Raw genomic sequence first — 57,671 nt, 5'->3', positions numbered from 1 at the left:
ATGCAAAGAGCGAGCAATTCCCCATGCAATACTTCTTTGGTTCGCAACGCCCATAACAACAAATGTTTTCCCTTGTAATAGTTCCATGATATATCCTCCCAGAAATACTTATACTTGTTATTAGTACCTGATACTATAATTATAGTACCATAAAACCTCTTAAAGGCAAACAAAAAAGTCACTAACATAAATTTGTTAATGACTTTTTGTTTCTATAAAAAACCTTTCTAATCCTTCTTCCCAAGTAGGCATTTGTAAAAAACCATTTAATTGTAGCATTTTATGCTGAAAGATCGAATATTTCGGTCTCACTGCCGCCGATCCAAATTCCTCAGTCGACACAGGTAACACATTCACTCTTATTTTTGTATGCGAAAATATTTTTTGAGCAAATTCAAACCAAGAACATGAACCGCGATTTGATACGTGATACGTACCGTATAAGGATGTATGAATGAGCTTATTAATCACAGTAATTAAATCCGCCACGTACGTAGGAGAACCAACTTGATCAGCTACAACAGATATGTTTTCTCTCTCTTTTCCTAATCGTAGCATCGTTTTCACAAAATTATTTCCATACTTACCATACAACCACGATGTACGAACTATAAAATATTTATTATGTAACTCTTTTACGAACTGCTCTCCTGCAAATTTAGAAGCTCCATATATATTTATCGGTGCTGGATTATGAAATTCATGATAGCCATCCGGTTTGTCACCTGGAAATACATAATCAGTACTGACATACACTAACTTAGCCCCTACTAATTGTGAAGCAACCGCTACATTTCGAGCTCCAATCGCATTTATTAAGTAAGCAAGATCCTGTTCTTTCTCAGCACCATCTACCTTCGTATACGCTGCACAATGAACAATTGTATGTGGCTTTATTTCTTGTACCACTTGCTTAATTCGGGATATATTTGTTACATCTAATAACTTTTTATCAAATGGATATATGTCATATTCCTCAGAATTCAACTCTTCTTGTAGTTGCTTCCCTAGCTGACCGTTCGCTCCCGTTATGATAATCCGTTCTTTCATCTACATGCCCCTTACTTTTCTTTTAGTGGTTTCCACCAGTCCACATTGTTTTTATACCATTCCACCGTTTCTTTTAATCCTTGTTCGAACGTATACTTCGGTTCCCATTCAAACTCATTCTTCATTTTTTGTGCATCAATCGCATAACGACGGTCGTGACCTAAACGGTCTGTTACAAATTCAATATCTTTTTTCGTTTTCCCTAAAATTTTTATAATTTGTTCCACAACATCTATATTTGTTTTTTCGTTATTTCCGCCGATATTATACACCTCTCCTACACATCCCTTATGCAAAACGGTGTCAATTGCACTACAATGATCCGTTACATGCAGCCAATCCCTTACATTCAATCCATCACCATATAATGGTAGTTTCTTTCCTTCAAGAGCATTCGTAACCATTAACGGAATTAATTTCTCAGGATATTGGTACGGTCCATAGTTATTAGAACAACGCGTTATAATAACCGGTAATTGATACGTTTCATAATAAGATAAGGCTATCATGTCGCTACTCGCTTTACTTGAAGAATATGGACTATTAGGAGCTAGCGGGGTTTCCTCGGTAAACTTTCCTGTTTTCCCTAAAGAACCGTATACTTCATCTGTTGATACTTGCACGAGTTTAATATGTGAATATTTTTTCACTAACTCCAACAGCGTGACTGTACCTATTACATTCGTATCATAAAAAGGAATTGGGTTTTCAATACTACGATCCACATGTGATTCAGCTGCGAAATTTACAATTACTTGCACGTCACGTTCCTTAACAACATGTTCCAGCAGCTCTCCATTTTGGATTTTCCCTTTTACAAATGAGTAGTTAGGATTTTCTTGAATAGACTTTACATTATTTAAATTTCCGCTATATGTTAATGCATCGTAATTAATGATTTTATATGTTTCATAGTTTTTTAACATATAGTGAATGAAATTACTTCCAATAAATCCAGCTCCACCTGTAACTAATATATTCATAAACAACTCTCCTACTTAAAAACTATCTTCATATTCCTGAAGTAATGGTAATATTCGATCCTTATCGGACAAGATAGGATTTGTTACCGGCCATGGAATTGATAATTCTTTATCTTCCCAAAGCAAACCGGAATCGTGATCAGCACTATAATACTCATCTACTTTATACATAACAATTGTATGAGGTACAAGTGTACAAAAACCATGAGCAAATCCTTTCGGCACTAATAATTGCCTATGATTATCCGCACTTAAAATATAACCTCTCCACTTTTTAAATGTAGGTGAATCTTTTCGCAAATCAACGATAACATCATATATTGCACCTTGCATAACTTGAATGAGTTTCGTTTGTGCTTTCGGATTTTTTTGAAAGTGTAGCCCTCGAATCGTCCCCGAATGCGCTGAATAAGATACGTTATCTTGCACAAATGAATGCGTAATCCCTAACGATTCTAGCATCTTCTTATTATAACTTTCAGTAAAAAAACCTCGCTCGTCTTCAAACAATCTCGGTTCTAACAATTTCGCATCGGTAAAATTTGTTTCTACAACTTTCATATTTTCACCTATTCTCCATTAAACTGTTTCCCAAAGTTTATATCCCGCGCTAACGTATTCGCTCTTTGAAGAGAAGCATGCGTTCCCGCATCAGTCCACCAGCCACTCATTTCATTATAAGTAAGTACTCCTCGTTTTAAATACCAATTATTTATATCTGTAATTTCAAGTTCCCCTCTTGCGGAAGGTTTTAATTCTTTTATATAAGAAAAGACTTTCGAATCATACAAATAAATTCCCGTAACAGCATAAGAACTTTTCGGCTCATTCGGCTTTTCTTCAATTTCAATTATTTTTCGGCCTTTAATATACGCTACACCAAATCGCTCGGGATCTTCTACAGATTGAAGCAGCACTTTAGCCCCTTCTTTTTGACTTGTAAACTCTTCAACATACGGGCAAATATCATCTGAAAAGATATTATCTCCTAATATAACTACCATCCGATCATTTCCTACGAAATCTTCACAAAGTCCTAGCGCCTGCGCAATCCCACCCGCCTTATCTTGCACACGATACGTAAAGGATACACCAAACTCTTGACCACTTCCTAGAAAGCTCACAACATCTCCCATATGCTCTTTACCGGTAATAATCATAATATCTGTAATTTCACATCGCTTCAGCTTATATACCGCATGATAAATCATCGGATACCGCCCAACGGGAAGTAAATGTTTATTCGTTACTTTCGTTATTGGATATAATCTCGATCCTGTCCCGCCTGCTAAAATAATCCCTTTCATCCTTCATCTCTCCCTTATGATGGAGATAGCACCTCTTTATAATGTTCCACAAAAATTCCCCGGTATTTCTCATATGTATCCGCATCAAACTCATCTCCGTTGTAATGAATACACCATAGATTTGCTTGATTAGGGATACCAATTAAATATCCAGCCTTTTGAAATTCTAAAGACTGTGACACATCATAGAAATGGAATCCTTGAAACAAATCCTCTCGCCACGGAATATCATACTGCGTTGCCATGAGTAAACCATCGATTGCTTGCACTGACATAAAAGATTGATTTCCATAAAACCCCTGATCTAAATTTAATAATTGATAATTCTGTCTTCTGTACTCAATCACTTTCCCTACTAAATTTTTTCCTTCCCACCATATCCCGTTACTCGGTAAAAACTGAGCACCAGCTACTCCAATTAAACCAAGCTTTTCATTTTCTTTAAAAAGCGAAATGAGGGTACAAAACATATCACGATTAATAAGGTAAGTATCTTGATGTATATATACTTTATATTTCGCCGGATATGAAAGTGCTCGATTGTACGCACTTGCCATACTTTTCGCATCTCGTATCGGAAAAATTTGCACTACATAGCCAGGGGGAACAACAATGTTTCTTATTTGCCTTTCGCATTGCTCGAAAAGCTCTTCATTATTTACACAAACAACGACTAATATTGTATGATCTTTCATTTTGTAGCCCTCTATTCTTCCTTATTCACATCTGACATATAGTTCTCTACAAATACTTTTCTATACTTTTCATAGTTCGTCATATTTACATCAAAATGATAATGAATACACCAAGCATCACGCTGCACAGGGACACCGACTGTATACCCAGCTTTTTTAAATTCAAAAGATTGGGATACATCATAAAAATCAAACCCATCAAATAAGTCCTCTCGCCACGGAATATCATATTGTGTCGCCATCAATAAACCGTCAATACATTCCACAGGAATAAACGTTTTCGATTCATGAAATGGTTGCTCTAAACTTGCCATATAAAACAAATCGTTCATATAACCAATGACTTTCCCGACAATCCCACGCCCTTCGTTCCATACACCATTTGGAGGAACATATTGGGATCCAACCATCCCAATCATTCCAAGATGTTCATGCTCCTCAAATAATTGAATTAATCCGTATAGAAAGGCTCCATTTATAATAAAGACATCTTGGTGTAAATACACTTTATACTTCGCTGGATGTGAAATGGCTTGATTGTATCCGCTCGTCATACTTTTTGCATTTCGAATCGGCATAAATTGTATAGTATACCCAGGAGGTACTGCCAATTTCAATATATGTCGCGCACATTGTGCATACAATTTCCGATCATTTATACATGTAACAAATAGTATTGTTTTTTCTGCAGCACTCATAATTGTGATTTTTCTGCTTCAATAATATATTGAAATACAACTGTCTCAGCCATGAAGCCACTTCCAAGACGATACTTTTTACAAATTCCATATAACTCTTCAATAAGTGGCTCATATATTTTATGATCAACATATACACGATCTACTTTACTAATAGAATATCCTGCTTTTAAAAACATTCTTAGCATTTCATTAAAAGTAAAGAAACGAATATGCGTTTTATCTAATAAGCCATATTCTGTATACGTCCAATTTCCAGCGAGTAAGGGAGCTAATACTGAAATGTGCGCAACGTTTGGTATGCTAGCTAAAATCACACCATTTTCTTTTATATATGGCTTTACTTTCTTTATGACAGCCCACGGATCAAATAAATGCTCTAATACATCCCCGAATATGACACAATCAAATTGTTCCTTCTCATAAGGAAGATCCATTGTTTCTATATCACCTAAAATAACATGATCTAGTTTTTCTTTCGCTTTTTCGGCAGCCTCTGGGAACGCCTCAATTCCTGATACACGTGCTCCATTTTCTTTTATAGCCGCTCCTAATGCACCGCTCGAGCAACCAATATCAAGAACTTCTTGCCATTCCTTTTTTATATGCTTGAATAAATTAGGATTTATCGCATTATAATAATGTTCAGATTTTTCTTCGTATAAAGAACTTTTCTCCCGATTCATTTCACACACTCCTTATGCAAATTGAATTTGAAATATAAACAAAAGATATTCTACAAAGGATGCCATCTCTATTGGTTGCATTACCGATAATCTAATATATAGCCATTCTACTATCATTAGAATAGCGACAAGTCATTTCCTAAAAATAGACCAAATTACATTTTATATTGTTTATCATAGATGCCTCTAAAATATTTACGGTTATATTCAATCGCAGCATTATTCGGAACATAAGAAGCTGCCAATTCATTATAATAATAAGCTTTATCTTGATCTCCTAATCTGCTATAACAAATACACATTTGTAAATATGGAATCCACGTATAACTAGCCGGACTGTGAAAAGGACTATCCTCTGCTAGCGGCACTTCAGTTGCTAGCTTAAACCAAAATATCGCTTCATTATACTTTTGTTGTTCCATATATATATATCCTATTCTTGTACAATTCTCTCCTCTAGGAATACCATAACGAAACGACTTCGTACAAGTTTCAACTGCCTTCTCCCAGTCTCCTAACTTCGCATAACAATCTCCTAACTTACCACATGCATAAATTTTCTCTTCATGCCATCCTTCCTCTTGATTAAGAAATGTTTCATACAGAAGAACCGCATCGTCGTATTTTTGATTATCCATAGATTCATTACCGTAATAAAATAAATCTCTCGGGCTTAATTCTTCTCCAGCTGCTACAGCATTTTGAAAAATTTTCAAATTACGATTCGTTATTTCTTTTTCTTTCTTATGTGTAATGGCGACATTACTATTGTAAATCTCACCAGAAACAGCTAAATACTCATGCACCTTTCCAAACCATTGAAATTGTTTTTCACGCTTTACAAGTCGATATCTTCTTGTGCAATATAAAGGTTTCCCATTAGAATCCATTACAAGATAATAAGGCATAGAAACAGCGTCAACTTTACCATCTAACTCTCGTTTTAATGTTTTCAGTGATTCTTGAGCTTCCTCTAATAACACATCATCAGCATCTAACCATAATATATATTCTTGCGTTGCTTTTGAAAACGCAAAATTTCTAGCTGCCGCAAAGTCATCAATCCACGGAAAATCGTGTATGTTAGAAGTGTATTTTGCTACAATTTCCTTCGTTCGATCAGTGGATCCTGTATCAACTACAATAATTTCATCAACAATTTTTTCTACCGCGTCCAAACATCGATCTATTGTATTTTCCTCATCGCGAACAATCATACATAGACTAATTGTAATTCCTTGCTTGTTCAACATAATCACCCTCTTCCAACTCAATCATATGTTATACATACAATAAACTTTCCATTTTTTTAACTTGTTCAAGCTATTTAAGATTTCTTTTTAATAATTCAAATGTCCGTGTCATTTTCTTGTGATTTTGCATCTACTATATAATGAAAGCTTTATGGAGGTGAATTTATGTCAAATAATAATTATTCAGATGGCTTAAATCCTGATGAATTCTTATCAGCTAGTGCATTTGATCCTAATCTTGTAGGTCCAACTTTACCACCAATACCACCGTTTACACTTCCAACCGGGCCTACTGGACCTACTGGGCCTACTGGACCTACTGGACCTACCGTACCTACTGGGCCTACTGGACCGACTGGACCGACTGGGCCTACTGGACCGACTGGGCCGACTGGGCCGACTGGAGACACTGGTGCAACTGGACCTACTGGGCCGACTGGGCCGACTGGGCCGACTGGGCCGACTGGGCCGACTGGAGACACTGGCGCAACTGGACCTACCGGGCCGACTGGAGACACTGGCGCAACTGGACCTACTGGGCCTACTGGAGACACTGGTGCAACTGGTGCGACTGGGCCGACTGGACCGACTGGACCGACTGGGCCGACTGGGCCGACTGGGCCGACTGGGCCATCTGGATTAGGACTTCCAGCAGGATTGTATGCATTTAACTCTGCTACAATTTCTTTAGCTCTTGGAATTAATGATCCTGTACCGTTTAACACGGTTGGATCTCAGTTTGGTACAGCAATTTCTCAATTAGACGCTGATACTTTCATCATAAGTGAAACTGGATTCTATAAAATTACTGTTATCGCATATACTGCAGCAGTAAGTTTATTAGGTAGCCTTGCAATTCAAGTTAATGGAGTTAATGTACCAGGTGCAGGCACAAGCTTAATCTCACTTGGAGCACCTATCGTTATCCAAGCAATTACACAAATTACAATAACTCCATCAATGGTTGAAGCAATTGTTACTGGAATTGGATTATCATTAGCTCTTGGTACAAGTGCATCCATTATTATTGAAAAAATCGCTTAATTTTTTTACTTAGCAGTAAAACTGATATCAGTTTTACTGCTTTTTCAATTATGAATTCAAGCATGAAACTTTCACTATCTACATAATCATATTGTTGTATGACATTTTGCAGGAGGCACAAATATGGAAAATAAATTTGCTGTTCAGCTTTATCTCGAGTTGTTAAAGAAAACAATTTTATTTGAAATATGGCTAGAGTATGAGCCATATTTACCTGCTTCATTACATATTTCTAAGGAACTTCCATATGAACCAGTTACCGTACCACTTCCTTTATTCATTAAGCAATATGCTGAAAACCATAACTTGAAAATTGTAAAACCAGATGTTTTAAAAAGTGAACGTCAAGATGGGATGGATTGGCCAAGAGCAGCACACAGTATGATCGGCCGGGAACGAATGAATCAATTACATGAAGCACTAGAAACAGTTGTCCGTGAAAATATAGAAGGTGATTTTATTGAAACAGGTGTGTGGCGCGGGGGATCGTGCATTTTTATGAATGGTTTTTTACAGGCAAATAACATTACTAATCGTAATGTGTGGGTTGCAGATTCATTTGAAGGTTTGCCAACACCGAATTTAGAACACTATCCGAAAGATTACGGAGATTATTTACACTCTTTCGATTACTTACGCGTTTCTTTAGAACAAGTACAAGAGAATTTTAGAAAATATGATTTATTAAATGATCAAGTAAAATTTTTAAAAGGCTGGTTTAAAGATACTTTACCAACAGCACCAATAGAAAAAATTGCAATTGCACGCCTTGACGGTGATATGTACGAATCCACAATGGATGGTCTCGTGAACTTATACGATAAAGTTTCTAAGGGCGGCTATATTATTATTGATGACTATGGACTACCAGCTTGTGCAGAGGCCGTGACAGACTTTAGAAATCAAAGAAACTTAAAAGCTCCTATTACTAAAATTGATGTATTCGGGGTTTATTGGCGAAAAGAATAGGGCGAAACTTTATTCAGTTAGGGTTTCTCCATCTCACACTAGTTATTAGCCTTCGCCAATAGCATGATAAATAAAAACAAAAGCTCCCATTACTATTTCCAGTTGTTCTAGGGAGCTTTTTACATATCGCAACAGTTCTAATATCGTTTCCCCTCCCACTATAAAATGTTAGCTGCATATTAAAAATGTTGGTTCCCTATTTACTACAAGGAAGGAGTGAAATTATGAGCGAGCTTGAAAAAAAAATCGCATTAATCCCACCTCCCGAACTCGTCCAATATGTAGGTGGCGACTTTCAAAAGGTTGGAAAAGAATTCATAAAGCATTTTATTCAAATTGGCAGTTTAAAATCCAATGAAACAGTGTTAGATGTAGGTTGTGGTGTCGGTCGAATGGCGGTTCCATTAATGAATTACTTAGGTGATGATGGAGCTTATTATGGATTTGATTTATTTAAAGATGGCATTACATGGTGCAAAAATAATATTTCAACTGCCCGTAGTAATTTCCATTTTGAACACGTTGATATATATAATCAATTCTACAACCCAGAAGGAAAAGAAGATGCTTCTCAATACAAATTTCCATATGAAGACGATTCATTCGATTTTATTTTTTTAACTTCTGTATTTACCCATCTCCTTCCGAAAGAATTAGAACATTACGTATCTGAGATTGTACGTGTTCTAAAAAAAGATGGGAGATGTTTTATTACCTTCTTTCTCATTAACCCTGAATCATCCTATTACTTAAATTCTGGGCTAAGTACATTAGGTTTTTATCATCAAATTGAAAATTGTTATGTTGTGAATAAAGATATTCCTAATTTCGCAGTTGCCTATCCTGAAGAAGATATCCGCACCTTATTAAATAAACATGGCTTAGAGGTAATTAATAAACCGCATTATGGTTTATGGTGCGGCAGAAATGAGTATACAAGTTATCAAGATATCGTTCTTACAAAAAAAGCTTCTGAAAGGTAGTTTCGTATGAATAATAAAAAAAAGTCACCTCTCGTTTCCATCCTTATTCCCACTTATAATCGACCACATTATTTCAAAATTGCTCTAGAAAGTGCATTAGCACAAACTTATCCAAACATTGAAATTATTATAGGAGACGATAGTACAAATGATGAAACAGAAATCTTAATAAATGAACAGTATTTACCTAATTATAAAAACATAACATACATTCGAAATACCACTACTTTAGGACAATTTCATAACGATCTTATGCTCTTAGAGAAATCTAATGGGGAGTATATAAATTTTTTAATGGACGATGATGTGTTTTATAATCATAAAATACAAAAAATGATGGCTTATTTTGAGCAAGACACAAATAAAAATCTCGCTCTTATAACTTCTTATCGAGTACGTATTGATGATCACGGGAATTTAATTGGAGATGCTCATCCAACACAAAGATTATATAGCGAAGACATTCAATTAAACGGAATATTTTTAGGCGACTGGATGTTAAAAGGTGGACATAACATTATCGGTGAACCTACAACTATTCTGTTTAGAAAACAGTTACTCACTGAACCTTTCGGCACGCTAAAAGGAAGGCACTATTCTTGTAGTGTCGATATGGCATCATGGATTTCCTTACTTTCTAAAGGAGACGCAGTATACATATCCGAACCTTTAAGCCAATTTCGCTACCATACTGGGCAACAAATACACAGCAAGCTCCTTGAAGGATCTGAGGATTTTACGCACCTCGTTATAACTTCAAAAGAATACGGATTTTTACAAGATAATACAGATTATAGACTAGGTCTAATTAGCGCTTATAAATGGTGTAAAGGTTCCTTAGAATATTATAGCCAGCTACCAAACCTCATTCCAGATGCACATGTACGTCTTTCCCATTGTTTGGACATAATTATAAAAGAGCTACATCATTAGTCTATTCTGCGAAAATAAAATGTGTGAGCTTTACGTGAATAATGCGTATAGTTCATACATTCTTTTTAAACTATGTGATGCACCAACTAAAACCCACTAATATAGGGAGCAGTAGAAAGGAATTCATACAGTGAAAGATCCGAACACTCAATATCAAATAGACTACATATTGATATTCATTTTATTTGCCATTGGGATTGTTAGCTGCTTTGCTATCGCAAGTGCACAAGCTTCTTTACCACCATTTTTACAAAACGTAAATTTTGTATTAAAACAAATCCAATGGTATGCCATTGGATTTATCGCCATTGGTGTTATTATGGTTATTGATTTCGATCGCTATAAACAAATTGCTTGGTATTTATATAGCTTTGCACTCATACTTCTAATTGGCCTAGAACTTCGAGTTCCTGGCGCCGTTACAATTAAAGGGGCTACCGCGTGGTACAGACTTCCAGGCATCGGAAACTTTCAGCCTTCTGAAATTATGAAATTATTTTTGATTATCGTCGTTGGACGAATTATAGCGAATCATAATGAAAAATACCTTTTTCGGACAACTCGTGAAGATTTCATTTTACTTTTAAAAATATTTGCAGCTAGTTTACCTCCACTACTTCTAATCGCAAAAGAACCTGATTTAGGAAACACAATGGTCATTTCAGCGATGCTTGCAACAATGGTTTTAGTTTCTGGTATACGTTGGCGCTTTATCCTCGGATTAACCTCCGGTATTTTCGCCATAGGCTCTACCTTAACATATATTTATTTCACGCATACAGAGTTCTTTAAAGAGCACATTCTAAAAGAATATCAATTAAATCGCTTCTATGGTTGGCTTGCACCTTATGAATATGACGCACAAGGATATCAATTAAGACAAGCATTTTTAGCTACTGGATCAGGAGAGATGCAAGGAAAAGGATGGGAAAATAGACAAGTATATTTTCCAGAGCCACATACAGATTTTATTTTTACAAATATCGCTGAACAATTCGGTTTTTTAGGAGCAAGTGTTATTATTTCATTTTTTTTCTTACTCATTTACCGAATGATCCATATCGCTTTAGAAAGCAATGAACCTTTCGGTAGTTATATTTGCGCTGGTACAATTGGAATGTTTACGTTCCAAGTATTCCAAAATATTGGGATGACAATTGGTTTACTCCCTATTACAGGAATAACGTTACCGCTTATGAGCTACGGCGGGAGTTCACTGCTCACATATATGGTTGCTATCGGATTTATTTTAAACGTACGCTCAAGAACTAAAATCTTTATGTTTAAATGAACCATATCGAAAAACGGTATGGTTTTTTTCTATGTCCATTTTAGATATACTAATGAAAAAATGAGCTGGAGGTTTAAATATGAAATATGACATTATAGGTGATATTCACGGATGCTTCCAAGAGTTTCAAGATTTAACAACGAAACTAGGGTATAGCTGGGATAGTGGTATCCCAATTCATAACGCAAAACGAAGGCTTGCATTCGTTGGTGATATTACAGACCGAGGTCCTCATTCATTACGGATGATTGAAATTGTATGGGAGCTCGTAATAAATAGAAAAGATGCTTATTATGCTCCAGGGAATCACTGTAATAAACTGTATCGTTTCTTCCTTGGACGTAATGTTACAATCGCTCATGGGCTCGAAACAACTGTTGCAGAATATGAAGCATTGCCTTCTAATAAGCAACAAATAATAAAAGAAAAATTCATTACTCTTTACGAACAATCACCGCTATATCACATACTGGATGAAAAAAATTTAACCGTCTGTCACGCTGGTATTCGGCAAGATTACATAGGAAGACAAGATAAAAAGGTACAAACCTTTGTATTATATGGTGATATTACAGGCGAAAAACACCCTGACGGCTCACCTGTCCGCCAAGATTGGGCGAAAGAGTATAAGGGTGAAACATGGATTGTTTATGGACATACACCTGTCAATGAACCTCGCTTTGTGAATCATACAGTCAATATTGATACTGGTGCTGTATTTGGTGGTAAACTAACTGGACTACGTTACCCTGAGTTGGAGACCGTTTCTGTCCCTTCTTCCCTACCTTTTGTCCCTGAAAAGTTCCGCCCAATTTCATAAAGTGAAACTTTAATCAGTGGGGGTTTTGTTCATCCGCCACTAATTATTAGCCCGCACCAATCGGGATAAATACCTCTACTTAATACAATTCACGATTTGCAGAGGATCATGGTGTTTTCTAGACATATTCCACACTAAAACTAGATAAAGCAATTAAAAAAAGATGCAATAAAGTGCATCTTTTTTTAATTGCACGGCATATACTGTCGCAGGAGGTGACGGAATGAAGAAAAAATCTTCTAAACAAAAAAGAAAATTCCACCCTTTATACCATCCCATGTATGGAATTAACAACTGGTGCAGTATTCGAGCTGCAGCTATAGAAGAAATAGAAGAACAAGAGTCATCAAAAAAAAGCAAACCGAGAGAAACATATGTCTCTTTAGAAAATGCTGTTATGAGGCGAATTATAGATAGCAGGAAAATAAAAGCAAAACAAAAAAAGAAGCTCGCTTCTAATAATGATGAACCTGTGCTTAATTCGGAAAAGATACAAGAAAATATAGAAGAAAACATTCCTGCAGCAATAAAGGAAAAAGTACAACCAGAAATTCCAGCTACTATTATAAATCAAGTAAAAAAAATAAAAGAAGCATTAATCTCGGGCAACGATGTACAAATAGAAAGATCCGCCCCTATTCAGGCTCCTGTACCTACACCTATAAAAAAAGAAAATAACAAAGGAGCTCGTCACGCATATAAAGAAGGACTTCACTCTAAAGCTGATGGAATCGCTTCACATGCAGAAGGGCTTCTTACACATGCAACGGGTCCCTTTTCTCATGCAGAAGGGACAAAAACAAAGGCAACTGGACATAGTTCGCATAGCGAAGGAAGTGAAACGACAGCAGGCGGCTCTTATTCTCATGCAGAAGGAAAACATGCAATTGCTTTGGGCGAAGCAGCACATGCAGAAGGAACCGCAACTATCGCTAACGGATTCTCATCTCATGCGGAAGGAAATCATACATCAACAGCTAATTTTGCAGGCAGCCATATTATGGGTAAATTTGGTACAGCAGAAGAAGCTTATTCCTGGTTTATCGCAAATGGGACAAATGACACTGATTATAATATAGGTGCCAAATGGCTTGCCCATAACGGAGAAATGTATATCGATGGTGCTTCTTACAATGCAGGTGGTACTGATTTTGCACAAATGTTTGAGGCAGCAAATCATAGCCCTATTGATATCGGCTATTTCATTACATTTAGTAGCGAAGAAAAAATTCGAAAAGCTACTTCAAATGATTCATTCATATTAGGAATATCTAGCGCTACCCCCGCTCTCATAGGAAATAGCGGTGCTTTAAGTTGGCAAAAACGCTATAAAACAGACAGCTTCGGAAAACGTCAATATACGCGTACGGATACGCAAGAAATACGACCTCTTTTAAATACAGAATGGGATCCAGCTTGTAAGTATATATCAAGAAGAGACCGTACTGAGTGGCTTCCTGTCGGATTAATTGGACAAATGTTAGTACGTGATGACGGCACTTGCGAAACACACGGATATTGTCGTCCGAATGATGACGGCATTGCCACGAAAGCTGAAAGTGGCTTTTTCGTTATAAAACGTACTGGTGAAAATCAAATTTTAATATTATTCCGCTAAAAAAAGGGAACAAAATTCTTTTTATGATAAGAATTTTGTTCCCTTTTAATTGTTATGTAAAGCGTATTGCATATCCTCTGGGATACTTACGGTAAAAGTCATTCCCTTTTCTAAAATAGGATGATAAAACGTCAAAGATGTACTATGCAGCGCTTGACGTTTTATCACATCTCTTCGGCCACCGTATAGATCATCCCCAAGTAGCGGATGTCCTATATATGCCATATGTACACGAATTTGATGTGTTCTTCCCGTCTCGAGCTCAAGCGCTACATGCGTCTTATCGGAAGAACTCTCCATCACTCTAAAATGAGTAACAGCTCTTTGACCATCTTCACAGACAGTTCGCTCGATAATACTATCCGATTTTCGTCCGATTGGCGCGTCAATCGTTCCTACTTCTTCTAAAATAGTCCCATGAACGATTGCCTCATACGTTCGTTTCACCCCTTTTTGTTGATGCTGCTTCGATAAAAGGTGGTGAACGAATCTATTTTTCGCAATTAGCATAAGCCCTGAAGTATCACGATCTAACCTCGTCACAATGTGCACCGTACTTGCAAGATTTTGTTTATCATAATGATATAAAAGAGCGTTTGCAATACTTCCTGACGGGTGCTCCCTAGACGGAATCGTCGACATATTTGCTTCTTTATTTATAACGAGAACCGCATCATCTTCATATACGATACATAAAGGGATCTCTTCCACTTCCATCCCTTCACTTCTTTCCTCCACTGGAAAAAAGATTTGTAACTCTTCACCAGCTTGTAACTTGTGACGAACACTTGTCTGTTGACCGTTTACTTCAATTGCTCCCCCGCGGAACTTTATATCCGTTAAAGCAGCTTTCGAAATCCCTTTTGTTTTCAAAAATTCTCTAACTAAAGTTCCCTCTTCAGCCAGCCCTATATCCCATTTCAATGTAAATCTGTTCAAATATATAAACCCTCTCTATTTATCTGCAACAAACGAGTCACGAACACGTTTCCAGAATGGGAACGGACGGAAACGAACAAATCGTACTTTCTCGTTTGCAACGCGATACTGAATTGATTTCACATCTTGATGAACCATCGTCAAATGATCCACGGTAATTTGCATGTTCATTCCTGCAGCCGGCTTTAAAACGCATGTATGATGCTTCGGCAGTACGAGCGGCGAACCTACCGTACGAAATACACGATTGTTGATAGATGCCATTTCTGCAATTTGAATCGCTTCAATAGAAGGGTGAATAATTGCTCCGCCAAGCGCCTTATTATACGCGGTACTTCCTGAAGGAGTAGAAATACAAAGACCATCTCCGCGAAACGTTTCGAAATACTCTCCGCGTATTTCCACTTCTGTTACTAATGTACCTTCTGCACTTTTTACAGTCGCTTCATTCATCGCCAAATACTGCGACTCTTTACTACCATTCACATAGCGAATAATCACTTCTAAAAGTGGATATTCAACCACTTGGAACGGTGTTTTAGCGATTGCAATCACCAACTTCTCTACTTCCGTCGGTAACCAATCTGCATAGAAACCTAAATGCCCTGTATGTACACCAACAAATGCGGTTTCATCTAATCGATTATAGTAACGATGGAATGCATATAAAAGCGTTCCATCTCCCCCAACAGAAATTACAATATCAGGTTCCTTTTCATCCATTGTAAACCCAAAATCTAACAAGTATTCTTTCATCGTACTTGCTAGTGTATCTGATGATTGATCTCCCTTTGACATAATTGTAAATTTCATCGCCCAACACCCTTTAGTTTATGATTCAGAATCTTTCGTTTCCTGCTTTCGTGAAAAGACCTTTTGCGCTTCTTGAATTTCAAGACGAATGGAAGACATTTCTTCATCTAATAAAAACGCCGCTTCCGCTGCACGTTGTAAGCGTATTTTAATATCTTCAGGAAAACGTCCACTATATTTGTAATTTAAAGAATGCTCAATCGTTGCCCAAAAATTCATTGCTAACGTGCGAATTTGAATTTCAACTAACACTTTTTTCTCCCCCTGTATCGTTTGAACAGGATAACTAATGACAACGTGGTAAGAGCGATAGCCGCTATCTTTCTTTTGCGTTACATAATCACGTTCTTCTACAATGTCAAAATCATTTCGTTTTCGAAGATATTCTACAACAGGCTTAATCTCATCTACGAATTGACACATCATTCGAAGGCCCGCGATGTCCTGCATATCTTCTCTAATTCGGTCTAGCGGTACATTTCTCTTCTCCGCTTTATCAATAATACTTGCAACCGACTTTACCCTTCCTGTTACAAACTCAATTGGAGAATGCTCCGTTAACATTGCAAATTGAGTACGCATTCCTTTTAGTTTCACTTTCAGCTCCGCCACCGCTTGGTGATACGGTGCTAAAAATTCTTCCCAATTACGATTCATTTCAACCACCACCAAAATCAATCCATTTGCTTATAGAAACACTTTTTCTACAGCAGTTACTAGTTCTTCTCCGTAATTTGCATTACCTTCAATATTTTCAACTAAATACTCTACTTCTTCTTTTAATCCTTCTAATTCTATTTCAACATCATTCACGCGAATAAACATCGCTGTATCTTTATTCATCGCTTCATGCACTGCTTCCCAGCATGTATGCGGAATACTTACATAAATGAAAGATGATTCATTTTCTAAGATATATAAAAATGATAAATTGTCTGAGTCTACAAGTACGTGATTACGCGCACTTAACTCCTTTACCTCTATTTCAGTATTTTCCGCACAAAAAATAAGCGCATTCTCTCTCATTTCTACGCTCTTAACTTGAATTTTATTTTGCATACTCGAACTCCTCCATCTCAACTTCCTGTCTTACTTAACAGTATTATTGTATCATAACATGGACGCAAACAAATAAAACATTGAACCAAATTTGCGAAAAAGCGATAATGTGGAAAGAATTATTTTTCAAAAGGAGCGCATACAATGACACAAGAAATTGAAATTGAATTTAAAAATATGGTTACAGAGGAAGAATTCCAAACATTATGCAAATCTTTTTCTATTGAAGCATTTACAAAACAAGTAAATCACTACTTTGAAACGCCTCACTTCTCTTTAAAAGATACGGGCTCTGCACTTCGTATTCGTCATAAAGATGGAACTTATACATTAACATTAAAACAACCTGCTGAAATTGGTTTATTAGAAACTCATCAGTCTGTAACAGAAAAAGAAGCACAACTTATGATGGAAACAAACACAATCATTCAAGGAACTGTAATGGATCAGCTACACAAATTACAAATTCCCGTTTCCTCTTTAACTTATATGGGTAGTTTAACAACAGAAAGAGCTGAAATATTATTTGAAGGCGGAACGCTTGTCTTTGATCATAGTTTCTATTACAATCACGATGATTATGAAATTGAATACGAAGTGCAAGATGAAAAGACCGGTAAAGCAGCATTTATAAGGTTATTAAAGCAACATAACGTACCAGTTCGTCATACAAACAACAAAGTAAAACGCTTTTTCCTTGCCAAACAAAACGAAGAGCGCTAAAGTAAAATTTCCATCAGTGAAGAAGAGCTGTACTTACGGCTACATTTCACCTTTTTGAAAAGCAAAAGATTTATTAGCAACATATAGAATAAGCAAAGAATGTTATGAAGGCTGTTTAGTTGCTCTTCATAACATTCCATTGCTACAATAGATATACATTTCATGGAAAAAGGGGTTTATAAAGGATGAGCAAGCAACCGATGACACCATTTGAAGCAATCGGCGGTGAACAATGCATTGCAACATTAGTGGATACATTTTATTCCTATGTCAGTGAACACCCTGACTTATCTCCGATCTTCCCGGATGATTTAACAGAAACTGCTAGGAAGCAGAAACAATTTTTAACACAATATTTAGGTGGTCCTAATTTATACACTGAAGAACATGGGCATCCTATGCTAAGAGCACGCCATCTTCCGTTTGAGATTACTCCAAAACGCGCAGAAGCTTGGCTGTCATGTATGGAGCAAGCAATGGATGATACAGGAGTGCACGGTCATATAAGAGAGTTTGTTTTTGAACGTTTAGCATTAACTGCTCAACATATGGTCAATACTCCAAATGAAACAGGTGAAGTGTAATGGATAAGCAGGAAGCAAAGCATATAAATATGCCTTCTCCTTCCACATGCGAGCATAAATCTGTAGAAGCATATTTATTTATTGATCCACTTTGTAAAGATTGCTGGGATATCGAGCCATTTATTATTAAACTATGGCTTGAGTATGGGAAATACTTCTCTATTCGTCATATAGTAACAGGAAAAGTGGACGGGGCGAACGCTTCCTCACACAAATGGAATAAACCTGCTAATATTCGATTTGTGTGGGAAAAGACAACAAGTTTACAAGGTTTTTCATGTGATGGAAAAGTACATATGCAAGAGGCGTCGTCAACACCGTATTTAGTTTCGATGGCAATTAAGGCGGCGGAGTTGCAAGGCCGAAAAGCAGGTTCGAAGTTTTTGCGAAAACTCCAAGAATACATTTTTCTTGAAAATGTATCAAACCCTGACTGTGAATTATTGCTTACATGCGCTAAAGATAGTGGCATTGATGTAGAGGAATTTAAAAAAGACCTACACTCAGTTAGCGCAAAAAAAGCTTTCCAATGCGACCTAAAATTCACAAATGAGATGCATATTACAGAAATACCTTCCCTCCTATTTTTTCATGCAAATTCAGATGAGGAAGGTATTAAAATCACAGGGATTTATTCCTATGATGTATACGTACAGCTATTAAAAGAACTGGTAAAATGCGAAATTGAGCCAGAACCATTACCTCCTTTAGAAGTATTACTAGAAGCAACACAATTTATTTCTTCAAAGGAAATCTCATTTATATATGACTGCCCTCAGCAAGAAATAGAGCGTGAACTAAAAAAATTACAACTAAAACGAAAAGTACAAATGATTGAAGTGAAGTGCGAGCGTTATTGGAAATGGATAGCAAAAGAAAAAGACCTGGTGTAAACACCAGGTCTTTTTCTTTACGGCTTATAAAAATATTAAAGGGGATGGGAGAAATTTTCACGTTCAAACAAAGGGGTATATGTTTGTATGTGAATTCGTTCACGCTTATTATATTACAAGATTCGACGTCAGATGACAACCCCTTTTGTCGAATTTCACATTTTTGTCACATTCTAAACGTTTTCATTTTTGAATAAGCTATAAAAAAGAACATTTAGGAGGTTTTATTAATGAAAAAGTCTCATATCGCGCTAATTTTTCTAGCTTTCATTGTTTCTTTTTTCTTGTACATCCTTTCTCTACTACAAGCTTTTCCTAAAATTATTGCCTTCCCTCTTTTATTCGGAGTTATCGTCATCGCTGTCTCTTATTTCAACTATAGAAAACGATTTAAAGGATTTTAATTACAAAAATCAACTGTAAAACTGCCTTCTAATTTAGAAAAAGTAAGGAAATCCTCCTTATTTTTTCGACAAATATCGACAAAAACATTTTCAAACAAAAAAGACGAGGATAAAATCCCTCGTCTTTTCTCATTACTTTTCTTCAAATAATAACGCTTCTAATTCATTTAATTTCTCTTCAAATACTTGAAGTGCCTCTTTCACTGGTTCAGGAGATGCCATATCAACTCCTGCTTTTTTCAACACTTCAATTGGATAATCGGAGCTTCCCGCTTTTAAGAATTCGTTAATGTAACGTTCTACTGCTGGTTGCCCTTCTTCTAAAATTTGTTTAGATAACGCAGTCGCTGCACTAAATCCTGTTGCGTATTGATATACGTAATAGTTGTAATAGAAGTGCGGAATACGAGACCATTCTAAACCGATTTCTTTATCGATTACTAAAGCATCCCCGAAATATTTCTTATTTAAATCGTAGTAGATCTCCGTTAACATATCTGGCGTAACCGCATGTCCTTCTTGTACTTTTTTATGAATGATATGCTCGAACTCTGCAAACATTGTTTGACGGAATACAGTACCACGGAATCCTTCTAAATAATGATTTAATAAATATAGACGCTCTTTTTTATCTTCTGTCGTTTTTAATAAATAATCATTTAGAAGCGCTTCATTACAAGTTGATGCTACCTCTGCAACGAAGATTGAATAATCACCGTATACGTGTGGCTGTGTCTTTCTTGTGTAATAACTATGCACCGAATGACCAAACTCATGAGCAAGTGTATATAAATTATTTACATTATCATGCCAGTTCATTAAAATATACGGATTTGTTCCGTATGCACCAGATGAATATGCTCCGCTTCGTTTGCCTTTATTCTCGTACACATCTACCCAGCGATTTTCATATGCTTCTTTTAAAATTTCAACATATTCATCACCAAGTACGTTTAAAGATTTTAATAACAGGTCTTGCGCTTCTTCATACTTCACATTCATTTTCACTTCTTGTACAAGTGGTGTATATAAATCGTACATATGAAGCTCATCAAGTCCTAGTGCACGCTTACGAATATCAATGTAACGGTGTAATAAATGTAAGTTGTCATTTACCGTTTCAACGAGTTGATCGTATACTGCTTCAGGAATATTATTATTGCTTAATGCTGCTTGGCGAGCAGAGTCATATTTACGAATACGTGCATTGAAATTATTACGTTTCACTGCCCCGCTTAACGTACTTGCAAATGTGTTCTTAAATTTCCCATACGTTTCAAATACAGCTTTGAATGCATCTTCGCGAACACGACGATCATCACTTTCTAAAAACTGAATGTAACGGCCATGTGTTATTTCTACCTCTTCTCCATCCTCACCTTTAATAGATGGGAATTTCAAATCCGCATTATTCAACATACCGAATGTATTACTTGATGCACTCATCACTTCAGATGCTTCTGCTAATAACGCTTCCTCTGCCTCAGATAATACGTGCGGGCGTTGACGTGTAATTTCTTCTAATGCATGCTCATATACACTTAGTTCTCGATTTTCTTGTAAGAATGTTTGCAATGTATCTTCTGAAATAGATAAAATTTCAGGTACGATATACGCTGTGCTACTAGATACTTGTGAGTATAAATTTGTTGCGCGATCATTCAGTGCTTGATACACAGAGTTTGTTGTATCTTGATCGTAACGCATATGTGCATATGTATATAGCTTACCTAATCGCATTGAAATTTCATCTTCATATTGCAATGCCTCAAGCAAATTGTCTGCAGAGTCGCCAAGCTTCCCTTTAAATTCAGTTAACTTTGGCAATAGCTCTTTAATAGCTTGGAATTCTTTTTCCCATTCTGCATCTGTTTGGAAAATATCTTCTAATCGCCATGTGCTTGCTTCTTCAATCTCATTGCGATCTGGTAATGTTTTTGCTTTATTTTGTTCAGACATTCTGTAAGCCCTCCTTTAAATATCTCTACTTAAGTACAATTCTGTTTTTCTTATGTAATTCCTTCACGTTCATTCTTTATTATATCCCCTTTTTCTTCTCTCATGTTGAACTTTGTCTCAAATAGAGATAGTGCATGTGCTAAGCAAATTTCATCATATTTCATAATTTCTCCCTCTGTTTTTACCAACACAACATCTCTTATTTTTCGATACTTATTAATACCTATTTTTATTAATACACCTGCATAACATAAAAATGTCATATACTCCGAAACTGCTACCTTCCATATATGTTGTGCAAAATACGGAAGTAGACGCCTCTTCGTATATTTTGCTACATAGTTACATACGTATTGCAGAGAAATATACTCCCCTACCTTAAGCATACCTATACACTTCAAATAAAGAGAAGCTTGCCATATAAATGGATTTGTTTGAAAAGCAAACGCGGATGGGAGCGGAACACCGATTTCAGAAGGAAAGCTCGCTGGGGTACATTTATATTGATATAAGAGGCGGAGTAGTGACTTATGATTATAATTCCAGATAGATAGAGCGTTTTGCCGAAAATGGTTCTTTTTTCTCTTCCATTCTTGGCCTAATACCTCTTTTTGGAAAGGAACGGGGGAAAAGAGCATGTCAACAGTAGTCGTATCGGTTGGTAAATAAATAGTATGTGAGAAAGAAACATTTGTAGAAAACGGAGTGATAAATGCGCATTTCATAAATGATTTTTGTTTCGGGCAGAAGAAAATAAGAAATGGCTGAGGATAAGATTGTAAGGAGAAAGCCAGAAGTGAGGAAAATTTCATCCAATATGCAGATTGCTTTTTTAATTGATTTCCACCAATGATCCAGATGACCTGTATACCAGCTTGCCAATACGAGTATGTTCGTTTAGAAAGCTGTTCTATGGAGAGATTGGCGCATTGATATTCAATCGCAATTTCCCTACCTGCTCTCTCTACGAAAACATCTGGTCTTTGCTGGATTTTTGGAAGGTAATGCTCTATATCCACATGAAAATTTTGACGTTTCAACCATCTATATAACAATTCTTTACCTTGCATATGATACATAGATTCTGCTTCATAATAGGTAAGACATGAATCCACTTTCTTATGAGCAAAATGCCAGCTCTTTTGTGTTCCTAATTTCATTTGCACTTCTTTTCCGCAAGCTGTACAAAAGAATTTTTCTCGTTTACGCATTTCGCGTAAACGTTCTTCATCCCGGTTATATAATAGATGAATTTTCTCTCCGTTTTCTCTCCTTGCAATAAACATCCACCATCACACCCTTTCAACTTCTTGTATTCTACAATTTACTACAAATTCCTCTCAAAAAAAAAGATGTCCTAAATTAGGACATCTCTTTCTATAATAAAGGTGATAATAACCGATACGTCGATTCAACAATCCGCCTATGAAGACGTCTCTTATGAAATCGGTCAACATGAATTTCACTGGATTCTTCTAAATCGTCTTTAAAATCTTGAACGAGCTTTCGAATGCTACCTGTATCATATAAAAAGGCATTTACTTCAAAGTTTAAATGAAAACTTCTCATATCCATATTAGCTGTCCCAATTGATGCGAGATCAGAATCCACGATGACAACTTTACTATGAAGAAAACCTTTTTCATATTCATATATTTTTACTCCTGCATCTAATAACTCCGGAAAGTACGATCTTGATGCATAAAAGACAGTCCGCTTATCTGGCTTACTTGGCATTAACAAACGAACATCAATACCTGCAAGTGCAGCTACTTTTAATGCAGATAAAATATCATCATCTGGGATAAAGTATGGTGTTGCAATCCAAATCGATTTCCTAGCTGAAGCAATCATTGCAAAATATAAATGTTTAATTGTTTCCCATTTATTATCCGGTCCACCTCCAACAAGTTGGACTCCGCCCCAATGATCACCCTCAACTGCTTCCGCTTGTAAATATTCAGGTGCTAATACCGCCTCACCAGTCATATAAAACCAGTCTTGAAGGAAAATTAGCTGTAAACTTTGAACTGCTTCACCGCGTAAATATAAATGCGTGTCTCGCCAAAAACCGAAATATTTATCCTTCCCTAAATACTCATCACCAATATTTAATCCACCTACAAACCCTTCATTTCCATCTATAATAACGATTTTTCGGTGGTTTCGATAATTAATTTTATCGTTTAAAATTGGAAAGCGCACAGGGAAAAATGGAATCATTTCTACTCCTGCATCATTCAATTCTTCAATATACGAATTTGATAATTTAAAGCTTCCAACCGCGTCGTATAAAAAACGAACGACAACGCCTTCTTTTGATTTTTTTATTAAAATATCTTTAATTTCTGTACCGAGCTTGTCATCACGCACAATGTAATACTCCATATGAATGTGGTGTTTCGCTCGATTTAACCCATCTAAAATTGCCTGAAACGTTTCGTCTCCATTTGTTAATGTCCTCGTTTCAGTTTGAAATGAAATATTTAAAGCACCTAATCGATCTGCTAAACGAAATAACAATTCTTGATGCTTATGATTTCGTAAAATCCGTTCTTCGTAATCTTCGTGTCCCTTATATTGTAAAAACGCCTGTTCATCGAGTAATGCCTTCTTTTGGAACATTCTTTTTCTACGAAAATTTTGTCCAAATAAAAGATAAGCAAAGAAACCGAACACCGGAAAAATACCTAGTACGATTAACCACGTAAGTGTTTTAGACGGATGGCGGTTTTCTAAGAAAATAACACATCCAATTAAAAATGCGGAAACCGTAAATAAAATACTAATAATACCTAAAATAGAAACATCCTTTATCCCAATGACATCCGAATAAAATGCTACATCAATAAACATGCGTAATGAAACAAATAATGCGAACAATAGTAGAAAAAAGAAAAGTAGTTTTAACGTGTTTTTCATCTCTTACCTCCTTACTAAGAAAGCCTTCCTATTCTTCATAAAAAAAGCCGATTTCATACTATAGAAATCGGCCTACATTTTAGGAGGGAAATTGTTGCGAATTGTCTCAAGCGCACGCTCTTTCACAACCTGTTTCCCATACTCACTTACACGGTGAATCGTTAAAGTAGATTCTTCTCCATATTCTAAAACAATACTTAAAATACGATCAATTTCTTCTTCATCATGTAGCACTTCATCGAATTCCACATATACATAATATCGGTCCTCAAATGAATGTAATTCATCTTTTATATCTTCAAAGATAAGACGATGACTTAATGAAATAACATCTTCAAAATCATTAAACTTAATTAAAAAGCCAAACGTACCATCTTCATTAAAGTTTGTTCCTATTTGTTCTTCTACCTCTTCCACTAATTCTTGCTGGAATAATGATTCGATGCCTTCATCTAGAGGAATGTCTATAATTTTGTCTACACCTATTGGTAGTTCCAGCTTTTGTCCATCCTTTGAAAGCTCCGCTTTCGTTACAAGTACTTCAATCCCTTTATCGACTGCTTGCACTTGGATCCATAACGGCCCATCGATAAAGAAATCATCATGATCACGAGCTTCGTCCATCATCTCCCAAAAGAGCTCTTCACTTCGTTCGCGATCATACCAAATTTCTTCACGATTAAACCCTCTGTCCTCTATATCAATGTACGTAATAAAAAATTTCATCGTATGGTCATTAATTCTTTCAATATCCAAAATACAACGCTCCCTTCCTGCTTAGAATTGTTATGAAGGGATTCCCCACTCATATGACAAAACAATAGATTCTTGTACTCTCATTTTATGATAAGATTCTCCAGAAGGGAAATAAAATCGATTTATTTTACAAAAATAGTTATATACCTATCTGTATTCGACTTTTTACATAAAGTGAAACAATAATCAGTATTTTTTTCATCCTCCACTGATTATTAGCTCGCACCAATCGGAATAAATATACCATTATACCAATTCACTGCTCGCAAAAAATTTGGACATACATTCCCATATTCCCTCGTACACTGTAATAAAGTGAAACTTCTATTAGAGGTGATTATTTTGTCCCTGGGAACGCGGGATCAAAACTAGACAAACTTTCTTCACCACATACATATATTTCGCTTATTAAAACATCATAAATGGAGGCAGACGAATGGACTTAGAGTTTTTAACATCTGTACTAATGATTGTCGGTATCGATGTTGTACTAGGTGGCGATAACGCAATTGTCATCGCACTAGCTAGCCGAAATTTACCTGAAGCAAAACGAAATAAAGCCATTTTGATTGGTACTATGTTAGCAATTGTGCTACGAATTCTCCTCACGATACTAGCTGTCTATTTACTTGATATCCCATTTTTACAACTCACCGGCGGAATTTTACTTACATTAATTGCGGTCAATTTACTCACTGATAATAACAACGATCTTTCTTCTATCAAAGGAAAAACGACTTTATTCCAAGCTGTGCGTACAATTGTATTCGCGGATCTCGTTATGGGGTTTGACAATGTTATTGCCATTGCAGGAGCAGCTCACGGAAGACTTTCACTCGTAATTATCGGTTTATTCATTTCTATCCCGATTATCATTTGGGGAAGCAAACTTATTTTAATACTCATGGAACGCTTTCCATTTCTCATTTATTGCGGAGCAGCAGTTCTCGCCTATACAGCAGGAAAAATGATTACACATGAAGACAGACTTGCAACGTTTTTTCATCATAATCCTAGTTTTGCCACAAGTATCCCTTATTTGTTCATTTTCACAATTTTATGCATAGGCTTTATCGTTCAACAAGTGCGATTACGTAATGTTAAACAGTAAAAAAAAACCTTCTACTCTATAATAGGTAGAAGGTTTTCATATTATTATAATTAATTTACAAGACGCTGTGCTTCACGTAATTGGAACGTTCTTACTGTACGTGGTAAGAAACGACGGATTTCATCTTCGTTGTAACCTACTTGAAGGCGTTTTTCGTCAATCATAATTGGACGACGTAAAATACCTGGATAGTCACGAATCATCTTATATAAATCTTGAAGTGGTAAAGACTCTAAGTTCACATTCAATTCTTGGAAAACTTTTGAACGAGTAGAAATAATCTCATCCGTTCCGCTTTCTGTCATACGTAAAATCTCTTTAATCTCATCAATCGTTAATGGATCTGAGAAAATATTACGTTCTGTATAAGGAATATGATTTTCCTCTAGCCATAATTTCGCCTTTCTACAAGACGTACAGCTTGGAGAACTATATAATGTTACCATACAAAGCTCACTCTCCTTAAAGAGTACAAATTCTGTACTAATTACAGTTTAAATTTCTAACTTCCGCAATTTTTCGCGATAACTTGTCTTATAGCAAAGTAAAAAATCGCAATTCATGTAAGCAACAATAATTACTTTTAATAAGTAACTTCTATAATCATTATACAATAGTTTTTGCAAGAAATATACAGTGAATTTACTGCTAGTTGAGAAAATTCCTCCGTGTACTCCACTGCTATGCAACATGATTATACTCAGTAAAACTGTCCTTTAACAACGGTCCTCAACCCTTTTGATACTTACTTTCTACAATAATCTTCACTTGATATACAATTACAGTTTCATAATCTTCCCCATTAAAAAGAGAGCGTTTTCTTACCTTTTCCCGACAAAACAATTGAGAAATGTAAGACTCTAAAGGTTAGAAATAAAAAGGAACATTTGTTCTTATTTTAACAAATCTCTCCGCTCATGTCTATATGCTTTCTAAAGTAAATCGAATATTTTTCTGACATTTCTTTCTTTTTTACCATTTATCTCATACAATAAAAATACAGACAGACAAAGGGGGAATTTGCATATGATCGCTTTTTTTACTGATTTTATCATTGTTGCTACCCTCATCATCGGAATAACAGCATTGATTGGTGTCATTACAAATAGCATCGGTGAAAAACTCTTTGGTGGGAAAGAAAAAATGAAGTTTGTTAATAAAAGTTTAGATGTACAATCTGGCTGGAACCAAGTTGGCGGAAAAGGCATTTATAAAAAACGTACGTACTAAAAAAAGCAGGTAATCACCTGCTTTTTTTGTTATTTTCCTACTGATGCCCATTTGAAGCTTACTTCGCCACCATACTTATGGTTGTACATATCTTTAATTGTTTCTCTTTGTAAATATGCTCTACCACGTTGATATACTGGAACAATCGCAGCGTCATCAAGTAACATTTTTTCTGCTTCAAGTAAGTTTTTCCAACGAGCATTTACGTCGCTTCCATCTTTCTTCGCTTTCATAATAATCTCATCGTACTTCGGATTAGAATACTTCATTTTATTTTGTGCCCCATCAGTTACGAACATATCAAGATATGTAACTGGATCTGGGAAGTCTGCACTCCATCCAGAGAATGACATTACAAAGTCGCCCGCATCTTCTAATTTTAGTTTTTGCGCGAATGGTTGTTGTTTAATTTTCACTGTTAAACCTGGTAAATTCTTTTCTAACTCACCTTTTAAATATTCACCAGTTTTCTTCGATAATTCAACGTCTTCATTTAATAGCTCTAATTCAATTTCGTTTTTACCAAGCTCTTTTTTACCAGCTTCCCAATACTTTTTCGCTTCTTTTACATTTGGTTTTACAATATCTCCATTTTCAACACGGAAATCTTTTTTATCCGGTCCTTTAATGAAATTGTCAGGAATTAATCCCGTCGCTGGCTTAGAACCGTTATTTAATAATGTATCAACGAATGGTTTACGGTCAAAACCAAGAGAAATTGCTTTACGAATATTTTTATTTGCTAAAGCTGGGTCTTTTTGATTTAAGCGAAGGAAGAATACAGAAGTATCTTCTACCGTTTTGAAATCTGGTTTTCCTTTATATTTATCGATGAACTCTGCTAATAACGTCGCTCGATCGACTGCGTTTGTTTCATATAAATTAATTGGCGTAGACGTATCTTTTACAATATTAAAGTTCACTTCCTCAAGCTTCACTTCTTTATTGTCCCAATATGATGAGCTCTTTGTCATTTTGAAGCTACGTTCATGTTGCCAATCACTTAATGTAAATGGTCCGTTATAAAGTGTTGTATTTGCTTCTAAACCAAACTTCGCCCCTTGCTCTTTCACATACTTTTCATTAACAGGATAGAAGATCGGATAGACCATTAAATCAACAAGATATGGAATAGAATTATCTAATTCTACTTCTAGTGTATGATCATCAATCGCTTTTACACCTAATTGGTCTGGACTCATCTCTTTTTTATTAATTTTCTCAGCATTTTTTATATCGTACATAATGTACGCCGATTTCGCAGCTGTATCTGGATTAATTGCTCTTTGCCATGCATACACGAAATCTTTCGCCGTTACAGGTTCACCATTTGACCATTTTGCATCTTCACGTAATTTAAATGTATACTTTTTACCATCTTCTGACTTTTGGAATTCCTTCGCTACACCTGGAACTAATTTATCGTCTTTCCCAAGGCGGTATAGACCTTCCATCGTATTGTTCATTACTTTTGAAGAAACTGCATCAGCTGATAACGCTGGGTCCATCGTTGGAATTTCTTGTGTTTCAATTAAGTTAATAACTTGCTTCGCACCGCTTTTCCCGCTATCCCCTTTTGCGTTCGCTTGCGGTTCATCTTTTTGGTAGCCACATGCCCCTAAAATCATGCTCATTGCTACTGTTGATGCTACAAAAACTGGTATCTTTTTTTTCATACTTCCACCCTCCAAAAAAAATGTTAGCCCTTTCATTTTCAAAACAGAAAGAAATATATATATGTTCTAACAATTCATATTATACACATAAATATATTCTTTGTATATTTATATTTCTATTTTATTAAAATTTTCTGTTAACACCACGCGCCTTTGTAAACGTTTCATACTGCGTTTTTATTGAACTAAAGTGTTAAAGATGACCATTTTTATACTTTTCTAAATTATCAGAGAAAAATAATTTTTATATTCTATAATATCTTACGCATAATTATTCCTCCTTTTTTGTCATAAAATGAAGGTTTATTCATATTGAAAATATGTAGGCTAAAATAAGTGCAAAGGATATGAAAGTGTGTTACGATACACTTTGCTAAAAATAGATATCGGTAAAGAGGGGACGGACATGACAGCAATTCGCTCAAAAAACGGGCCAACAGAGAAATTAAGTTTATTCTTATTAACATGGCCTATTTTTCTAGAAGTTTTTCTTTTTATGCTGATGGGGATCGCTGATACTTTCATGTTAAGTGCATTATCAGACGATGCTGTATCTGGGGTTGGTGCAGCGAATCAATACCTTCATATCGCGATTTTAGTACTAGAAGTCATAGGGAATGGTGCAGCTATCGTTGTATCCCAATACCTCGGTTCTAAACGCTTTATGGAAGCATCAAAAATATCAGCATTAGCCGTCACATTAAATTTAGTGGTCGGACTCATTATAAGCGCTGGTTTTCTTTTATTTTCAAAACATATGATGATGGCAATGAATTTACAAGGCGATGTACTAACGTATGCACAAAGCTATCTATCCATCGTCGGAGGAGCTATTTTCCTTCAAGCTATTATTAACTCATTAGCCGCAATTATCCGCGTTCACGGCTTTACAAAGCAAGCAATGTTTGTTTCGCTTGGAATGAATATTATTCATATCGCCGGAAACTACGTACTTATTTTCGGGAAATTCGGTTTCCCTGAACTTGGTGTGCAAGGAGCCGCGATTTCTTCCGCTGTCAGCCGGTTAATCGCACTTATCGTTTTCTTCTGGTTACTGTACCGCGTTATGGAATACCGTGTGAAATTACAATATTACTTCACTTTATCAAAAGAATACGTTGGCAAAATTTTAAAGATCGGCATTCCATCTGCATTCGAACAAGTCATGTATCAAGCTTGTCAAATTGTCTTCTTATATTACGCAACATACTTAGGTACCGAATCGTTAGCTGCAAGACAATACGCTACTAACATTTCCATGTTCACTTATTTATTCGCCATTGCTATCGGTATGGGAACAGCTATTATCGTTGGACGCCTAGTTGGCGGAAATGAAAAGGATGAAGCTTACACACGCGTATGGAAAAGTGTACAATGGGCGATTGGTGTAACTTTATTTATGGTCATGCTCGTTGTTACATTCCGCACACAATTAATGGGACTATTTACGGATAATCCTCATATTATCGCTCTAGGGGCAAGCGTTCTTTTACTAAGTGTACTACTTGAAACAGGACGGACGATGAACATCGTCATCATTAATTCACTTCGTGCAGCTGGCGATGCAAAATATCCTGTTTTAATCGGCGCATTCTCCATGGTGTTAATGAGCTTACCACTCGGTTACTTTTTCGCCTTCCATTTAGACATGGGGCTCGTTGGTATTTGGCTAGCGATTGCTATCGACGAATGGACGCGAGCAATTATTATGTTCTTCCGCTGGAGAAGTAGATCGTGGGAAAATTATGCACTTGTTAAACCAAATGAACAAGATGAGAGTGTTTCTGTTCAGGCGCAGTAAAATAAAAGTGTTTCTAAATGAAGAAAAAGGCGGCTGGATTTCAGTCGCCTTTTCTTCATTCTTGGAAACTCTTAATTTGCTGTCTTTAAACAGAAAAAGAACTTGGATAAAATCTCTTTATACTAAATTAAGTTTAATTAGTATAAAAAATAGAGCCATCCTTCTGTAATAGAAGAATGGCTCTACTTTATTATTGATAGATTTCTTTATATTTCTTATACTCTGCTTCAGAACATAATACAAAATGTCCTGGGCGAATTTCACGCATTGTTGGTGCTTCCTCACCATATTGATGTTGAGATGGATCGTATACGATACGTTTACGATTGCGCTCATAATCTGGATCTGGAAGCGGAATTGCAGATAGTAGTGATTTTGTATATGGATGCATTGGATTCGCATATAACTCTTCACTTGTTGTCAACTCAACGATTTGACCACGGTACATTACACCAATGCGATCACTAATGTATTTTACCATTGATAAATCATGGGCGATGAATAAGTATGTTAAACCTTTTTCTCTTTGTAACTGTTTCAGTAAGTTTACAACTTGCGCCTGAATCGATACGTCAAGTGCTGAGATTGGTTCATCAGCAATGATAAATTCAGGTTCTACAGCTAGCGCACGAGCGATACCGATACGTTGACGTTGTCCGCCTGAGAATTCATGCGGGAAACGGTTTGCGTGCTCTTTATTTAAACCAACTGTATTTAATAATTCATGAACACGGTCCATACGCTCTTTTTTGCCTTTTGCTAGTCCGTGAATATCAATACCTTCTGCAATAATATCCCCAACTGTCATACGAGGATTTAATGATGCATATGGATCTTGGAAAATCATTTGCATTTTACGGTTGAACTTCTTCAGCTCGGCACGTGATTTTTTACCATGTACATTTTCACCATCGAACAACACTTCACCAGCAGTTGCATCATATAAACGAATAATCGTTCTTCCAGTTGTCGATTTACCACAACCTGATTCTCCTACAAGACCAAATGTTTCTCCGCGGTAAATATCAAATGAAATATCATTAACCGCTTTGACAACACCACCACTCACGTCGAAGTGCTGCTTTACATTTTTTACTTCAATTAATTTCTCACGTTGTTTAGTCATGTTGTTCACCTGCTTTCATTTGAAGAATGCGTTTTTCAACGACTGCCGGTGGTTTTACTTCTGGAGCTTGCTCGTGAAGTAACCAAGTTGCCGCATAGTGTGTATCACTTACTTTAAATAAAGGTGGGTCCATTTCAAAATCAATTTTCAATGCCTGCGGGTTACGTGGTGCAAAAGCATCACCCTTTGGCGGTTTTAATAAGTCTGGAGGCGTTCCTGGAATCGCATATAGCTCGTCCTCTGCACCATCTAAGCTTGGCATAGATGCGATTAAGCCCCATGTGTATGGATGTTTTGGATTGTAGAAAATTTCATCAACAGTTCCAATTTCAACAACTTTACCAGCGTACATAACCGCAACTCGGTCTGCAACGTTTGCCACTACACCTAAGTCATGCGTAATGAAAATGATTGCTGCTTCTGTTTTTTGCTGAATGTCCTTCATAAGTTCTAAAATTTGCGCCTGAATTGTAACGTCTAGCGCTGTTGTCGGCTCATCGGCAATTAATAATTTCGGATTACAAGCTAACGCCATCGCAATAACTACACGCTGTCTCATACCACCTGAGAATTGGTGAGGATATTGTTTTAAGCGCGCTTCTGGATTCGGAATACCTACAAGGTCGATTAATTCTAACGCAACTTTACGTGCATCTGCTTTACTCATCCCTTGGTGTTTAATAAGACCTTCCATAATCTGATTACCAATTGTCATCGTTGGATTTAATGATGTCATTGGATCTTGGAAAATCATCGCAATATCTTTACCGCGTACTTGCTGCATTTCTTTTTCTGTTAGTTTCGTTAAGTCACGACCTTCAAATACGATTTCACCGTTTTTAATACGCCCTGGAGGATTCGGAATTAATCCCATTAACGCTTTAGAAGTAACTGATTTACCAGAACCAGATTCTCCTACAATCGCTAATGTTTCTCCTTTTTTCAAATCAAAAGTAACACCGCGTACAGCTTGTACTTCACCTGCATGTGTATCAAAGGAGACTTGCAAATCTTTTACCTCTAGCAATGTTTTCATTTTTACTTCTCCCCTCTTTTACTTACGCATTTTTGGATCTAACGCGTCGCGTAATCCGTCTGCAATTAAGTTGAATGCTAAGATTAACATACTGATGACAACCGCTGGGATGAACATCATATGTGGATACGTTTGAATTGATTTATAACCATCATTTACAAGAGAACCAAGTGATGCGAATGGTGGCTGAATACCTAGTCCGATGAAGCTTAAGAATGCTTCACCAAATACCGCTGTTGGAATTGTAAACATTGTCATTACGATAATTGGTCCCATTACGTTCGGAATTAAGTGCTTCACAATTAACTGTGTATTCGTTGCCCCTAATGTACGAGATGCTAATACATATTCTTGGTTTTTTAATTTTAGGATCTGTCCACGAACGATACGCGACATCCCTATCCAACCTGTAATTGCCATCGCAAGTGTAATTGACCAAATACCTGATCCCATAATGATTACCATTAAAATAACGATGATTAAGTATGGAATACCGTTAATGATCTCCATAATACGTTGCATAATATTATCTACTCTGCCGCCATAGAAGGCTGAAATACCTCCATATGCAACCCCAATTACTAAGTCAATCGCTGCTGCTAAAAGAGCGATATATAATGATACTCGTGTACCTTCCCATGTTCTTGTCCATAAATCACGGCCAAGATCATCTGTACCAAACCAGAAGTACTCTTTAATATCACGTTTTTCATATTGGTCAACACCATATTGATCTGTACCGTCAAATGGTAGCCAATGAACATTTTCAATCACTGGAATTTTCGGTGGCATTTTCGCACGACCTAAATCCTGCTCTTTATAAGAATGCTTACTTACCATCGGTCCTAAAATTGCTAGTAGTACAATAAGCATTAATAATATGAAACCAAACATTGCACCTTTATGTTGGAACAAACGTCTTCTTACATCTTGCCAAAACGTTAAGCTTGGACGGGCAATGACTTCATTATCAACATTACTCTGATTGGCTGGTTGAAATAAATCTGGAGATAATTTTTGTACATCTTTCATCATTTTTTCCCTCCCGCTAAACGAATACGAGGATCAATAATTCCGTATAAAATATCGACAATGAAAATAACTAAGATGAAGATCGCACTATAGAAAATTGTAGTTCCCATAATAACTGTATAGTCATTCACTGTAATCGATTTAACGAATTGTTCCCCAAGTCCAGGTACAGCGTAAATTTGCTCAATAACTAGTGTCCCTGTAATTAATCCTGCAACCATTGGTCCTAAAATTGTTACAACTGGAATTAATGCGTTACGCAGTGCGTGCTTGATAATGATAACGCCTTGGCTAATTCCTTTCGCTTTCGCTGTTAAAATGTAGTCTGCTTGCATAACCTCAATTAACTCTGCACGAGCGAAACGTGCGATTGTTGCGATAACTGCCATCGATAAGGCAATTGTAGGCATTACTGTAAACTCCGGTCCTTTCCAGAATGCTACTGGGAACCAACCAAGTTTTACCCCTACGAAATATTGTAGTAATGCGGCGAATACGAATGAGGGTACCGACATCCCGAGTACGGAAATAATTGTCGCCCCATAATCGACCCACGTATTGTTACGAAGCGCCGCAACGATTCCTAAAATTAAACCGATAAATGTTCCTAATATAATCGCTTGTAAACCAAGTTGTGCTGATGGTCCAATACGATCCACAATCATATCTGTTACTGGGCGGTTATCATATTGGAATGATACCCCTAAATCACCTTTTGCTAAGTTACCTAAGTAACGTGCATATTGAACTGGTACCGGATCATTTAAACCATATTTTTCAAGAATGATTTCTTTTTGTGCCGGTGATAGCTTCTCCTGGTTTTTAAGCGGAGAACCCGGTAGTAATTTCATCAAAAAGAAAGTCAGTGTAGTAATTAAAAATAATGTCAAAGCCATGTACACGAAACGTTTTAATACATAACGTCCCATAGTCAAGCACCTCCCCGTTTTTCTCAAAAGCAATAAGATAGTTTAAAATATTCTTACTTTTATTTTTTTAAAATAAGAGCATATGCCCATCATAGGCATATACCCTTGTAAACGATGGAAAAAAGATTATTTTTGTTCAACAGATGCCCATTTGTAAGTTAATCTACCACCATAGTTAATTGGGATAATATCTTTTACGGCACCTTTTACCACATATGCTGAACCTTTTTGGAAGATCGGAGTAATAACTGCATCCTCTTTAATTAATATTTTCTCTACTTCTAAAAGGTTGTTCCAGCGAGCTTGTAAATCTTTTGTATCTGTTTTTGCTTTTAGAATTAGCTCATCATATTTCGGATTAGAATATCCTGTTTTATTTTGTGAACCATTCGTAACAAACATATCTAAATATGAAACTGGATCTGGGAAGTCTGGACCCCAAATACCAAACGCCATATCATATTCTTGAGAGTCTTCTAACTTATTTTTTTGTGCGAATGGCTGCTGTTTAATTTTGATCGTTAAACCAGGTAAGTTCTTTTCCATCTCACCTTTTAAGAATTCGCCAATTTTTTTCGCATCTTCATTATCAAAGCTTAAGAATTCTAGTTCAATTTTATCAGTGCCAAGCTCTTTCTTTGCTGTTTCCCAAAGTTTTTTCGCTTCTTTTGAATCCGTTTCAACTAGATTTCCATTTTCAGCACGGAAGTCTTTTTTATTCGGACCTTCAGCGAAATCTTTTCCAACAAATCCGTAAGCACCGATTGCGCCGTTGTTTAAAATAACTTTTGCAATGTTATCACGGTCAAAGGACATTGAAATTGCTTTTCTTAAGTTTTTATTACTCAAATACTTATTATTTTGATTAAATCTTAAGTAGGCAACTCCAGCTTCTTTTCGTGTTTGGAACTCTGGAGTTTGTCTAAATTTATCAACAAATTCCGATGTTAGAGCCGCACGATCAATCGAATTTGTCTCATATAAATTTACATCAGTCGATGTATTTTTCACAATATTGAAATTTATTTCTTCGATTTTAACCGTCTTGTTATCCCAATATGATGGATTCTTCTTAAATTGGAAGCTTTGTTCATGTTTCCAATCACTCATAACGAATGGCCCGTTATATAATGTTGTATTTGCCTCTAAACCAAACTTATCACCTTGTGATTTCACAAAGTTCTCATTTAGTGGGTAGAACACCGGATAAACCGTTAAATCAATAAAGTAAGGAACGGGATTGTCTAATTCCACTTCTAATGTATAATCATCAATCGCCTTTACACCTAATTGGTCAGCAGGTAATTCTTTTTTATGAATTTTTTCTGCATTTTTAATATCGAACATAATGTATGAATACGTCGCTTTTGTATCTGGATTTACTGCTCTTTTCCATGAATACACAAAGTCTTTCGCTGTTACAGGTTCCCCATTCGACCATTTCGCATCTTTTCTTAACTTAAATATGTATTTCTTCCCATCATCTAGCTTTTGGACATCTTCAGCAATCCCAGGCATTCTCTTTTGATCTTTGCCAGTACGATATAAACCTTCCATCGTATTATTTAATGCTGTTGAAGATGCAGAATCTGATGCTAACGATGCATCCATTGATGGAATTTCAGATAACTCTGTTAAATTAAGAATCTGTTTTCCGTTACTACTACTAGTAGTGTTTTCTTTTCCTTTTGCTTTAGCGTCCTCTTTCTGGTAGCTACACGCGCCAAGCAACATACTTGCAGTTAAAGTTGATGCAAGTAATAACGGTATCTTTTTCTTCATGTTGTGTTGCCTCCCCTAATTGCACTTACTGTACCCTCACTTGTAGAAAAGTAGAATTGAAAGAATAATCTCCAAGTTTCTACAATTTTCATTATACATATAATATGACGATTGTGAATATAGTTTTTTGTTTTTTTGTTAAAATTTTTAATAAAATGTTTATATTTTTAATTTTTTGTAAAGGGATACGTTAACATTGCTACCATCATCTTGAAATTAGAACCTCAATTGCGTATAATTTTCAAAAAATTATTTATATTACTTATTATAACTTTTATAGTATAATAATTCTAGTAATATTTTGACGGAGGGGAATATTTTGAATAAAGTTTTTTTTCATACTTGTATACTATTTTTGGTTGCGATAATCGCTTCTAGTGTGGGCGCATTCCTCGTTTCATCTCATTTTTTGTTGAATTTTGTCAACATCTCATTCTATATTGCATTGTTTTTTATTCTTATAGGTGGTTTTTTATTCATATTTCAAAACGGATTTTTTAACGTAACAATTTACGCATTCCAAAGAGTATTTGGTACGAATAAAAAAATTGACTCTTTAATTGAAGAAGCAGAGGAACCTATCGATAAGAAAGAACGTATTTATAAAACATATTCATTCAAATGGACGTATCCGATTTGTATTACCGGTATCGTACTTGGGTTGTTCTCGATCCTCATTAGCTTTACTATTTTGATGTAGTTTGCAAACACTATCCCATATGATATAATAATCAGCAAAACATTTTGTTATAAAACTTTAGTTCTTTCATATTAAAAGAGCTTAGGTATCAATAAATAAATTTATATGTATGCGATGATAAAGAAGAGTACATATTGAGGCAATTTCAGAGAGCTTGTGGCTGGTGTGAACAAGTAATTGCGCAGTATGGAATGGGCTTTTGAGCACCAAACCGAACCGAAAGTAGTAGGCTTTGGCGTTATATCCAGACGTTATTATGGATCTTGAGAGATTTCACAGCTGTGAAATAATTAGGGTGGTACCGCGGTCCATTCGTCCCTATGTAATTTGGGATGAATGGGCTTTTTTGTATGCCTTCTCTTCCCCATCGCACATTCAATTTTAGGAGGAATTACTTATGTCAGTTATCTTTTCTGGTATTCAGCCAAGCGGAACAATTACACTTGGAAACTATTTAGGAGCTATGAAGCAATTTACAGAGCTTCAAAATGAACACGACTGTTATTTCTGTATTGTAAACCAACATGCGATTACAGTACCTCAAGATCCCGTACAACTTCGTAAAAACATTCGCAGTCTTGCTGCACTTTATGTAGCATGTGGCATCGATCCTGAAAAAGCTACTTTATTTGTACAATCAGAAGTACCAGCACACGCTCAACTAGGATGGATTATGCAATCAGTTGCTTACGTTGGAGAATTAGAGCGTATGACGCAATATAAAGATAAATCTTCTGGTAGAGATTCAGTTCCAGCTGGATTACTAACGTATCCACCATTAATGGCTGCTGATATTTTACTTTACAACACTGAAATCGTACCTGTTGGTGATGATCAAAAACAACATATGGAATTAACACGCGACCTAGCAGAGCGTTTCAACAAACGCTTCCGTGAAGTGTTCACTGTTCCTGAAATTCGTATTCCAAAAGTAGGAGCTCGCGTTATGTCATTAACAGAACCTACGAAAAAAATGAGTAAATCTGATCCGAATCCAAAAGCAATGATCAGTATGCTTGATGAACCAAAAACAATTGAAAAGAAAATTAAAAGTGCTGTAACTGATTCTGAAGGTATCGTGAAATTTGATAAAGAAAACAAACCTGGAATCTCTAACTTATTAACAATCTACTCTTCATTCTCTGGAAAAACAGTTGAAGAAATAGAAGCAATGTACGAAGGAAAAGGATACGGGGACTTCAAAGGCGACCTAGCACAAGTAGTCGTAGAAGCAATTCGTCCAATCCAAGACAAATATAACGAACTAATCAACTCACCAGAACTAGACGAAATTCTAGACAAAGGTGCAGAAAAAGCAAACCGCGTTGCATTCAAACAACTACGCAAAGTAGAAAACGCAATGGGATTAAGTAGAAAACGTAGGTAACTTATAAAGCGGAGGCAGCTCGTTCAGCTCTGACTGGCTAAGGTTCTTTCGCATAAAAGACGCTTTTTGTCTTCTTATGCGGAAGGTTCTTAGACACGAAGAGCTTGCTGCCAGAGCTGGATTACTACAAAAAGCGGAAGCGGCTCGCTCAGAATGTGAGGGGGATGGAGCTCCTGACGTAGAGGCGGGTTTTGCCTCGCAGGAAGGCGCGAAGCCACCGAACATTCTTGTCACCTCCATAAAAAAAACCGCCAATTGGCGGTTTTTTTAATTTACCTTCTGCTCATTTTCCATTTCCCATAACTTTTCAAAAAACGGCTGTCCTTTTACAAGGCGCTCACATAATTGCTCGTGCTTCTCAGACCATCCAGTTTTCGCTTCATCATAAAGTTTAGCCCAAACATCTTCAAACTCCATATGTTGGACCATTCCGTACGCTGATGGATCCCATTCTGTGAACCAATAGCGAATTTCAGCTGGATTTTTCGTTGTATGTAATTGATCTAATGCCATAAATAATAATTGTTTTAACTGTCTTTCTTTACGAGTTAGGCCGTTCATAATGAAAGGCGACGGTGATAAAATATGATGTTCTTTTTCAATCTCTTCCACTTGGAACTCATACTTTTCTGCTTGCACATTCTCTACCATCTCATATACCATCTGTTCTTGACGCGGTATAAGCCTACTTTTTCTAATTGGCACATTATAGCCGATTGAATCAATCGCAATAATTCCTTTTCCATCTGTAACTACAAAACAATATTCTTGTTGCAAACGTTCGTGATTTTTACGAATATAAGCCTTATGATATACGTCTTCCAATAATTTTTGCGGAAGCTCTAATAATTCGTTCTCGATGTAATGATATAATGTGGCATCTACTTTTAATAATGGCACTTGATCTAATAGCTCAATCGTATCATCTTTCCGCCATTCGTAAAAATGACAAACGTTATACCCATTCTCTTCACCTTCAAACCAATTTACCCATACATCATGTAGATATAACATTCACTACCCCTCACTTCACTACTGTTTGTACCAATCATTATGTTCAGTTTCGCTTAACTTTATTCCACTTGAGGAAATATATTCTAATTATTATTTTTTCTTCTATAATATAAAAAAAACAGGAGATAGCTCCCCTGTTTTTCATGAAACATGAAATGTATTTGCTTTATTCAATATTTCTTTCGCATCTATAGATAATAAAGAAAGTGTATTTTCTCCTTCAAATGCTACACAATCTTTCACAATATGAAATCCAAGTGCATAGCCAAGCATTTTCGGATACGAGTGCAGTCCATTTAATAAAACATCATGCTCCCTCGTACCTCTCTTTACGCCTATTCGTTCTTGTATTGAATTCCTCCAATAATAAATAGCATCTTCTTTTGAAATGTAAGTAGTCCACGGTGCACATCTTTTTTCTGTATACCTTTCATACACAGCTTGCTCAGCTAACCCTTCCATAATCATCGTATCAAGTAATGTATACTCTGTTTCTTTCGTCTCAATTTGATGTAACCTACATATATGATGGTATTCATGCGTTAATAACGCTTTTAGTTCCTCTACTGAATTACGTCCACATACGAATAAGAAAATAACGTGACGCATAGATAAGCCAGCCTTCCCGTTATATTCCTCTTGTACAGTTCGATTGTATGAATCTGATAATAAAATAAAGATAGGGACATCTGGACCTTTTAGCCAACCTTTCAATTTTTCATACTCCATGCTAAGTTCTTTCCAAATTTCTTTCTTCTCTAACTCTTTAATTTCCTGCTCCCCCCGCATTACTGGGCGATACATACCTTTAGAGATTAAAAAGCGATACAGTCTCTCTTTTGGCAATGGAATATACTTTGTAAATTTCTCACAAAGCTTCTCTGGACGTCCATAATACAGATGTAACCATTCTGCCGTTTCAACAACCCCCAACCTTCATCCCTCCTTTTCTTATGTATATGCAAAAAAGAAAGGAACGTAAAGGTGATAAAAAATAAATAAGGTGTCTTTTCGTAATATTTTACGAAAAGACACCTTATTGTACATATTATTTATATGCTTTAAATACTAATACTGCGTTATGACCACCGAATCCTAATGAATTACTTAATACAGCTCGCACTTCTTGATGCCTCGCTGTATTTGGTACGTAATCTAAATCACATTCTGGATCTGGTGTTTCATAGTTAATCGTCGGAGGAATTACTCCGTCTGTAATTGATTTAATAGAGAAGATCGCTTCAACAGCACCAGCTGCTCCTAATAAATGACCTGTCATTGATTTCGTTGAGCTAATCGCTACTTTATATGCATGCTCACCGAAAGTTTCTTTAATTGCCATCGTTTCATACTTTTCATTTGCATCTGTACTTGTACCATGTGCATTAATGTAATCAATATCTTTTGGCTCTAGACCTGCATCAGCTAAAGCTTGACGCATCGCACGAACTCCGCCTTCACCGCCAGGAGCAGGCATTGTAATATGGAACGCATCACCAGTTGCACCATAACCAGCAATTTCCGCATAAATGTGAGCACCACGTGCTAATGCGTGCTCTAATTCTTCAAGAATAAGAATTCCTGATCCTTCACCCATTACGAAACCGCTACGATTTTTATCGAATGGGCGGCAAGCCGTTGCTGGATCTTCATTGAATGTTAATGCTTTCGCTGAGCTAAACCCAGCGAATGCCATACTTGTTAATGGCGCTTCTGCTCCGCCTGTTATCATCGCATCAGCATCACCGCGCTGGATTACTTTAAACGCATCACCAATTGAGTTTGCTCCAGATGCACAAGCTGTTACAGAGCAAGTATTAATTCCTTTCGCTCCTGTAGCGATTGACACTTGACCTGCTGCCATATCTGGAATCATCATTGGTACGAAGAATGGGCTCACGCGGCGCGGACCTTTTTCAGTAAAAATCTTAAATTGTTCTTCGTATGTTTCCATACCACCAATACCAGAACCAACCCATACACCAATGCGTGGTGCATTTTCTTCTGTAATTTCAAGCTTCGCATCCGCAACTGCCATTTTCGCTGCTGCTACTGCATATTGCGTAAAGCGGTCCATACGGCGCGCTTCTTTTTTATCTATATATTTTTCGACTTCAAAGTCGTTAATTTCTGCTGCTACTTTTGCAGGAATTTGTTCTGAATCTATTCTTGTAAGTCGTCCGATTCCGGATACACCGTTTTTAATGTTTTCCCAAGCTGTTTCAACATCTGTTCCGATCGGTGTAACAGCTCCTAGCCCTGTAATTACGACCCTCTTTTTTTCCATACAATAATACACTCCTTTTTTTCTCTCAGTCCTTATTTACCCCAACGAAGAGCTACTGCTCCCCATGTTAACCCGCCGCCAAAACCGACTAGTATAATTAAATCACCATCTTGAATACGTCCATTTTGCAATTCCTCTACCATTGCAATTGGAATTGAAGAAGCCGATGTATTACCGAACTTTTCAATTGTCATACTCATTTTTTCTTTCGGTAAATTTAATCTTTCTCTTGCAGATTCCATAATACGAATATTCGCTTGATGTGGTACTAAGAAGTCCACATCCTCTTTCGTAAGTCCCGCTTTTTCTAACACGCGAAGACAGGAATCACCAAGTTGGCGAACAGCAAATTTAAAGACTTCTCTGCCGTTCATCATAACATACTCGTCTTGATAAAGATGCTTACCGCCACTTCCGTCCGCTCCTAATTCAAAAGAAAGTACACCTTTTCCTTCCGAAACAGCTCCCATTACGATAGCACCTGCTCCGTCCCCAAATAGTACTGCTGTATTTCGATCGTTCCAGTCTACAATTTTAGATAGTTTGTCACTACCAACTACTAATACATTTTTATAAGTTCCCGTTTGAATAAATTGCTGCGCTGTAATCATTCCGTACATAAAGCCAGCACACGCTGCACTTAAATCCATTGCGGCTGCGTGTTTTGCGCCAATTGCTTCTTGGATTACACAAGCTACTGCTGGGAATGCGCGATCTGGCGTTACTGTTGCCACTAAAATAAGATCGATATCCTCTCCGCTAATCCCGGCATCTTCAAGTGCTTTTTTAGAAGCCTCTACCGCCATATATGAAGTATCTATTGTATCATCGGCAATGCGTCTTTCTGCAATTCCCGTTCTCGTACGAATCCATTCATCAGATGTATCTACGATTTTCTCTAAATCGTGATTTGTGACTACTTTTTCTGGCACATATCTTCCGATCCCTAAAATGCCCACGTTCACATCGCAGCCCTCCGTTTTATATCAATTATTATGACTTGGTACTAATTTTAAAACATAAATGTACTTTTGTCTAGAATATATTTCAGCTAAAAAAAATAAGACAGCGTATTACTAACTTTATTTTTCATTAAAAGAAACAGAAAAATTCCTATCCTTTCAAAAGATAAACTTCCCAATACTTTTGACCTTACTCCGCTCGAAACAAAAAAAGCCCTTTTCGCTTCTATCCACAGCTCGAGCCTCTCTCCCATCAAAAAAGAAGGGTTTGGTTTTATTCTTTATCTGCTTTCCCTTCAAAACTAAGACCTTCCCCTTTAGCCTCATCATCCCTCAGGTTTCACTCCACTCGAAACAAAAAAAGGCCCCAACCGCTTCTATCCACGGTTCGAGCCTCTCTTCCATCAAAAAAGAAGGTTTTTTTATTCTTTATCTGCTTTCCCAAGCTCATATGCTTCGCCCATTACTTTCATCAATAGCTCTAACACCGGCTGTGCTTTCTCCATATCAAGTGCAATTCCATTAGAATCTAAAATTGCCTTTGCTTCTGGTAAATGCTTCATTGCGATTTGTAAAAATTGCATACTTTTTTCGTTCATGTAATCTCTTCCTCTCCATTAAAGCTTTTCAATCAATTATCCATACAATAGTGTAACACGCATGCTACCCTTCGTATAACTCTTTATATTTTTTCATATGTGCCAATTGTTTATTTAAACCGAATTCTACTGGTGTATTTTTTTGAATAGAAATAACCTCTACAGCTTCATCTCTTACTTCCACATTTTTGTTATTTACTTTATCATCTGCATGTAAAAGACTCATACCCTTTTCCCATAACTCTTCTTTTCCACTAAGTAAATTATATATACCGAGGTGTTTTACATTCATTCCATTTTCCCATAAATATTCGCATACATCTTCAACGTAAAGTAAATCACTTCCTTTTTCTCCATTTATACAACGGCACTCTTTTTCATCAAGTTCTGATAAAATAAGCTGATGATACATCATAAACGACGGTTGCCATGGCCCATATAATGTAGGAACTCGATATGCACTATATTGTAATTCGCCTTTTTTCAACCCTTCTTCCACTTTCGAAAATAGATGTTTGTTTTCGGATTCTTCAGTGCTTCCTATTTCAATAGAAGAAATTAGATTTAACTTTACTTTATTTTTTTCACACATCCTTACGATTCGTTTTAAATATTGTAATATGACCCTTTCATTCCGAAATCCACTTTGCTGATTCGGCTCATACAAGCAAAAATAAACTGTATCGAAACTCTCATCCTCTACCGATCGCCATCCGTCTTCATCCCTTATAGAATAGTACGTAAATAACGCATTCCGCCCAATCAACAATAATTTCTCTTCATTAATTTTTGTCATACTATCAAATTCATCAAAATCAAGACCATATACTTCTACTTCTTCTGCAATCATTTTATTCACAAGGTGATAACCTACAAACGTAAGTGCACCTATAATCAGCACGCGTTTCATACCACCAACCCTTTCCCCTTGAAACAAATAGCTCCTCATTTATGTATATGGGAGCTTCACAATTCTTCTTCATATTTTTTAAAGAAATCAGTCGTTTGTCTAACCATTTTATATTTCACATCTTGCAGATGGAATAAAACAGAAGTATCGCATTGATTGAATTGCCTCATTTTCTCGTATTTACGTAACAATTGTTTTCTTCCTCTTTTTTCCTGTGTTGAGACAAAAACTTTAACAGGTACACAAGATGGCAGAAGCGCAAATGATTTCTTATTTATTTTTGATTCTAATTCTTCTTCTTTGGAATCATACGCCAAACTTAATTCCTTCACTAATCTTTTGTAAAAAAACTTATGCTCTTTCTCAAAATCCACATATTCTGGTAAATCTAAACACGGATTTAACATAACGACAGAACGTATACATTCAGGGTATTTGTTCATCATCTCCAGTGCTACAAGCGCTCCCATACCATCTGCCATAATGTGCATTTTCGCATTCAATGTCTCTTTTCTTAGAACGACATCATACAAACGTTTTGCAAGACGAACAGCTCGATCGTTCCCCCAATGCCTTCCGTATAAGTTAGATGAAAAGACCGTATAGCCTTTTTCAATAAGGCCCTGTAAAAAATAAGCTCTCCCTGCATGCTGTGTCCATAAACTTGTACCATTCTCAATAAAATAGTTATAATCTCCTAGGAGCATAACAGAAAATCCATTTGGCTTTTCCGGTAAATAAATTACACATGGTTCTTTTTCTAAGTAAAAAAAACGTTCCGTAATACTCATTTTTCCCCCGCCTTATTTTCTAAACGTATAAAAGTACTCTTTATAATGTATGAACAGAATGCAAATTTGCGTTGAAAAATCTACAAATATTTTTCTATATTCTTTTTTCAATTGTGTTACAATAAGGACAGATTGAACGAATAGAGGTGTAAAATATGCGTTTCATTTGGGCATTAATTTGGTCGTTCGCACTTGTACATATGATGAGCTACGTAATCGGCTCTATGACTGGCGGTACATACGATTTTAACCAAGCTTCTATTTTCTCAGTTGTTCTTGCGGTATTAGTATTAGCGATTGCAGCTGCGATTCCAAACGAGCCAGTAGAACAACACTAAAAAAAGAGTCCGGATTTTATCCGAACTCTTTTTTTACTTCACACGCACGACTAATTCGTTATTTTCTACATCAACCACTACGTGACTATTGTCAGTAATCGCTCCTGCAATTAATTCTCTCGCTAATTTCGTCTCAACTTGACGCTGTACGTATCGTTTTAACGGACGAGCTCCGTACAGCGGATCGAATCCAGCTTCTACAACAAATTCTTTTGCAGATTCCGTCAATTCTAATGATATGTGGCGATCTGCTAAACGCCCTTGTAATTCTTGTACAATCTTATCAACAATACCTTTAATTTCATTCCTTGTAAGAGGTTTGAATAAAATAATTTCATCGACACGGTTTAAGAATTCTGGTCGGAAATGTCCTCTTAATTGTCCCATTACAAGTTCTCTTGACTCTTCTTTAATAGAACCATCTTCTTCTAGCCCTTCTAATAAGTGAGCAGATCCAATATTTGAAGTCATAATAATAACCGTATTTTTAAAGTCTACTGTACGTCCTTGTGAATCTGTAATGCGGCCATCGTCTAACATTTGTAATAAAATGTTGAATACTTCTGGATGTGCTTTTTCGATTTCATCTAACAAAATAACAGAATATGGTTTACGTCTTACTGCTTCTGTTAATTGTCCACCTTCTTCATATCCAACATATCCAGGAGGCGCTCCAATTAAGCGTGACACTGCGTGTTTCTCCATATACTCAGACATATCGATACGAATCATTTGCTCTTCACTGTCAAATAATGTTTGCGCTAACGTTTTTGCAAGCTCAGTTTTACCAACACCTGTAGGGCCTAAGAAAATAAATGAACCAATTGGACGATTCGGATCTTTAATGCCAGCGCGAGCACGAAGTACTGCGTCTGATACAAGGCTTACCGCTTCCTCTTGACCGATAACACGCTCTGATAAAATTTGTTCAAGACGTAATAATTTCTCACGTTCACTTTCAACGAGTTTTGCGACAGGAATACCAGTCCACCTTGAAACAATGTCTGCAATTTCTTCTTCACTTACTTCCTCGCGTAATAAGCGATTCTCTTGTTTATTATGTGCACCCATCTCTTCCGCTTCTTTTAACTCTTTTTCGATAGCTGGAATTTTCCCGTGGCGAAGCTCAGCTGCTTTATTTAAATCGTAATTTCCTTCTGCTTCTTCTAACTCACGGCGCAAGCGCTCTAAATGCTCACGTAAGTCACGCACTTTATGAATGTCTTCTTTTTCTTTCTCCCATTTCGCTCTCATACTACTTGCAACTTCTTTTAAATCCGATAATTCACGTTGCAATGTTTTTAGGCGCTCTTGACTACCTAAGTCCTTTTCTTTCCCAAGAGCAGCTTCTTCAATTTCCAGCTGCATAATGCGGCGCGTTACTTCATCTAGTTCTGTTGGCATAGAATCAATTTCTGTTCGAATTGTTGCACAAGCTTCATCAACAAGATCAATTGCTTTATCGGGCAAGAAACGATCCGAAATATATCGATCTGATAAAACAGATGCCGCTACAATCGCGCGATCATGAATATTTACACCGTGATAAATTTCAAAACGCTCTTTTAAACCACGTAAAATGGAAATTGTATCCTCAACAGTTGGCTCTTCTGCTAACACTTGTTGGAAACGTCTTTCTAACGCTGGATCTTTCTCAATATATTTACGGTATTCATCTAATGTCGTTGCCCCGATACAATGCAGTTCACCACGCGCTAGCATTGGTTTTAACATATTTCCCGCGTCCATCGCTCCTTCTGTTTTACCAGCGCCGACGATTGTATGAAGTTCATCAATGAATAATAAAATGCGACCTTCACTCTTTTTAATTTCATTTAATACAGCTTGCAGACGTTCTTCAAACTCACCGCGGAATTTTGCTCCGGCCACAAGTGCACTCATATCTAAAGCGAAAATTGTTCTATCTTTTAATCCTTCTGGGACATCTTTTTTCACAATACGCTGCGCTAATCCTTCAACGATTGCTGTTTTACCAACACCTGGCTCTCCGATTAAAACGGGGTTATTTTTCGTTTTGCGTGAAAGAATGCGGATCACGCGGCGAATTTCACTATCTCTGCCAATTACAGGATCAATTTTCCCCGCTCTTACTTCAGCCACTAAATCACGGCCATATTTTTCTAACGCTTCATAAGTTGCTTCTGGATTTTGACTAGTCACTCTTTGATTCCCCCGAACTGTCATTAAAGACTGTAATAAGTTATCTTTCGTAATATAAAATTTTGCGAATAATTGATTTATATCGCCTTTTTCTTCAGAAAAAGCAAGTAATACATGTTCGATTGAAATGTAGTCATCTCGCAATTTCTCCGCTTCTTTTCCTGCTCTTACAAGCAGTTGTTGCAAAGCACCTGTTACATATAATTTCCCTGCCTCTGCCCCGCTTCCAGTTACAGAAGGCTTTTTCTTAATTAAACTTTCTACACCTTGCTTTAACGCTTCTATATCGACATTCATTTTTTGAAAAATACGTACCGTTAATCCGTCTTGTTGCTCTAATAACGTAAGCAATAGATGAACAGTATCTACTTCTTGATGATGATGAGATACCGCTAAAGATTGAGCACTCATAATCGCTTCCTGTGTTTTCGTTGTCATTTGATTTAAGTCCATCTTTACAGTCCTCCAAATGTTTGACTTTCTTTGACCTTTGATTTGATTATACGCCAACTGACTTTTTTATACAATAATTTTGCTTATGTATTTTCAAACTTATTATTGGAAAAAGAAAAAAATAACATTCATTTTCCTAATCAAAAAAGCCGCAATAACGATTGCGGCTTCTGTTACGGTTTTCTTTTATATGTCCACTGACGGTTATGATTTGCGTTCTCTGGAAACTTTTCACCGGCAGTTAATTGTACCATTTGCGGATTTTTCACCATACTTCCCGTTTCACCAATTTCTACGTAAATGCCATCATTTGGCGCCTTTTGCCCTGAACGAAACCTGCGATTTTGTCCCATTTCCATTCTCCTTCCATGACGTCTTGCCTCATTAGTATATCCATTTTAAAAGAAAGCTTTTCTGTCATGTTTAGGAAACAAGTACTACGGTTTACCCATGTACATATATATAATTACACAAGCTTAAGCAGGAATTATTGGCATATTTGTTAAAAAAAAAGAAACCAACCTACTTTAGGCCAGTTTCAAAGGAGAGTCAAACATATACGAGAAGATTACATGTTCATTATAAGTCGCATCATTCAAACAATGTAACCCTTTTCACAAATTGTACATAATGAAAGAAACATTGTTTGAACTTTCTAAAAAGATATTGACTTTCCCTAATTTCCAACGAGAAATAGTAGACACCACAGCGCTTCGCGACGTAAGATGGATATATAGTGAAACTTTCATCTACAGTAGTTTCACCCAGTCTAACCTCTTATTTCTGCATATTAAAAACGGAAATACAGATAGAATCAAAAAATTTATTATAAGAGGTGAAATTATGAACAAACAACATTTAATCGCATTAGACTTAGACGGAACTTTATTAACAGACAACAAAATAATTTCTCCAAGAACGAAAAACACAATTGCAAAAGCAAAAGAACAAGGACATATTGTCGTTATTTCAACAGGGCGTCCATTCCGCGCTAGTTACGATTATTATAAAGAACTTAGCCTTAACACACCAATCGTAAACTTTAATGGAGCTTACGTGCATCACCCTCTTGATTCAAGTTGGGGAACACATCACTCTCCTCTTGAACTTTCAACAGCGCAAGAAATCGTCCGAGCTTGCTTTGATTTCGGCGTGAAAAATGTCTATGCTGAAGTCATCGATGATGTGTATGTCCGTGAAATTGATGAAGATAAAAAACATATTTTTGAATTCGGTTCTCCAAAGATTTTCACAGGAGATTTATTAAATATTTTAAACGACCATCCAACTTGCTTATTAATCGATGCACATGACGAGCATTCTGCTGCAATTCGCCAACATTTAACAGATATGCATGCTGAAGTCATCGACCATAGAAAATGGGGTGCACCTTGGCCAATTATTGAAATTGTAAAAAGCGGATTAAATAAAGCTGTCGGATTACAAAAAATTTCAGGCCATTATAACATTCCTAAAGAGCGAATTATCGCTTTTGGTGATGAGGATAACGACTTTGAAATGATCGAATTTGCTGGTCATGGAATCGCAATGGGTAATGCGATTCCTGAATTAAAATCACTTGCAAATCATACGACATTAACGAATGAAGAAGATGGTATCGCTCTATATTTAGAAGAGGTTCTTGGATTATAATCTAAAAATTCCCTGCTTATAGTTTCTCGCCAAACGCTCATACTATTATTAGACGCAAAAGTCAGCGCGTCAATTGTTTTCAGCTAAATAAAGGGGGTTTTTCGAATGGGTAAAAAGAACAAATCAAAACGTTTTATCCAGCAAGGAGCCGATGCTGTTATGAAGCATGATGCAAGATTCCCGTACAGAGGTACATTAGCTGAGGCAGAAAAAGCGAGAAGTAACTCTTCATTTGGAGGGGTTTAAATGGGGAACTTACTATTCCAACAAGCTAGAGACGCTGTTTCAAGTGCCGTTTCTTGTTCAAGTGGCGCTGAACAACAGGAACTCGTTTATAGAGCAAAAAACTCTTTGCACTCTGCTTATGCAAACTCTTCAACTGCTGAAAAAGTTCAGCTACGTGAAATGCAGGAGCAATTGCAAAACATTACGAATTCGCATTAAAAAAAGAGGACCAGCTTTGGTCCTCTTTAATCTTTTCTAAACAATCCAAACACACCGACCGTTTGCAGTATATTTGTAAATGCACCTGGGTCCACTTGTTTAATAACCCTCTCTAATTCGTACAACTCGTAACGAGTAATAACAATCATTAACATTTCTTTATTTTCATTTGTATAAGCACCTGTTGCTGGTATAGTTGTAATCCCTCTCACTAAGCGAGAGTGAATCGCTTTTCGCACATCTGCCCCGTTCTTTGTAACAATTAATGCCGTAATCTTCACATGACGGGTATGAATCGCATCAATAATTCTCGTTGATACATACAAAGTGACTAAAGTATATAATGCCTTTTCCCATCCATACACATAGCCAGCGGCGATAATGATAAGTGCATTAAAGAAGAAAAAATACGTGCCGATAGGCTTATCTTTTATTTTTGATAAAATCATGGCAATAATATCTAGACCACCTGTAGAAGCCCCCCACTTTAAAGCAACCCCTACCCCAATCGCTGAAATAATACCACCAAAAATCGCATTCAATATAATATCGTGCGAAACCGCTCTAACTGGGATAATTTCTAAAAACAAAGTCATAAATACAACACAAAGAAAACTAAAAAATGTAAAGGCCTTCCCAACCTTTTTCCACGCTAAAATAACGACAGGAATATTAAACAAACTAAACAATACCCCCGTAGATATATGAATAGATAAAAAGTCACCTAATATTTGTGACAATAATTGAGACAATCCAGCAAAACCACTCGCATACACTTTCGCTGGTGTTAAAAATAAATTCATCCCAATCGCATTTAATAAACCCGCAATAATTACAACGACTAACTTCTTAATAAGTTCAGTATAATTCAGCTTCAAATCCATTTCTAATCCACCTTTAGTATTCATGAATGCACCGCTATACATAGTCTTTACGAAAAAGGAAATGATAAACATACAACGTTTAGAAATGGAGTTGATACATATGCCACATACTAGCGATAACGACAAAAAAGCACGCGACAATAATGCAAAGCGCACTCAAAAAAATGAACAAGAGCAAAAAAATATTCAGCAAGGAAAACGTGCATATTCTAAGAAAACCGATCACCTTTGATTACATCGTACATCAACGTTAATGTTGATGTACTTTTTTTACATTTTACAGGGAAAAAACATTAAAAATTCACTTCATGTTCACTTCTATATTCTACAATAGCGATAACATATTCGGATGAGGTGTTAGCATGAAAGGAAAAAGTACATTCATTATCACTGCACTAATAAGTATATTAATGCTATCTGCTTGCGGACAAAAAAATGACTCGGCCACAATCGCTACAACAACAAACTCAACCATTACGAAGAGCGATTTCGAAAAACAATTGAAAGATCGATACGGAAAAGATACGCTATACGAAATGGTAGCACAAGATGTTATTACTAAAAAATATAAAGTATCTGATGATGCAGTAGATAAAGAAGTAGAAAAAGCAAAAGATCAATATGGAGAACAATTCAAAGCAACACTAGAAAATAATCGTTTAAAAGATGAAGAAGATTTCAAAAATCAAATTAAATTCAAACTTGCATTGAATGAAGCGATTAAACAAAGCGTTACAGAAAAAGATGTGAAAGACCACTATAAACCAGAAATTAAAGCTAGTCACATTTTAGTAAGTAACGAAAATGAAGCGAAAGAGATAAAGAAGAAATTAGATACCGGCACTTCATTTGAAGAATTAGCAAAACAAGAATCTCAAGATTTAGCATCAAAAGATAATGGCGGAGACCTCGGATACTTCGGGGCAGGAAAAATGACACCTGAATTTGAAAAAGCTGCCTACAAATTAAAGCCCGGCCAAATTAGCAATCCCGTAAAATCACCAAACGGCTATCACATTATTAAACTAACTGATAAAAAAGATTTACAACCTTACGATAAAGTGAAAGACTCTATACGTAAAGACTTAGAAGAAGAACGTCTCGCCGACCCTTCCTTCGGTCAAAAATTATTACAAGATGAATTAAAAAAGGCGGATATTAAAATAAACGATAGTGACTTGAAAGATACATTTTCTCATCTTTTTGGGAAAGGTAAATAAAAAACGAGGGTGCAAACTTTTTGAACAGTATGCATGATGGTAAATGAGATTGTATCGGCATTTTTTCGAATATATCGATTTACCGACGAAAATTAACAACATAAAGAAGTAGGCTGCTTGAGCAGCCTACTTCTTTTATTCTTTCATTAATACTTTCAGCTTTTTCTTCAGACTTTTATAATGCCAATTGATGTGATCTAGTTCTATCTCTACTTCAATTAATATATCTATTAAGTCGTCTTTATTTTGCTGAGATTTCATAATATTTTCAAGCAATTTTTCGAATCTTTCACTACTCTCATATATATCATTTAAATCCACCGCTAATATTTCACGTTCTTTTTCAGGGCATACTATGGAAAGACGGTTTATTAATTGTTCAAGTACATTATCTTGCACTTCCGTACCTCCGTTTCAATATCTCATCTATTCTTTCTTAATCTCTTGTAACAAAAGCATACAAAATTCAACTGAAGCTATTAGGGGGCACCATACCCAAAAAAGAAAACTGTACATTTAGACATTAAATTGACGTATTTCAATTTATTCCCTGTACGTTAAGGAATTAGTTTGTATATTTGTGGAGATATACGAGACAGGTGTGAATTTAGGGGAATCCAATATTTTCTATTCAAATATGATAGAATGAAAATATCTCCAAAAGGAGGAACAACAAATGAACTCAAACACAAAACAGTTTATTTATGATATCCAGCAAAGAAAGAACAATTATATGGAAAATGTATTAATAGCAATACAACACCCTAAAAAAGAGCAATCTGAACAGGTCATTCAAAATATAGTAGAGAAGATGGATATGATGATTAGTTTAGTTACTACTTATATGAGGATTGAATCAGGATCTACGGAAGAATTAGAAGCACTTCAGGAAGAAATCATTCATGCTCAAGCATATATTCAAAAACGAAAATTTGAAGAAACACAGAGATAAAACCCTGTATTTTTATTTGGGCGTCTATGACGCCAATCGGTTATAAATCAAACTAGATGTAATTTGATCATTGTTTTGGCATAATCCATACAATTTGTTGAATACGTACAATATGCGGCACCTTATCTTCAATGAGCAGGTTCACATTCTTTAACTTTCCTCTTACATTACCTCTTACAGCTTCAATAACCACATGTTTACCAATTACCGATTGTAATGTCTAATATACGTAGGGATTAGGTACACTTACCATATTTTGTTCACTAAAGTCATTTGCCTCTAAAAAACTCATTCTATAGGACTCCTTTCTAACTTACATTTTCCCTCTTAATATATGATATAAATCTTATAACTATACTAGAAGGATATTTCATTATAAAAACGAAACTAACATTTTAATAAGGTGCGTTTTCTATTCCTAAATTGCTAAAAAATTATTTATATAAGGTTACTTTTACTAGTTAATAGGTGATGATATGGGGATATTTTGAATGTACATCCAGGCTGTTCCTTTCAAGATATGTATCATTTTAAATACGCCCTTTATTAGAATAGTGCTCATACATTTTTTGAGATTCTTTAGTAATACGTGCGTTAAGTAAAATTGTTAACAATAAAAACACTCCATATTTCCCCCCTGTAGCTCCTATGATAATCACACTACTACAAACAAGCACAATTAATAAGATAAACGAAACTAAATAAATACAGTCATAATTCTTTGACATTTCCTCGTATTTTATGCGTTCTTTCCTTGCATCCATCTAAATTATCCATTTCACTATAAAATAAATTCCGACCTTAAAAAGAAAAATCTGTCCATTTAAATAATTAGTTTGTTTTTTTAGCAACTAATGTATATAACATGAAAAGAAATCCTACCAATGTTAAGCTTTCCACTATGATAATCCCGACCCTCTCCTTCCTATTAACCCCAACACATCAGATGAAAATTATGTGTACCCCATATTAGCTGCAGCAAACAAAAAGGATCCTCCCTTCTCTTAAAGGCTGATCCTTTTCTTCGTGCATTCAACTATTTTTAGCTATTCTTGATTAATTAGAATAACAGCTGGTCCATCTACACGAATTCCACCAACTTCGATTTTTTCATAAGGCTCAACTGTAATAGAAATGACCCCTTCCTGCTTCTTTAATTCTTTACTTAATTCTTTGGTTAACATTTTTTTCATGTGTGCACTCCTTCTTACTGCTTAATTTACTATTGTTATGTAAATAAAATTAAAAGTGGTTTCCTGGTCTGGAAACCATTTTTTGTAGTTAACCATATGGTGTTACCAGTTCGCTTATCAATTTTACGTAAAGAAGATAAACAATTACTATTCACTGTCTCAGTAGATGTAAGAAATTCTTAAAGATAGCGGTGAGATTGATTKTWTTTTCTTCTAGAAATAATGACTTAGATAGTATATTACCTAAAACAATGAAAGCCCTACCTCTCTTTCATCCTTACGGCTCCTTGTCCGTGCCAGTGTGAATCAGGATTGCAAAATCAAGTGACTATTTAATCGAGTTATTTGATGAAACTTCGAACGTTCGTAAAAGAAATTTAAAAATAAARATGGATTAGATTGAAGTAATAACAAAAGAGGTTCCTACTCTAAAAGTGAGTTRAAGAAGTTGAATGTCTTTGAAATGATTTACTTTTAATAATMATCATATTCCCGAAAAATTCAGGATATTTYCGGGGGATGTAATACATTATCTATAATGAAYCTTAACAGAAACTTTTTAWTTGATTTTCAGTGATYCCTTTAATTAAWCCYAGTTCACTAATCAAAAATTCATGTGCGTTATCCAACATTTTTTTTTCGCTTGTATTAAGTGCCTTTTCTTTCTTCATACGCATTAAATCACGTACAACTTCAGCACCTTCTTGTATTTCACCCGTTTTTATTTTGTCCGTGTTCACTTTATACCTTTGTTTCCACGGCAATAATTTATCTGATTCTCCATGCTGAAAAATTTGTATAATGTGTTTTAATGCAAGTATATCAGTAACTGGGCGTATACTCGAACTTAATATTTTCCCCATAGGAATCATGACTTGCATATTACTGATCGACATTTTTATAACATAATACTGTTGTTTTTTTCCTGAGAATTCTTTTTCTTCTATGGCTTCAATTATACCTGCTCCGTGCATTGGATAAACAATGTTATCGCCAATTTGAAACATATAATCCACCTCCATATATGGTAACCTTCTCAACCTTAACATATATGTGATTTTTTATCAAATATTTTATAATATCATAAAATCGTTTTTATCGTCAACTACTTTTTTGACAAAAATTAAATTAAGTAAAAAACACCCCAAAAACAATAGGGAGTGTGTCAGATTCCCCCGCTTATATTCAGAAATCTCTACTCATTAACGTAGATCAGTTTTCCCTTGAAAACGACCAAATCGATCCCGTATTTTTTTCAATCTTGTGTGGTATTCCAAAATCTCAATTCTTGCTTTTTCAGCTAAAGGTGCAATTGGTCGTAAGTCTTTTAACCCCCAATAATCAACYACTACATCAAGTACTTGATCAAAATATTGTAGTGGTCCATAATTCGCTTCTTTTGCAATCACAGCCATTCTATTTTCAAAATCAGGCATGACGGCACCTGGCATTTTAAAATTCTTAATCACATTGGCAATATGATAGCAATAATTAGGTTCTAATTCCAAATGTGTTCGAATGACGTCTCGATAAAACGCATAATGAAGAGTCTCATCTTTGGCGAGACGACGTAATAATGTAGCAAGATCTGGATCATGCTTACTTGAAACCTTAGCTACGTTATTATAAAACACCAGCGTTGCAAGTTCTTGTAGCGTCGTATACGTCATTGCTTCGATTGGTGTATGAAAATCAGGCTCAAATCCACCCTCAACGACTGACTTTCTTAAATCATGTATTCGTTTAGGGTTCACACTTCGAGTGAGTAGTAAATATGTCTCCAATAAATTCGAATGTTGATCCTCTTCTGAGGTCCAAGTATGAATAAAGTCTGTAATAACAGAAAGGGATCCTTTAAARGTCGCMGATAAATACGTTGTAAACCATGGTAAATTCACTTCTGTTAATAAAGCTGTYTCAATRGCCGTAATTACACCAGAAGGAAGAGTAACTTGACTTTCATCCCAAGGAACTCTTTTAAAGTCCATTCCCTTATCCCATGGTAAAAACTCATGATAACCCCAGTCTATCTTCTGCGCTCTTATTTTATGTTGTTCATACAGTTCTTTTAAACGTGGTTCTAATCGGAAATCTAAATCATTTGTTAGCATATATAAGTGCCCCCCTTTTCTTATCATAAATAGTCATTCTATTTTTACCCTTAAAAATTTTCTACAAATAAATATTACTTTCCTTTTTTTAAGTCAAACATAACAAATTTGTAACAAAACTTTTTAAGAGMGCTATATTTTTATATGATTTTATAATATAAAAAGGGGTTCTGAGGCATGCGATATGTTACTTAGCCTAAATAAAAAAACTATCTTCAGTAAATAGAGAAGGTTCTGGTGCAATAAATCTACAAATCTTGGACATACTGATACTACTAATCTAAAGAAGGTGCGTGATTGGTATGGAAAAGGAAAATTTATTCAAATGGAAACATTATCAGCCTGATATTATTTTGTTAACGGTAAGATGGTACCTACKGTACAACCTCAGTTTTCGTGATTTAGTGGAAATGATGGAGGAACGGGGCTTATCCATTTCTCATACAACGATTATGCGTTGGGTTCATCAGTACGGTCCTGAATTGGA

62 protein-coding genes, 2 pseudogenes and 1 other annotated feature (1 of these 65 running past the window's edge) are annotated in these 57,671 nt (G+C 36.0%); of the genes and pseudogenes, 24 read left to right on the top strand and 40 right to left on the bottom strand.

Going from position 1 to position 57,671, the window contains the following annotated elements:
• The 9 genes from fabI to AC1DS7_RS24995 all read right to left on the bottom strand — a co-directional run.
• A protein-coding gene (gene fabI / locus AC1DS7_RS25035) for an enoyl-ACP reductase FabI (RefSeq protein WP_002011384.1) crosses the window boundary here: on the bottom strand, positions 1-87 show its 5' end (the start). The gene continues 684 nt to the left of window position 1, outside the view; the window shows 87 of its 771 coding nt (coding positions 1-87); the start codon lies at positions 85-87; its stop codon lies off the left edge, out of view.
• Between the two features lie 108 nt (positions 88-195).
• On the bottom strand, positions 196-1,050 hold the full coding sequence (rfbD, locus tag AC1DS7_RS25030) for a dTDP-4-dehydrorhamnose reductase (RefSeq protein WP_012260557.1): 855 nt from the start codon (positions 1,048-1,050) through the stop codon (positions 196-198).
• Positions 1,051-1,061: 11 nt separating this feature from the next.
• Positions 1,062-2,033, bottom strand: coding sequence for a dTDP-glucose 4,6-dehydratase (gene rfbB / locus AC1DS7_RS25025; RefSeq protein WP_201066422.1), 972 nt, complete (start codon positions 2,031-2,033; stop codon positions 1,062-1,064).
• 15 nt (positions 2,034-2,048) lie between these two features.
• Entirely contained in the window at positions 2,049-2,594 is a 546-nt protein-coding gene (rfbC, locus tag AC1DS7_RS25020; protein ID WP_269480913.1) for a dTDP-4-dehydrorhamnose 3,5-epimerase, read from the bottom strand.
• 8 nt (positions 2,595-2,602) lie between these two features.
• The gene (locus AC1DS7_RS25015) at positions 2,603-3,340 is read right to left on the bottom strand and encodes a sugar phosphate nucleotidyltransferase (RefSeq protein WP_476999280.1); all 738 of its coding nucleotides are present in this window, start codon (positions 3,338-3,340) and stop codon (positions 2,603-2,605) included.
• 14 nt (positions 3,341-3,354) lie between these two features.
• Positions 3,355-4,035: a glycosyltransferase family protein gene (locus AC1DS7_RS25010; RefSeq protein WP_002030417.1), complete on the bottom strand. Its 681-nt coding sequence runs from the start codon at positions 4,033-4,035 to the stop codon at positions 3,355-3,357.
• 11 nt (positions 4,036-4,046) lie between these two features.
• Positions 4,047-4,733, bottom strand: coding sequence for a glycosyltransferase family protein (locus AC1DS7_RS25005; protein ID WP_002140852.1), 687 nt, complete (start codon positions 4,731-4,733; stop codon positions 4,047-4,049).
• Positions 4,730-5,419: a class I SAM-dependent methyltransferase gene (locus tag AC1DS7_RS25000; RefSeq protein WP_002125965.1), complete on the bottom strand. Its 690-nt coding sequence runs from the start codon at positions 5,417-5,419 to the stop codon at positions 4,730-4,732. Before AC1DS7_RS25000 ends, AC1DS7_RS25005 begins: the two co-directional genes overlap by 4 nt.
• A 155-nt stretch (positions 5,420-5,574) precedes the next feature.
• Entirely contained in the window at positions 5,575-6,672 is a 1,098-nt protein-coding gene (locus tag AC1DS7_RS24995; protein ID WP_002140850.1) for a tetratricopeptide repeat-containing glycosyltransferase family 2 protein, read from the bottom strand.
• A gap of 165 nt (positions 6,673-6,837) precedes the next feature.
• Between AC1DS7_RS24995 and AC1DS7_RS24990 the strand changes: the two genes are divergently transcribed.
• From AC1DS7_RS24990 to AC1DS7_RS24960, 7 genes are all read left to right on the top strand, one after another.
• Positions 6,838-7,716, top strand: a complete 879-nt coding sequence (locus tag AC1DS7_RS24990) for a BclA C-terminal domain-containing protein (RefSeq protein WP_476999279.1) — start codon at positions 6,838-6,840, stop codon at positions 7,714-7,716.
• Positions 7,717-7,839: 123 nt separating this feature from the next.
• Complete coding sequence (locus AC1DS7_RS24985) at positions 7,840-8,685, top strand: TylF/MycF family methyltransferase (protein WP_002140846.1); 846 nt, start codon at positions 7,840-7,842, stop codon at positions 8,683-8,685.
• 224 nt (positions 8,686-8,909) lie between these two features.
• Positions 8,910-9,668 (top strand): class I SAM-dependent methyltransferase, encoded by a 759-nt coding sequence (locus AC1DS7_RS24980; protein ID WP_002030399.1) that lies wholly within the window; start codon positions 8,910-8,912, stop codon positions 9,666-9,668.
• 6 nt (positions 9,669-9,674) lie between these two features.
• Positions 9,675-10,601 (top strand): glycosyltransferase family 2 protein, encoded by a 927-nt coding sequence (locus AC1DS7_RS24975; protein WP_002030400.1) that lies wholly within the window; start codon positions 9,675-9,677, stop codon positions 10,599-10,601.
• Between the two features lie 130 nt (positions 10,602-10,731).
• Positions 10,732-11,892 carry an FtsW/RodA/SpoVE family cell cycle protein gene (locus AC1DS7_RS24970; protein ID WP_078175494.1) on the top strand — a complete coding sequence of 387 codons (1,161 nt, stop codon included), beginning with the start codon at positions 10,732-10,734 and terminating at the stop codon, positions 11,890-11,892.
• A 79-nt stretch (positions 11,893-11,971) separates the two neighbouring features.
• A complete protein-coding gene (prpE, locus tag AC1DS7_RS24965) occupies positions 11,972-12,712 on the top strand; it encodes a bis(5'-nucleosyl)-tetraphosphatase PrpE (protein ID WP_002086958.1) in 741 nt (246 codons plus the stop codon).
• 223 nt (positions 12,713-12,935) lie between these two features.
• Positions 12,936-14,330, top strand: a complete 1,395-nt coding sequence (locus AC1DS7_RS24960) for a peptidase G2 autoproteolytic cleavage domain-containing protein (RefSeq protein ID WP_476999278.1) — start codon at positions 12,936-12,938, stop codon at positions 14,328-14,330.
• Between the two features lie 45 nt (positions 14,331-14,375).
• On the opposite strand, the gene AC1DS7_RS24955 is transcribed toward AC1DS7_RS24960, so the two are convergent.
• Genes AC1DS7_RS24955 through AC1DS7_RS24940 form a run of 4 tightly spaced genes read right to left on the bottom strand, consistent with a single transcriptional unit; the run spans position 14,376 to position 17,141 of the window.
• Entirely contained in the window at positions 14,376-15,269 is an 894-nt protein-coding gene (locus AC1DS7_RS24955) for an RluA family pseudouridine synthase (RefSeq protein WP_476999277.1), read from the bottom strand.
• 15 nt (positions 15,270-15,284) lie between these two features.
• Positions 15,285-16,082, bottom strand: coding sequence for an NAD kinase (locus AC1DS7_RS24950; RefSeq protein WP_002011365.1), 798 nt, complete (start codon positions 16,080-16,082; stop codon positions 15,285-15,287).
• Positions 16,083-16,100: 18 nt separating this feature from the next.
• Positions 16,101-16,739: a GTP diphosphokinase gene (yjbM, locus tag AC1DS7_RS24945; protein WP_002125951.1), complete on the bottom strand. Its 639-nt coding sequence runs from the start codon at positions 16,737-16,739 to the stop codon at positions 16,101-16,103.
• 30 nt (positions 16,740-16,769) lie between these two features.
• Positions 16,770-17,141 (bottom strand): UPF0738 family protein, encoded by a 372-nt coding sequence (locus AC1DS7_RS24940; RefSeq protein ID WP_016101551.1) that lies wholly within the window; start codon positions 17,139-17,141, stop codon positions 16,770-16,772.
• 144 nt (positions 17,142-17,285) lie between these two features.
• On the opposite strand from AC1DS7_RS24940, the gene AC1DS7_RS24935 reads away from it, so the two are divergent.
• From AC1DS7_RS24935 to AC1DS7_RS24920, 4 genes are all read left to right on the top strand, one after another.
• A complete protein-coding gene (locus AC1DS7_RS24935; RefSeq protein WP_002064261.1) occupies positions 17,286-17,864 on the top strand; it encodes a CYTH domain-containing protein in 579 nt (192 codons plus the stop codon).
• 185 nt (positions 17,865-18,049) lie between these two features.
• Complete coding sequence (locus tag AC1DS7_RS24930; protein ID WP_000043388.1) at positions 18,050-18,448, top strand: globin domain-containing protein; 399 nt, start codon at positions 18,050-18,052, stop codon at positions 18,446-18,448.
• The gene (locus tag AC1DS7_RS24925) at positions 18,448-19,341 is read left to right on the top strand and encodes a ClpXP adapter SpxH family protein (protein ID WP_002011359.1); all 894 of its coding nucleotides are present in this window, start codon (positions 18,448-18,450) and stop codon (positions 19,339-19,341) included. The genes AC1DS7_RS24930 and AC1DS7_RS24925 overlap by 1 nt, the downstream gene beginning before the upstream one ends.
• Before the next feature lie 230 nt (positions 19,342-19,571).
• A complete protein-coding gene (locus tag AC1DS7_RS24920; RefSeq protein ID WP_002086970.1) occupies positions 19,572-19,745 on the top strand; it encodes a hypothetical protein in 174 nt (57 codons plus the stop codon).
• A gap of 132 nt (positions 19,746-19,877) precedes the next feature.
• Here AC1DS7_RS24920 and pepF read toward each other — a convergent pair whose 3' ends face one another.
• From pepF to mecA, 4 genes are all read right to left on the bottom strand, one after another.
• Positions 19,878-21,704, bottom strand: a complete 1,827-nt coding sequence (gene pepF / locus AC1DS7_RS24915) for an oligoendopeptidase F (RefSeq protein ID WP_002134970.1) — start codon at positions 21,702-21,704, stop codon at positions 19,878-19,880.
• Positions 21,705-21,754: 50 nt separating this feature from the next.
• Positions 21,755-22,990, bottom strand: coding sequence for a competence protein CoiA (locus AC1DS7_RS24910; RefSeq protein ID WP_476999276.1), 1,236 nt, complete (start codon positions 22,988-22,990; stop codon positions 21,755-21,757).
• 91 nt (positions 22,991-23,081) lie between these two features.
• On the bottom strand, positions 23,082-24,626 hold the full coding sequence (locus tag AC1DS7_RS24905; RefSeq protein ID WP_002064255.1) for a cardiolipin synthase: 1,545 nt from the start codon (positions 24,624-24,626) through the stop codon (positions 23,082-23,084).
• A gap of 72 nt (positions 24,627-24,698) precedes the next feature.
• Positions 24,699-25,382, bottom strand: coding sequence for an adaptor protein MecA (gene mecA, locus AC1DS7_RS24900; RefSeq protein WP_002030378.1), 684 nt, complete (start codon positions 25,380-25,382; stop codon positions 24,699-24,701).
• A gap of 436 nt (positions 25,383-25,818) precedes the next feature.
• On the opposite strand from mecA, the gene AC1DS7_RS24895 reads away from it, so the two are divergent.
• Positions 25,819-26,493, top strand: a complete 675-nt coding sequence (locus tag AC1DS7_RS24895; protein ID WP_002011349.1) for a TerC family protein — start codon at positions 25,819-25,821, stop codon at positions 26,491-26,493.
• A 50-nt stretch (positions 26,494-26,543) separates the two neighbouring features.
• Here AC1DS7_RS24895 and spx read toward each other — a convergent pair whose 3' ends face one another.
• Positions 26,544-26,939 (bottom strand): transcriptional regulator Spx, encoded by a 396-nt coding sequence (gene spx, locus AC1DS7_RS24890; protein ID WP_002011348.1) that lies wholly within the window; start codon positions 26,937-26,939, stop codon positions 26,544-26,546.
• A gap of 580 nt (positions 26,940-27,519) precedes the next feature.
• Here spx and AC1DS7_RS24885 point away from each other — a divergent pair.
• Positions 27,520-27,723, top strand: coding sequence for a hypothetical protein (locus AC1DS7_RS24885; RefSeq protein ID WP_000559981.1), 204 nt, complete (start codon positions 27,520-27,522; stop codon positions 27,721-27,723).
• Positions 27,724-27,752: 29 nt separating this feature from the next.
• Here AC1DS7_RS24885 and AC1DS7_RS24880 read toward each other — a convergent pair whose 3' ends face one another.
• Complete coding sequence (locus AC1DS7_RS24880; protein ID WP_002125935.1) at positions 27,753-29,399, bottom strand: peptide ABC transporter substrate-binding protein; 1,647 nt, start codon at positions 29,397-29,399, stop codon at positions 27,753-27,755.
• A gap of 355 nt (positions 29,400-29,754) precedes the next feature.
• Between AC1DS7_RS24880 and AC1DS7_RS24875 the strand changes: the two genes are divergently transcribed.
• Complete coding sequence (locus tag AC1DS7_RS24875; protein WP_002166144.1) at positions 29,755-31,200, top strand: MATE family efflux transporter; 1,446 nt, start codon at positions 29,755-29,757, stop codon at positions 31,198-31,200.
• Positions 31,201-31,390: 190 nt separating this feature from the next.
• Here the strand turns inward: AC1DS7_RS24875 and AC1DS7_RS24870 are convergent, their stop codons facing one another.
• The 5 genes from AC1DS7_RS24870 to AC1DS7_RS24850 all read right to left on the bottom strand — a co-directional run bounded on the left by AC1DS7_RS24870 (position 31,391) and on the right by AC1DS7_RS24850 (position 37,105).
• A complete protein-coding gene (locus tag AC1DS7_RS24870) occupies positions 31,391-32,326 on the bottom strand; it encodes an ABC transporter ATP-binding protein (RefSeq protein ID WP_002086978.1) in 936 nt (311 codons plus the stop codon).
• A complete protein-coding gene (locus AC1DS7_RS24865) occupies positions 32,319-33,362 on the bottom strand; it encodes an ABC transporter ATP-binding protein (RefSeq protein ID WP_002011337.1) in 1,044 nt (347 codons plus the stop codon). Before AC1DS7_RS24865 ends, AC1DS7_RS24870 begins: the two co-directional genes overlap by 8 nt.
• An 18-nt stretch (positions 33,363-33,380) precedes the next feature.
• Complete coding sequence (gene opp3C / locus AC1DS7_RS24860; protein WP_012260546.1) at positions 33,381-34,397, bottom strand: oligopeptide ABC transporter permease; 1,017 nt, start codon at positions 34,395-34,397, stop codon at positions 33,381-33,383.
• Positions 34,394-35,323 (bottom strand): oligopeptide ABC transporter permease, encoded by a 930-nt coding sequence (gene opp3b / locus AC1DS7_RS24855; RefSeq protein WP_000534165.1) that lies wholly within the window; start codon positions 35,321-35,323, stop codon positions 34,394-34,396. The genes opp3C and opp3b overlap by 4 nt, the downstream gene beginning before the upstream one ends.
• A 126-nt stretch (positions 35,324-35,449) precedes the next feature.
• Positions 35,450-37,105 carry a peptide ABC transporter substrate-binding protein gene (locus tag AC1DS7_RS24850; protein WP_002125925.1) on the bottom strand — a complete coding sequence of 552 codons (1,656 nt, stop codon included), beginning with the start codon at positions 37,103-37,105 and terminating at the stop codon, positions 35,450-35,452.
• Between the two features lie 319 nt (positions 37,106-37,424).
• On the opposite strand from AC1DS7_RS24850, the gene AC1DS7_RS24845 reads away from it, so the two are divergent.
• Positions 37,425-37,805, top strand: a complete 381-nt coding sequence (locus AC1DS7_RS24845) for a DUF3899 domain-containing protein (RefSeq protein ID WP_002125921.1) — start codon at positions 37,425-37,427, stop codon at positions 37,803-37,805.
• A gap of 105 nt (positions 37,806-37,910) precedes the next feature.
• Positions 37,911-38,128 (top strand) — a binding site (T-box leader).
• Positions 38,129-38,202: 74 nt separating this feature from the next.
• Positions 38,203-39,192, top strand: coding sequence for a tryptophan--tRNA ligase (gene trpS, locus AC1DS7_RS24840; protein WP_000110999.1), 990 nt, complete (start codon positions 38,203-38,205; stop codon positions 39,190-39,192).
• Positions 39,193-39,459: 267 nt separating this feature from the next.
• On the opposite strand, the gene AC1DS7_RS24835 is transcribed toward trpS, so the two are convergent.
• The 7 genes from AC1DS7_RS24835 to AC1DS7_RS24805 all read right to left on the bottom strand — a co-directional run bounded on the left by AC1DS7_RS24835 (position 39,460) and on the right by AC1DS7_RS24805 (position 45,755).
• The gene (locus AC1DS7_RS24835; protein WP_002030367.1) at positions 39,460-40,206 is read right to left on the bottom strand and encodes a YjbA family protein; all 747 of its coding nucleotides are present in this window, start codon (positions 40,204-40,206) and stop codon (positions 39,460-39,462) included.
• A 141-nt stretch (positions 40,207-40,347) separates the two neighbouring features.
• On the bottom strand, positions 40,348-41,139 hold the full coding sequence (locus AC1DS7_RS24830) for a DUF2268 domain-containing putative Zn-dependent protease (protein WP_002030365.1): 792 nt from the start codon (positions 41,137-41,139) through the stop codon (positions 40,348-40,350).
• Between the two features lie 115 nt (positions 41,140-41,254).
• On the bottom strand, positions 41,255-42,493 hold the full coding sequence (fabF, locus tag AC1DS7_RS24825) for a beta-ketoacyl-ACP synthase II (protein WP_002030364.1): 1,239 nt from the start codon (positions 42,491-42,493) through the stop codon (positions 41,255-41,257).
• Positions 42,494-42,525: 32 nt separating this feature from the next.
• A complete protein-coding gene (gene fabH, locus AC1DS7_RS24820) occupies positions 42,526-43,458 on the bottom strand; it encodes a beta-ketoacyl-ACP synthase III (RefSeq protein WP_001100550.1) in 933 nt (310 codons plus the stop codon).
• Between the two features lie 419 nt (positions 43,459-43,877).
• Complete coding sequence (locus AC1DS7_RS24815) at positions 43,878-44,054, bottom strand: ComZ family protein (protein ID WP_002011319.1); 177 nt, start codon at positions 44,052-44,054, stop codon at positions 43,878-43,880.
• 64 nt (positions 44,055-44,118) lie between these two features.
• Positions 44,119-44,991, bottom strand: coding sequence for an NAD-dependent epimerase/dehydratase family protein (locus tag AC1DS7_RS24810; RefSeq protein WP_215588822.1), 873 nt, complete (start codon positions 44,989-44,991; stop codon positions 44,119-44,121).
• Positions 44,992-45,020: 29 nt separating this feature from the next.
• Positions 45,021-45,755 (bottom strand): lipase family protein, encoded by a 735-nt coding sequence (locus AC1DS7_RS24805; RefSeq protein ID WP_002030268.1) that lies wholly within the window; start codon positions 45,753-45,755, stop codon positions 45,021-45,023.
• A gap of 155 nt (positions 45,756-45,910) precedes the next feature.
• On the opposite strand from AC1DS7_RS24805, the gene AC1DS7_RS24800 reads away from it, so the two are divergent.
• A complete protein-coding gene (locus tag AC1DS7_RS24800; protein WP_001211111.1) occupies positions 45,911-46,093 on the top strand; it encodes a YjzD family protein in 183 nt (60 codons plus the stop codon).
• A gap of 33 nt (positions 46,094-46,126) precedes the next feature.
• Here the strand turns inward: AC1DS7_RS24800 and clpB are convergent, their stop codons facing one another.
• Both clpB and AC1DS7_RS24790 read right to left on the bottom strand, forming a co-directional pair.
• Positions 46,127-48,727 carry an ATP-dependent chaperone ClpB gene (clpB, locus tag AC1DS7_RS24795; protein ID WP_262449978.1) on the bottom strand — a complete coding sequence of 867 codons (2,601 nt, stop codon included), beginning with the start codon at positions 48,725-48,727 and terminating at the stop codon, positions 46,127-46,129.
• Between the two features lie 173 nt (positions 48,728-48,900).
• Complete coding sequence (locus AC1DS7_RS24790; protein WP_002086997.1) at positions 48,901-49,080, bottom strand: YjzC family protein; 180 nt, start codon at positions 49,078-49,080, stop codon at positions 48,901-48,903.
• Positions 49,081-49,570: 490 nt separating this feature from the next.
• Here AC1DS7_RS24790 and AC1DS7_RS24785 point away from each other — a divergent pair, with 490 nt between their 5' ends.
• From AC1DS7_RS24785 to AC1DS7_RS24775, 3 genes are all read left to right on the top strand, one after another.
• The gene (locus AC1DS7_RS24785) at positions 49,571-50,380 is read left to right on the top strand and encodes a Cof-type HAD-IIB family hydrolase (protein ID WP_002030271.1); all 810 of its coding nucleotides are present in this window, start codon (positions 49,571-49,573) and stop codon (positions 50,378-50,380) included.
• A 105-nt stretch (positions 50,381-50,485) separates the two neighbouring features.
• Complete coding sequence (locus AC1DS7_RS24780; RefSeq protein ID WP_000516816.1) at positions 50,486-50,626, top strand: hypothetical protein; 141 nt, start codon at positions 50,486-50,488, stop codon at positions 50,624-50,626.
• A complete protein-coding gene (locus tag AC1DS7_RS24775; RefSeq protein ID WP_002011309.1) occupies positions 50,627-50,824 on the top strand; it encodes a DUF3813 domain-containing protein in 198 nt (65 codons plus the stop codon). It begins immediately after the preceding gene.
• A gap of 26 nt (positions 50,825-50,850) precedes the next feature.
• On the opposite strand, the gene AC1DS7_RS24770 is transcribed toward AC1DS7_RS24775, so the two are convergent.
• Positions 50,851-51,708 (bottom strand): YitT family protein, encoded by an 858-nt coding sequence (locus AC1DS7_RS24770; RefSeq protein ID WP_002086999.1) that lies wholly within the window; start codon positions 51,706-51,708, stop codon positions 50,851-50,853.
• A 100-nt stretch (positions 51,709-51,808) separates the two neighbouring features.
• On the opposite strand from AC1DS7_RS24770, the gene AC1DS7_RS24765 reads away from it, so the two are divergent.
• Positions 51,809-51,940: a DUF3941 domain-containing protein gene (locus AC1DS7_RS24765; protein WP_001120851.1), complete on the top strand. Its 132-nt coding sequence runs from the start codon at positions 51,809-51,811 to the stop codon at positions 51,938-51,940.
• Between the two features lie 130 nt (positions 51,941-52,070).
• Positions 52,071-52,928, top strand: a complete 858-nt coding sequence (prsA, locus tag AC1DS7_RS24760) for a peptidylprolyl isomerase PrsA (RefSeq protein ID WP_002030275.1) — start codon at positions 52,071-52,073, stop codon at positions 52,926-52,928.
• Between the two features lie 135 nt (positions 52,929-53,063).
• Here prsA and AC1DS7_RS24755 read toward each other — a convergent pair whose 3' ends face one another.
• Entirely contained in the window at positions 53,064-53,327 is a 264-nt protein-coding gene (locus AC1DS7_RS24755) for a hypothetical protein (RefSeq protein WP_002030276.1), read from the bottom strand.
• A 277-nt stretch (positions 53,328-53,604) separates the two neighbouring features.
• Here AC1DS7_RS24755 and AC1DS7_RS24750 point away from each other — a divergent pair, with 277 nt between their 5' ends.
• Positions 53,605-53,880, top strand: a complete 276-nt coding sequence (locus AC1DS7_RS24750) for a hypothetical protein (protein WP_002166150.1) — start codon at positions 53,605-53,607, stop codon at positions 53,878-53,880.
• A gap of 67 nt (positions 53,881-53,947) precedes the next feature.
• On the opposite strand, the pseudogene AC1DS7_RS24745 reads toward AC1DS7_RS24750, so the two are convergent.
• From AC1DS7_RS24745 to AC1DS7_RS24725, 5 genes and pseudogenes are all read right to left on the bottom strand, one after another.
• Positions 53,948-54,172: pseudogene (locus tag AC1DS7_RS24745) on the bottom strand (DUF2642 domain-containing protein).
• 238 nt (positions 54,173-54,410) lie between these two features.
• On the bottom strand, positions 54,411-54,644 hold the full coding sequence (locus AC1DS7_RS24740; RefSeq protein ID WP_002030277.1) for a hypothetical protein: 234 nt from the start codon (positions 54,642-54,644) through the stop codon (positions 54,411-54,413).
• 282 nt (positions 54,645-54,926) lie between these two features.
• Positions 54,927-55,073 (bottom strand): BC1881 family protein, encoded by a 147-nt coding sequence (locus AC1DS7_RS24735; protein WP_002030278.1) that lies wholly within the window; start codon positions 55,071-55,073, stop codon positions 54,927-54,929.
• Between the two features lie 545 nt (positions 55,074-55,618).
• A complete protein-coding gene (locus tag AC1DS7_RS24730) occupies positions 55,619-56,080 on the bottom strand; it encodes a CarD family transcriptional regulator (RefSeq protein WP_476999275.1) in 462 nt (153 codons plus the stop codon).
• Between the two features lie 195 nt (positions 56,081-56,275).
• Positions 56,276-57,184: an acyl-ACP desaturase gene (locus AC1DS7_RS24725; RefSeq protein ID WP_002030281.1), complete on the bottom strand. Its 909-nt coding sequence runs from the start codon at positions 57,182-57,184 to the stop codon at positions 56,276-56,278.
• 302 nt (positions 57,185-57,486) lie between these two features.
• Here AC1DS7_RS24725 and AC1DS7_RS24720 point away from each other — a divergent pair.
• Positions 57,487-57,671 (top strand): annotated as a pseudogene (locus AC1DS7_RS24720) (IS6 family transposase); the annotation flags it as partial.

This window comes from Bacillus sp. P4_E1 (assembly GCF_056401715.1).
The sequence above is the reverse complement of the archived record's forward strand: the minus strand, read 5'-3'. Positions and strand labels throughout refer to the sequence as shown.

What these genes read in the sequence shown, in the direction of transcription:
- spx (WP_002011348.1), bottom strand. Translation starts at nt 26,939, where the DNA reads ATGGTAACATTATATAGTTCTCCAAGCTGTACGTCTTGTAGAAAGGCG.
- AC1DS7_RS24920 (WP_002086970.1), top strand. Translation starts at nt 19,572, where the DNA reads ATGAAAAAGTCTCATATCGCGCTAATTTTTCTAGCTTTCATTGTTTCT.
- AC1DS7_RS24750 (WP_002166150.1), top strand. Translation starts at nt 53,605, where the DNA reads ATGAACTCAAACACAAAACAGTTTATTTATGATATCCAGCAAAGAAAG.
- AC1DS7_RS24980 (WP_002030399.1), top strand. Translation starts at nt 8,910, where the DNA reads ATGAGCGAGCTTGAAAAAAAAATCGCATTAATCCCACCTCCCGAACTC.
- AC1DS7_RS24930 (WP_000043388.1), top strand. Translation starts at nt 18,050, where the DNA reads ATGAGCAAGCAACCGATGACACCATTTGAAGCAATCGGCGGTGAACAA.
- AC1DS7_RS24740 (WP_002030277.1), bottom strand. Translation starts at nt 54,644, where the DNA reads ATGGATGCAAGGAAAGAACGCATAAAATACGAGGAAATGTCAAAGAAT.
- AC1DS7_RS24790 (WP_002086997.1), bottom strand. Translation starts at nt 49,080, where the DNA reads ATGGGACAAAATCGCAGGTTTCGTTCAGGGCAAAAGGCGCCAAATGAT.
- rfbC (WP_269480913.1), bottom strand. Translation starts at nt 2,594, where the DNA reads ATGAAAGTTGTAGAAACAAATTTTACCGATGCGAAATTGTTAGAACCG.
- yjbM (WP_002125951.1), bottom strand. Translation starts at nt 16,739, where the DNA reads ATGAATCGTAATTGGGAAGAATTTTTAGCACCGTATCACCAAGCGGTG.
- AC1DS7_RS24925 (WP_002011359.1), top strand. Translation starts at nt 18,448, where the DNA reads ATGGATAAGCAGGAAGCAAAGCATATAAATATGCCTTCTCCTTCCACA.
- rfbB (WP_201066422.1), bottom strand. Translation starts at nt 2,033, where the DNA reads ATGAATATATTAGTTACAGGTGGAGCTGGATTTATTGGAAGTAATTTC.
- AC1DS7_RS25005 (WP_002140852.1), bottom strand. Translation starts at nt 4,733, where the DNA reads ATGAGTGCTGCAGAAAAAACAATACTATTTGTTACATGTATAAATGAT.
- AC1DS7_RS24905 (WP_002064255.1), bottom strand. Translation starts at nt 24,626, where the DNA reads ATGAAAAACACGTTAAAACTACTTTTCTTTTTTCTACTATTGTTCGCA.
- AC1DS7_RS24990 (WP_476999279.1), top strand. Translation starts at nt 6,838, where the DNA reads ATGTCAAATAATAATTATTCAGATGGCTTAAATCCTGATGAATTCTTA.
- prsA (WP_002030275.1), top strand. Translation starts at nt 52,071, where the DNA reads ATGAAAGGAAAAAGTACATTCATTATCACTGCACTAATAAGTATATTA.
- rfbD (WP_012260557.1), bottom strand. Translation starts at nt 1,050, where the DNA reads ATGAAAGAACGGATTATCATAACGGGAGCGAACGGTCAGCTAGGGAAG.
- AC1DS7_RS24910 (WP_476999276.1), bottom strand. Translation starts at nt 22,990, where the DNA reads ATGTTTATTGCAAGGAGAGAAAACGGAGAGAAAATTCATCTATTATAT.
- AC1DS7_RS24950 (WP_002011365.1), bottom strand. Translation starts at nt 16,082, where the DNA reads ATGAAATTTACAATTATGTCAAAGGGAGATCAATCATCAGATACACTA.
- AC1DS7_RS24835 (WP_002030367.1), bottom strand. Translation starts at nt 40,206, where the DNA reads ATGTTATATCTACATGATGTATGGGTAAATTGGTTTGAAGGTGAAGAG.
- AC1DS7_RS25010 (WP_002030417.1), bottom strand. Translation starts at nt 4,035, where the DNA reads ATGAAAGATCATACAATATTAGTCGTTGTTTGTGTAAATAATGAAGAG.
- trpS (WP_000110999.1), top strand. Translation starts at nt 38,203, where the DNA reads ATGTCAGTTATCTTTTCTGGTATTCAGCCAAGCGGAACAATTACACTT.
- AC1DS7_RS24805 (WP_002030268.1), bottom strand. Translation starts at nt 45,755, where the DNA reads ATGAGTATTACGGAACGTTTTTTTTACTTAGAAAAAGAACCATGTGTA.
- AC1DS7_RS24815 (WP_002011319.1), bottom strand. Translation starts at nt 44,054, where the DNA reads ATGAACGAAAAAAGTATGCAATTTTTACAAATCGCAATGAAGCATTTA.
- AC1DS7_RS24735 (WP_002030278.1), bottom strand. Translation starts at nt 55,073, where the DNA reads ATGAAAAAAATGTTAACCAAAGAATTAAGTAAAGAATTAAAGAAGCAG.
- AC1DS7_RS24870 (WP_002086978.1), bottom strand. Translation starts at nt 32,326, where the DNA reads ATGACTAAACAACGTGAGAAATTAATTGAAGTAAAAAATGTAAAGCAG.
- AC1DS7_RS24985 (WP_002140846.1), top strand. Translation starts at nt 7,840, where the DNA reads ATGGAAAATAAATTTGCTGTTCAGCTTTATCTCGAGTTGTTAAAGAAA.
- AC1DS7_RS24885 (WP_000559981.1), top strand. Translation starts at nt 27,520, where the DNA reads ATGATCGCTTTTTTTACTGATTTTATCATTGTTGCTACCCTCATCATC.
- AC1DS7_RS24775 (WP_002011309.1), top strand. Translation starts at nt 50,627, where the DNA reads ATGGGGAACTTACTATTCCAACAAGCTAGAGACGCTGTTTCAAGTGCC.
- prpE (WP_002086958.1), top strand. Translation starts at nt 11,972, where the DNA reads ATGAAATATGACATTATAGGTGATATTCACGGATGCTTCCAAGAGTTT.
- AC1DS7_RS24995 (WP_002140850.1), bottom strand. Translation starts at nt 6,672, where the DNA reads ATGTTGAACAAGCAAGGAATTACAATTAGTCTATGTATGATTGTTCGC.
- fabF (WP_002030364.1), bottom strand. Translation starts at nt 42,493, where the DNA reads ATGGAAAAAAAGAGGGTCGTAATTACAGGGCTAGGAGCTGTTACACCG.
- AC1DS7_RS24850 (WP_002125925.1), bottom strand. Translation starts at nt 37,105, where the DNA reads ATGAAGAAAAAGATACCGTTATTACTTGCATCAACTTTAACTGCAAGT.
- AC1DS7_RS24880 (WP_002125935.1), bottom strand. Translation starts at nt 29,399, where the DNA reads ATGAAAAAAAAGATACCAGTTTTTGTAGCATCAACAGTAGCAATGAGC.
- AC1DS7_RS25000 (WP_002125965.1), bottom strand. Translation starts at nt 5,419, where the DNA reads ATGAATCGGGAGAAAAGTTCTTTATACGAAGAAAAATCTGAACATTAT.
- pepF (WP_002134970.1), bottom strand. Translation starts at nt 21,704, where the DNA reads ATGTCTGAACAAAATAAAGCAAAAACATTACCAGATCGCAATGAGATT.
- AC1DS7_RS24800 (WP_001211111.1), top strand. Translation starts at nt 45,911, where the DNA reads ATGCGTTTCATTTGGGCATTAATTTGGTCGTTCGCACTTGTACATATG.
- AC1DS7_RS24770 (WP_002086999.1), bottom strand. Translation starts at nt 51,708, where the DNA reads ATGGATTTGAAGCTGAATTATACTGAACTTATTAAGAAGTTAGTCGTT.
- AC1DS7_RS24785 (WP_002030271.1), top strand. Translation starts at nt 49,571, where the DNA reads ATGAACAAACAACATTTAATCGCATTAGACTTAGACGGAACTTTATTA.
- AC1DS7_RS24935 (WP_002064261.1), top strand. Translation starts at nt 17,286, where the DNA reads ATGACACAAGAAATTGAAATTGAATTTAAAAATATGGTTACAGAGGAA.
- AC1DS7_RS24940 (WP_016101551.1), bottom strand. Translation starts at nt 17,141, where the DNA reads ATGCAAAATAAAATTCAAGTTAAGAGCGTAGAAATGAGAGAGAATGCG.
- opp3C (WP_012260546.1), bottom strand. Translation starts at nt 34,397, where the DNA reads ATGATGAAAGATGTACAAAAATTATCTCCAGATTTATTTCAACCAGCC.
- AC1DS7_RS24865 (WP_002011337.1), bottom strand. Translation starts at nt 33,362, where the DNA reads ATGAAAACATTGCTAGAGGTAAAAGATTTGCAAGTCTCCTTTGATACA.
- AC1DS7_RS24960 (WP_476999278.1), top strand. Translation starts at nt 12,936, where the DNA reads ATGAAGAAAAAATCTTCTAAACAAAAAAGAAAATTCCACCCTTTATAC.
- opp3b (WP_000534165.1), bottom strand. Translation starts at nt 35,323, where the DNA reads ATGGGACGTTATGTATTAAAACGTTTCGTGTACATGGCTTTGACATTA.
- AC1DS7_RS24895 (WP_002011349.1), top strand. Translation starts at nt 25,819, where the DNA reads ATGGACTTAGAGTTTTTAACATCTGTACTAATGATTGTCGGTATCGAT.
- AC1DS7_RS24765 (WP_001120851.1), top strand. Translation starts at nt 51,809, where the DNA reads ATGCCACATACTAGCGATAACGACAAAAAAGCACGCGACAATAATGCA.
- AC1DS7_RS24975 (WP_002030400.1), top strand. Translation starts at nt 9,675, where the DNA reads ATGAATAATAAAAAAAAGTCACCTCTCGTTTCCATCCTTATTCCCACT.
- AC1DS7_RS24780 (WP_000516816.1), top strand. Translation starts at nt 50,486, where the DNA reads ATGGGTAAAAAGAACAAATCAAAACGTTTTATCCAGCAAGGAGCCGAT.
- clpB (WP_262449978.1), bottom strand. Translation starts at nt 48,727, where the DNA reads ATGGACTTAAATCAAATGACAACGAAAACACAGGAAGCGATTATGAGT.
- AC1DS7_RS25015 (WP_476999280.1), bottom strand. Translation starts at nt 3,340, where the DNA reads ATGAAAGGGATTATTTTAGCAGGCGGGACAGGATCGAGATTATATCCA.